The following is a 57,671-nucleotide window of genomic DNA, read 5'->3' as shown; positions in this document are numbered from 1 at the left end:
TACATACCAGGATTTTTTCAACTCTCTCCAGGTCCATTCCTAAGGTCTTTCGAACCAAATCTACAGGAATGGAAATAGCTGTAAATCAACAAGTACAAACAGTAGCCGACAACTGCACTATACAGCAGTTGCTGCAAACGCTATTGCCTCAGCACCAAAACGGATTTGCTGTTGCAGTCAATAACGCCATTGTCCCGAAGCTAAACTGGGACGACCATCTCTTACACCCCAACGATTCTGTCACCATCATCAGAGCAACGCAGGGCGGTTAAGTCCTGCATATCTTCATCTGTAATTATAGCTTTATGAAAAAAGAAAAAATACCACAGCAACAAACGATCACCCGCACACCTTTCCCGGCATCGCAAAAGGTGTATGTAAAAGGGCAGCTACACGATATTTCGGTGGCAATGCGCGAGATCAGCCTCACTGACACCAAGATATTTGGCTCTGAAGGACAGGTTGAGAAGAATGCATCCGTTACAGTTTATGATACCAGCGGTCCTTACACTGATCCGAACATCGAGATCGATTTAAAGCAAGGCCTGCCTGCCCTGCGTAAGGACTGGATTCTGAACAGAGGCGATGTAGAGGAGCTGAGTGGCGTAACGTCGCAGTATGGTAAACAACGTCTGGCCAACAGCAGCCTGAATTATCTTCGTTTCCAGCACCTGAGCAAGCCGCTCCGTGCTAAGGACGGTCAGAATGTAACGCAGCTGCATTACGCCAAAAAAGGTATCATTACGCCGGAGATGGAGTACATCGCCATCCGAGAGAACCAGCGCATTGACCTGATAAACGAGCACTTGAACGGGCCGAATCCTATACTTGCACACCAGCATGCCGGCCACAGTTTTGGTGCCAATACACCTAAAAGCCACATCACGCCTGAGTTTGTAAGACAGGAAGTAGCAGCTGGTCGTGCTGTGATACCAGCCAACATCAACCACCCGGAGAGCGAGCCGATGATCATCGGGCGCAATTTCCTGGTGAAGATCAACGCCAACATCGGTAACTCAGCTGTTACGTCGAGCATCGAGGAAGAAGTAGAGAAAGCCGTTTGGGCCTGCCGCTGGGGTGCCGATACCATCATGGACCTTTCGACGGGTAAGAACATCCACGAAACCCGCGAGTGGGTAATCCGCAACTCCCCGGTTCCGATCGGTACGGTGCCAATTTACCAGGCTTTGGAGAAAGTAGGTGGTAAAGCAGAGAACCTGACCTGGGAGATCTTCCGCGACACCCTTATTGAGCAGGCAGAGCAGGGCGTGGATTACTTTACAATACATGCCGGTGTGTTGCTGCGGTACGTACCGCTAACGGCCAAGCGTTTAACAGGCATCGTATCCAGAGGTGGTTCTATCATGGCGAAGTGGTGCCTGGCGCATCATAAAGAGAACTTTCTGTACACGCATTTCGAAGAGATCTGCCAGATCATGAAAGCCTATGACGTGTCCTTCTCATTGGGTGACGGCTTGCGCCCCGGCTGCCTGGCTGATGCCAATGATGAGGCTCAGTTTGCGGAGCTGGAGACACTGGGAGAGCTGACGAAGATCGCCTGGAAACACGATGTGCAGACGATCATTGAGGGTCCGGGCCACGTGCCGATGCACATGATCAAGGAGAACATGGACAAGCAGCTGAAGGAGTGCCACGAAGCTCCTTTCTATACCCTTGGGCCACTCACAACTGACATCGCACCGGGTTACGATCACATCACTTCTGCCATTGGTGCAGCTATGATCGGTTGGTTTGGTACGGCTATGCTTTGCTATGTAACGCCAAAAGAACACCTGGGCCTTCCGAACAAAAAAGATGTGAAAGATGGCGTGATCACGTACAAAATTGCGGCACATGCCGCCGACCTGGCCAAAGGACACCCAGGTGCGCAGTACCGCGACAACGCACTGAGTAAGGCACGCTTCGAGTTCCGCTGGGAAGATCAGTTCAACCTGTCACTGGACCCGGACACGGCACGTGAATTCCATGATGAAACACTGCCGGCTGAGGGTGCCAAAATAGCGCACTTCTGCTCTATGTGCGGACCGAACTTCTGCTCCATGAAAATTACGCAGGAAGTACGCGAGTATGCCGACCAGCAAGGTGTACAGGAAACGGAAGCCCTGAAAAAAGGCATGGAAGAGAAAGCTAAGGAGTTTGCCGAAAAAGGCAGTGAGCTATACCTGTAAATGAAACTGATAGTTATCTCCAGTCCTGCCCCGATAACCAGGGAGCCGCTGCGCATCAACGAGTTGTTTGAAGCAGGGCTGGAATACTTTCATGTACGAAAACCAGATTATCCGAAGGAACAGCTAAGGCAGCTACTACAGCAGATACACCCGGAGCATTATTCTAAAATAGCTTTACACCAGCACCACGAGCTGTCAGGTGAATTCGGGATAAACAGGCTGCACTTTACAGAGCAAAGCAGAAGTATAACACCAGCAGCGGAATTGCTGAAACTGAAGTCAGAAGGATATTACCTGAGTACATCTGTGCACTCCACAGAGGCACTGCAGCAGCTCCCCCCCTGCTTTGCCTACACTTTCTTCGGACCAGTGTTCAATAGTATCTCCAAGCCGGGTTATGCTACATCTGTACTAGCTGGCTTTTGTTTGACAGCAGCAGAGAAAGCGGTTCCGGTTATTGCACTGGGTGGAATTGATGCTGAGAAGATAGCGCAGCTGGTACAGATGAACTTTGACGGAGCAGCCATACTTGGCAGCATCTGGAAGCAACCTGAACAGGCGGTTAACAACTTCACAAGAATTAAAGAAAAATGCCAGACACTCGCCCATACGTACTAAGCATCGCCGGTTTCGACCCGAGTGGCGGCGCAGGTATACTTGCCGACATCAAGGCTTTTGAGCAGCACGGTGTCTATGGCTTTGGCGTGTGCTCAGCTTTAACTGTGCAAAGCGATACCGACTTTCTGAAGGTGCAGTGGTTAAGTGCCCAGGAGATTATGGAGCAACTGGAGCCGCTGGTAAGCAAGTTTAAAATCCGTGCCTGCAAGATCGGGATCGGGCAAAGTATGGATGTACTGCTGGAAGTGATTTTATACTTAAAGCGACGCCAGCCACACATTCAGATCGTACTTGATCCGGTTTTAAAAGCCAGCGCCGGTTTCAATTTTCATGGTGCTCTGGAAGATCAACAACTGAAAGCTGTACTGCAGGAGATAACGCTGGCTACTCCGAATTACAACGAGATACAGCAGCTAAATCCTGACCTGCCACCAACAAATGCAGCCAAGGAGATGGCAAAGCGCTGTGCCATACTTTTGAAAGGTGGGCACAACCCGGAAGCGCCGGGAACGGATTATTTATTTACTCAGAATTCCTGCACCCCATTCGAGCCAACATTATTAAGTGTTTCGCCAAAACATGGCTCCGGCTGTGTGCTGTCGGCTTCCATTGCGGCAAACCTGGCACTGGGCTATACTTTAGATGAAGCCTGCCGCCGTGGCAAACGCTACACCGAATCATTTTTAAGCAGTAACGACACCTTACTCGGGTACCATCAACATGATAGCTAAACTACAATACATATCTCAGCAAACGGAATCCTTAACGCATGTTGCGGCCATACATAAGGCCATGGATGCAGGCTGCAAATGGGTGCAGCTACGGGTAAAGCATACTTCGGAGTCTGTTGTGGCCAGCCATGCGGAAGAAGCTAAAAAGCTATGCGCAGAGTATGGCGCAAAACTGATCATCAACGATTACCCGCACATCGCCAAAGCAGTAGAAGCTGATGGTTTGCACCTGGGCCTGCAGGACATGCCACTACAGGAAGCCAGAAGTATAGTGGGGGAAAGTATGATCATAGGCGGCACGGCCAATACCCTGGAGCACATCCGGCAACGTGTGGCAGACGGTGCAGATTACGTTGGGCTGGGGCCTTTTCGCTTCACCACCACCAAAGAAAAGTTAAGTCCGGTGCTGGGCCAGGAAGGGTATACTTCCATACTTCGCCAGTTAGCTGCCGAAGGTATCACGATCCCTGTCATTGCCATTGGCGGTATCGAGGTTACGGATGTTGCGCCGCTTTTACTGGCAGGAGTACATGGCATCGCCGTATCAGGTGCGATTACGTATGCTGCTGATCCAGCAGCCTTTGTCCGTACCATTCAACAATTAACAGCAAACACTACTATAGTCGTATAATATGTTACAGATAGCAGATAAAACATTTCAGTCACGCCTGTTTACCGGCACAGGTAAATTCAGCTCATCCGGTTTAATGGAAGAAGCCTTGCTGGCATCGGGCTCCGAATTGGTAACGGTTGCTTTAAAGCGTGTAGACATACATGCCGAAGAAGATGACATCCTATTTCACCTGAAGCACCCGCACATTAACCTGCTGCCAAATACATCCGGTGTACGCAATGCAAAAGAAGCTGTGTTTGCCGCCCAGTTGGCCCGGGAAGCACTGGAAACAAACTGGGTAAAACTGGAAATCCACCCGGACCCGAAATACCTGTTACCAGACCCCATCGAAACACTGAAAGCAACCGAAGAACTGGCGAAGCTGGGCTTCGTGGTGCTACCTTATATCCATGCAGACCCTGTGCTATGCAAGCGCCTGGAAGAAGCGGGAACCGCAGCCGTTATGCCCCTGGGCTCTCCCATCGGCAGCAACAAAGGTCTGAAAACAATTGATTTCCTGGAGATCATTATCGAGCAGAGCAGGGTGCCGGTGGTGGTGGATGCCGGGATCGGCAGTCCGTCTGATGCAGCGAAGGCAATGGAGTTGGGTGCCGATGCGGTACTGGTAAACACGGCTATCGCCGTATCAGAAAACCCGGTGCAGATGGCAATAGCTTTTAAAATGGCAGTAGAAGCCGGACGGATGGCCTTCGAAGCAAAACTGGCCAAACCGGTGCAACATGCGGCAGCAAGCAGCCCTTTAACTTCCTTTTTAGATGAGTAATTTCAGAGAGATTTTTGACAGCCATAACTGGGAGCAGGTAAAGGAAAGTATCTACGCCAAAACCGCTGCCGATGTGGAGCGTGCCCTGGGTAGCCGGAAGAAAACGCTTGAAGATTTTAAGGCGCTTATCTCGCCGGCTGCTGTTCCTTACCTGGAGCAGATGGCGCAGTTGAGCCAGCAGATTACCCGCAAGCGTTTTGGTCACACCATGCAGATGTACGTGCCGCTATACCTGTCCAACGAGTGCCAGAACATCTGTACCTACTGCGGCTTCAGCTACGATAATAAAATGCGCCGCAAAACGCTGACAGATGAAGAGATTCTGCAGGAAGTAGAGGCCATAAAAAAGCTTGGCTACGACCATGTGTTGCTTGTTACCGGCGAAGCGAATAATACCGTACATGTAGAGTACTTTAAGAACGCACTGCAGCTCATCCGCCCCCACTTCTCGCACATCTCTATGGAAGTACAGCCCCTGGACCAGAACGAGTATGAAGCGCTAATACCTTATGGTGTGAACACGGTGCTGGTGTACCAGGAAACCTACCATAAAGACGACTACAAAAAGCATCACACAAAAGGTAAGAAGTCGAATTTCTACTACCGCCTGGAAACCCCTGACAGATTGGGCAAAGCAGGTATACATAAAATGGGACTGGGCGTGCTGATTGGACTGGAAGACTGGCGCACTGATTCCTTCTTCACGGCACTGCACCTGAACTACCTAGAGAAAACCTACTGGCAAACGAAGTATAGCATCTCGTTCCCGAGGCTGCGTCCGTTCTGCGGTGGCCTTGCCCCAAAAGTAGAGATGACAGACCGGGAGCTGGTACAGCTGATCTGCGCTTACCGCATCTGCAACGAAGAAGTAGAGCTATCCCTTTCTACCCGCGAATCTGAAAAGTTCCGGAATAACGTGACCAAACTTGGCGTGACATCCATGAGTGCCGGATCCAAAACCAACCCGGGTGGCTATGCCGTGGAGCCGGAATCGCTGGAGCAGTTTGAGATATCTGATGAACGCAGCCCGGAACAAATTGCCGCTATGCTGAAATCGCAAGGATATAAAGCGGTATGGAAAGATTGGGACAGGGCTTTTTAAAACATATGCTACAGCCAGAAGAAATAAAGCGTTACAGCCGGCATCTTATTCTGCCAGAGATTGGCCATGAAGGCCAGGCTAAGCTAAAGCAAGCTAAGGTTTTAATGGTCGGTGCTGGTGGCCTGGGTTGCCCTGTATTACAGTACCTGACGGCTGCTGGTGTTGGCACCATTGGTATAGTTGATGATGATGTGGTGGACGAGAGTAACCTGCAGCGACAGATACTGTACTGGGTGGAGGACATAGGCCGTAAAAAAGCCACAGTAGCAGCCGAAAAACTGGCAAAGCAGAATCCGTTCGTTAAATTTCATACGTACACGGAGCGACTTGCTGCTGCAAATGCTGACAAATTATTTGCTGACTATGATCTGATCATAGATGGCTCTGATAACTTCCCTACCCGTTACCTGGTTAACGATGTATGTCTGGCGCTGAATAAGCCGCTGGTATTCGGCTCCATCTTTAAGTTTGAAGGCCAGGTATCGGTGTTCAACTACCAGGGCGGCCCCACCTACCGCTGCATCTACCCTACGTCGACAGCACCGAAGGAAATGCCTAACTGCTCCGAGATAGGCGTACTGGGTGTGCTGCCTGGTTTGATCGGTTCGTATATGGCTAACGAAGCCATTAAAGTCATTTGCCAGATTGGAAGCGTGCTATCGGGTAAGCTACTGGTGCTGAACTCGCTGGAGAACACTACCAGCATCTTTTCATTTGAACGCACAGCTGCTGTACCGGATACAGAATGTGATACTGCTCCTGCAATTGCATGCGCTTCATCAACACCGGTTCGGGATATTTCTTACAATGAGCTAAAGCAGTGGTTAGCTACTGCTGAAAGTGTGTATCTGGTAGACGTGCGGGAACAGCACGAGTATGAAATGTTTAACTTAGGGGGAGTAAATATTCCTCTAAGTTCTTTACCAGAGAGGTTGCATACTTTAAAAGAAATTAAAAACATCGTTTTTTGCTGCCTGTCAGGGAAAAGAAGTCAGTATGCTGCTACGCTTTTGGCAAATACCCAATTTAAGGGAAGCATTTACAATCTTAAAGATGGCGTTAAACCATTTACTTGAAAGTCTGCCCCTCCTCCTGTTACTGCAAATATTCCCTCACAACCGCCATTTCACTGAGGAAAAAGTTCGATAATTCCATCCTTCGGTCTACACGAAAGGCCTTCAGTTAACACTGAAGGCCTTTTTTATTTCACCTTGGTCACTATTCGGACACCACGATATATTCTTTTTATCTCCTGGGGATTTCTTTTACACTTCTTGACGCCCCATTGATGGATTAATGAGGAGAACTGGCCAAGCGGGAACTTTGTTCAGTTCTCACTTGATGAACAATGGTTACCGCCAATCATCCACCAAATAGATGCCACCTCTGTTATATCCCGGTTCATTAGGCCGCTCCATGGCGACTCCCTGTAGTTCTGTACGAAAGCCGCTATTAAGCATATGCCGGTACGCTTCATATCTGCTGGTATTAACACCTGCAACCATTTTTTGCAGTCCCTTTTCAGCAGCCATCTTTTCACAAGCATTCAATAAGCTTTTAAAGTCTCTATCGGCGTTTGCTCCTGAATGCACCACTCCAAACTTGACGTAACAGGTATTACTTCCCGCTTCTGTTCCAGGTCCGCAATGGCACACCGCCAGTCCCAATAACTTTCCATTCTCCCACAGAAGTACAGTATCCCCAAGCCCTTGTGAAGCCACAGATTGAATTTCCCGGGTTACGTCTAGTCCCTCATATACTGCATCCGTCAGTTGCCTGCAAACCAAAAGCGTAGATTCCTTTTCGCCTTCCGGAACTTCTGAAAACCTTGACCATTGCAGTTCATCATTTACCTGTTCAACCGGTTTGGACATAATGGCTGTAAGGAACCGTGGCCAGAAGCCGTATTTCTGATAAAGACCTACATGCTTTGCACTTTGCGCAAAAGTGAAAAGACCAGCATGCTTCGTACCCCATTTTGCAAAGCATTCTATAACAGGCTCCATGAGGGACTTGGCGATACCATGATCCCAGCGTTCGGGATGAACAGTAAGAGGGCCAAAAAAACCAACGCTGCCCCAGTTGCTGGCAAAGTTGGATCCTACCAATTCACCATTAGCTTCTGCGGCAAAAGCTGAATCAGGATTGGCCTTCCAGCGGGTATATACAAAATCTGCATCCCCCATAAAAGCAGTGGGTTCTGGTAACCCTAGGAAGGTGCCGAATGCCAGACGCATAATATGATCTGCAGCAGGCAGTTCGCTTTCTTGAAGTGGGCGGACATGAATGCCCGCATCTCGTCTGGTGATGGTGGATGGTTGTGAGATCATCTGATTATCATTAAAAAGCTAGAATTATGATAGTCTATAACCAATAAATTATTGAAATAATAACATAATTTATACGTAAGTTATTTAATTAGTTTCTTTACATTGTGCTAAAGCTTTTAAATCTTTAAGAAATTCTTAGAAGATGTCTTGTCTAACTAAGTTTATTCAAAAGCCTGCAAACATTCATTTGCAGGCTTTTGAATTTAAGCGCCTAACTGTCCATTCAACTTTTCCCAAAATAAAGGAGAACGAGCCAGTAAGTTATTTTGTGTATCACATTATACTCACCGATTAATGCGTGACATTTCCTACTGCTCGAAAAGGAAAACACAGCCATTTTTTACGGGCAATCCTTCATAGATGAACTACTTCTCTCCTACCTGCAGAAAGTTGCCTAAGGAATTCAAGTCTTTGTGGAAATGGTTCGATAATTCAATCCTTTGGCCTACACGGAAGGCCTTCAGTTAACGCTGAAGGCCTTTTTTATTTCACTTCGGACACTATTCGGACACCTAAGCTAAATTTATATTGTCTATCGGCTCTGCTATAAGGCGGTGAAGCTAACTTATAGATCTTGTTGTGGGTTTTAATTCTTAGATCCCATAACTATTTCTTCACTAACTCTGCACTGGCAATTAAGCAGCTAGTTCCGAATAACTGGTAAAGCAGAAATTAAGATCTGCCAATTAGTTGATTTAATCTTTAGCTGTAAATATTCTTCTAAGGCATTCAAATCCCAGTGGGAAATGTAAGATAATTTCTCACCCTTTGATCTACACGACAACTCATCAAAACCCGCTTACTTCATCAAATAAGCGGGTTTTTGTTTCCAGAGTAACAGAAAAGTAACAAATAGTGATTTCGATGTTGTTACTTTTTACTGAGTCTTATGCTTTGCATCTAGAAAGAAAATAACAATTTTTAGTCACACCACTTTTATAATTTAGTTAACGTTACCGCATTGGGTGAGATTAGAGAAAGGCCTTTGCTGGCTTAAAGGCAAGCGGACCAGCTTTTAAAATCTAAATAGCCTCAGCTTCTTACTTTTTCACTTATCTGTTGTCTTTGGTTACCAAATGATGATAGTTGACTTACATAGTCACTAAAACGTAAAGTAAAAGCATCTTCACCCATAAGTTATTCTTACATATTCAAGGCCTATCACAAATTAAGATGGCACATATACCGCACTTAGTAACAGACTTAGGGCTGATTCTCGGAGCAGCCGGCATTACCACACTGATCTTCAAGTGGCTCAGACAACCTTTGGTCTTAGGCTACATTATTGCCGGCCTACTGGTAGGGCCACACATCTCCTTAATTCCAACAGTTATTGAAGAGGAGAGCATCAAAATCTGGGCAGAAATAGGTGTGATCTTCCTGCTCTTCAGCCTTGGGCTGGAGTTCAGCTTTAAAAAGTTGGTGAAGGTGGGCGGCCCTTCCTCTGTCATGGCTATAATTGAGGTGATCGTGATGCTGTTACTGGGTTACCTCACAGGCAAAACACTCGGTTGGTCCACGATGGATAGCGTTTTTCTGGGCGGCATACTATCTATCTCTTCCACCACGATTATTATCAGGGCCTTCGATGAGCTGGGCGTAAAGTCACAGCGCTTTGCAGGCCTGGTGTTTGGGATATTGATTGTCGAGGACCTTGTGGCAATCCTGCTGCTCGTGCTCTTGTCAACGCTGGCTGTTAGTCAGCAGTTTGCAGGGTCAGAAATGCTGATGGCAGTCCTAAGGCTTGGATTTTTCCTTGTGGTTTGGTTTCTGGCTGGTATCTTCCTCATTCCTACTTTCTTAAGAAGGGCCAGCAAGCTCATGAATGACGAAATCCTGCTGATCGTGTCCCTGGCGCTTTGCCTGCTCATGGTGATTTTGGCGGCGCAAGTTGGTTTTTCTCCCGCGTTGGGGGCTTTTATCATGGGCTCTATTCTTGCTGAGACCACTAAGGCCGAGAAGATAGAGCACTTGATCTCCTCTGTGAAGGATCTGTTTGGCGCCATCTTCTTTGTCTCAGTTGGTATGCTCATAAACCCGGCTATGATTCTTACCTATGCAGGACCAATCGCACTGATAACAGTTATGACTATCATCGGTAAGTTTGTGAGTGTTCCTGGGGGTGGTTTGATCTCAGGACAGGGTTTGAAGACTTCCATACAGTCAGGCATGAGTATGTCCCAGATCGGGGAGTTCTCCTTTATCATTGCCACTTTGGGGCTTACCCTAAACGTGACCAGCGAATTCCTGTACCCTGTGGCAGTAGCAGTTTCTGCGATCACTACTTTTACCACCCCCTATATGATCCGGCTTTCCGAACCATTGTATAGATGGGCAGACACTGTGCTTCCGCAAAGGTGGAAGATCGCATTAAATGAGTATAGCTCCGGCACGCAAACCGTCAGTACCACCAGCGACTGGCGCCTGGTTTTACAATCCTATCTAATCAGCCTGGCCGTCTATTCTACTATCATAATTGCTATTGTTATCCTGGCTGCCCAGTACCTCAACCCTTTCATAAAGGAGAGCTTGTTCAAAGGGAATATGGGGGACATCATCACTACTGCTATTACCCTTATCTTTATGTCACCCTTCCTTTGGGCATTGGCTGTACGTCTTCCAAAGCAGGAGGCAGAGGGGCGAATCTGGGCTAACAAAAATTACCGAAGTCTGATTATTGTAATGAAATTTGCGCGAATAGGTGTTGCTATTCTTTTCATAGGGATTCTTCTTAACCAGTTCTTCACTGTGCAGGTAGCAGCTTTGGTTGGTCTGGCAATTGTTGTACTACTGTTTGTCTTCTCCAGAAGAGTTCAAGAATTCTATATCAGGATTGAGAATCGCTTTATGAGTAACCTGAATGATCGCGAAATAATGGAAGCGGCCAGGATGCACCACACCCTCACCCCTTGGGATGCTCACCTGACAAACCTCGATGTTTCGCCTGATGCCGCGGTTGCCGGAAAAAGCTTGATGGAGTTACAGATCAGGGAAAAGTTTGGGGTGAATGTGGCCGTGATAGACCGGGGAGAGCGTACTATTATGCCTCCGGCTAGCAGTGAGAGAATTTTCCCCGGTGATAAGCTACATGTGTTTGGATCAGAGGAGCAGGTTCAGGCATTCAGGGAGTTTATTCAGACTAAGCTTTCTCCTGTAACAGACGGCGAGGCAGAAAAAGAGGATATCAGACTTCAGAAGCTTTTGGTAACGCCCAACTCTGTACTGCTGCACAGGACGATCCGGGATTCTGGCGTTCGCGAGAGAACGAAGGGGCTGATTGTAGGTATAGAGAAAAAGGGTGAAAGGATTCTTAACCCAGACTCCAGCTTAATGTTTGAAGAGGGAGACATCGTCTGGATTGTGGGTAGCCCCTGGCGTATCAGAGGATTAGAGTTGGCAAAACAGGAAGTTACCTAACCATTGGTTGCAAAAACCTTTTTCACTTGCCCCCATACTTGCGGAAGAACTGGTCCTCGGCATCAACTGTTCCGATCAGAATGATTTCCGATTCAGCATCCAGGACTGTTGTTGGTTCAGGGTTAATACTTAAAGCACCTTCACTTCTGATGGCAATAATTGTACAACCTGTTTCCTGCCTTACAGAAGACTGTGCAATTGTGCGCCAGGCAAGCCCCCCGGGCACCTTTACCTTGATTAGATTCAGCCCCTCGGCCACCATCAGCACATCGCTGTGCTTTAGCAGGTTAAAAATGGTGTTGGCCCCCATAGAAGCGTAGGACATCACAAAGTCAGCCCCGGCCCGATGCAAAGTGGATAAGTTACGGTCCATGGTGGAGCGGGTGATGATCTGAATATCCGGCCGAAGTCGGCGACAATAAATGGTCAGGTACACGTTTACGTCGTCATCGTGCGTGGTGATGATAACACATGGAGCCTCATCAATGCCAGCCTGCTTCAGCACTTCCAGTTCAGCCGCATCTCCCAGAATATACCTTTCATCGTCCTTTACCCGTTCCGGAAGTTTCTCCACAATACGGTAATCAAGATTGCGCGCTTGCAGTGCCCTGCCTGTGGCCCTGCCGACCCGGCCTCCGCCTATGATAACCACAGCAGCATTCATATGCCTGTTAACCTGGAAAGAAGCGTTGTAGTTGCTGATCTGTTCCTCAGAACCTGCCAGAACCAGGACAGTTGTTTGGTTGATGTACGTATCAGGCTGGGCAGCCCGAAATTTACCCCGTTCCCACACCCCCACTACGCTCACACCTATCTGCTCCCGAAGCTTTGTCTCTCTAAGTGTAAGTCCTACCAAGGGAGAGTTTGCCACAGAGGCCTCCGCAATCTGCAGTTCTCCAAACCTACCGATTATCTGAGCGCAGGCATCTCCCCCGCTCGCTCTGCGGGCCAGGAACTCGCCCATAATCTCGCCAAGCCTCAAAACATGGTTGCTGCCTGCCAGTTTTAAAATATCCACCGATGCCCCGGAACTACAGGTAGAGATAATAGGCACCTCACTGCTTAGCCCCCGCACTGTGAAAGCCACGTTGGTGTTAATGGGGTCAGTGGAGGTAACAGCAACCAGGGCAGCCTTTTCTACCTGCACTCTACTATAGGTGTTAGGGTCATCCAAATCCCCCAGCATGACGCTGACTCCCAATCCATGCAGGCGCAGCCCCTCTGCCAGATCCGGTACCAGTACCACATATGGGTACCGGTACCGCTTCAGTTTTTTGATCAGACTCGCCGTGACAGGCCCATACCGTGTCAGTACCACATGTCCCTTTGTTTCAATAGGCAGCTCACGCGGCACCTGTGACTGCTCCTGCGCCTTCATCCAGGGCGAATAAAAGAAGTTGATGAAGGTGAAAGGGAACAGAATCAACAGGAAGACCATTCCTGACAAGAGCACCACAATGGAAAAAAAACGACCGGTGTCTGTGTGAAAGGTAATATCTCCGAAGCCTAAAGTAGACATCACCGTCAGCGTCCAGTAAAAACCGGTGATCCAGGTATGCTGCTGCCCTTCCCGCAGCATGAGCAGGTGAAATATAACCGTAAAGACCAGTACCAGCACCAACAGCACTACCAAAAACTTAAACAAAAGCCTAAGGTTACGGCGGTCGGGTTCGTTCCGAAGAAAGAGGATGAGCTGTGTAGGGAGAAATTTCATATACTCTACCTTTTACGGGAGAAAGGAATTAGATTATAGGAAAATCAAGAAAACAGGCAGCCAGAAGCATCTAAGCCAGGAAAAAGAGCAGATCCTCTAAGTCATTCTATCATAGTACCAAATACCAGTAAATACGGCTACGGAAGGAACAAGCAACGAAGCTTCGTTCCAGGATCTGAACACGAAAATCATCATTGCCTGGTTAAGCAGTAACATTCCAAAATATAGGTACAGCCCCCATCTATTCATGTACCAGAAACCGATGAGGCTTGCTAAACCCATGACAGCAGAAAAGGCAAGATAAGGTCTGCTTATTCCCACATCAAGTTCCCGGAATCCAAGTACAGCAGGAAGAGTAGTCACAAACCCAATCACACCCAAAATGCACATACCAGTAATCAGTGGTGGCCTTTCCAGGTTCATGATCACTGCTCTTAATTCTTGGAGGTAAGTCAGAAGCATTTTGTCAACCAATTAACCCCTTGCTTTCAAAACTTAACGATTTATCTGTTAAGATCTACGAAGTGGGCAGCATTACTAAGTCTAAAACAAGCTATTTTAAAAATAGGCAAAGTAAATAATCTAGTTAAGGTATAGAGAATATGGCACTCTCCTTTTCTTCTAACCTTGCACGTATAAGAAGTAATGCCTGTGAAATCAACGCCAGAACAGGTAGTGCGGTCAGGAGCCCTTTAACCGGTGCCAAGGCAATGAGCGTTGTCTTTGGAAAAGCTGCAACGGCTATCGCCAGTGAAACAGGGGAAATACAACTTACTCGTGAAAGGCCGATAACATATCTTATGAAAAACTAGGATTGTTAATACCTACTGGTCCCCTGCCTTCAGAACACGGGCTAAGGCATCTAAATCCCTGTGGAAAAGGTTAGGCAATTCCATCCTTCTGTTCACTACAGCAAAAAAAGCCACTCCACGTCAAATGGAGCGGCTTTTACCTTTATACAAAGTTTTACAATGGTCCTTTCACCGTAGTTAGACTAGGTGCATTGACCAGGGGGAATGAGAGATGGAGCGGCAGGTAAGTCAGCAGTACTATACCGTAAAAAAGGAAGCTCCATTCCCCCTACCTTTTCTCTAAGAGTCTGGACAGTACTTAAGGCTATCAACGTGGATAAGCAAGTGTAAGACAAAAGGCAAGACGAAGGAGAAAGAAGGGTCGCTAACTATAACCACTCATGCTATGGAACAAGCTACAAGACAGTGCGTGGGCATCGACATCGCCAAAAAGGACTTCACCGCCTGCGTTTGCAGACTCTCCCCCCAATCCGGCCTGTGCTTCTCCAAGGTGGCAACCTTTGACAACAGCACCAGGGGTTTCAACCAGCTGCTTAAATGGGCACGCAAGCAAACCGGCGACAGCCCACCGATAACGTTTGTGATGGAGGCCACCGGCGTGTATTATGAGCCCCTGGCTTATCACCTCCACAAGCTCCGCCAGACGGTCTCTGTTCTACTGCCCAACAAAGTCAAGCACTTCGGCAAGAGCCTCAACGTCAAAAGCAAAACAGACCGTGTTGACGCCAGGGTCTTCGCCCAACTGGGGGCGGAGCGCCACCTGCCTGCCTGGCAACCGCCGGCCCCGATTTTCAAGGCGTTGCGGGAACTCACCCGCCACCGCACGGACCTCAAGCAAGAGCGCACCGTGCTCCTCAACAGGCTCAGTGCCCTGCTCTCGGCCCATGAGCCCCAAGCCTTCGTCCTCAAATCCCACAGGGAGATGATCAGAAAGTTTGACACTGAGATAGCCAAGTGCGAGGCCCGGGTAAAGGCGGTGCTCCAGGAGGAGGGATGGCTGCAGGAGAGAGTGAACAAGCTGCTCACCATCAAAGGAGTAGGGCTTATGAGCCTGGTCATTGTACTGGCCGAGACCCAGGGCTTTGCCTTGATAAGCAACGCTAAACAGCTCACCAGCTATGCCGGCTTCGATGTGGTGGAAAGAGAGTCCGGCTCCAGTGTTAGGGGCAAAACCAGGATCTCCAGGAAAGGCAACGGCAGGATCCGGGCAGCGCTTTACTTCCCGGCCCTGGCGGCCAGCCGGCACAACGCAGCCCTGCGGACTGTTTACCAGCGCGTCAACACCGGCAAGGCAAGTAAGATGGTGGGCGTGGTGAGTCTGCAGCGCAAACTGCTGCTGCTCATCTACTCCATGTGGAAAAGCGGAACGGTGTTTCAGGACAGGTCCTTGGCTTCCGGAGATCAGGAGAGAAAGTCTCTCCTTCGTCACAAAGACGAAGTCTTTGAAAACAAAGTAGGCAGACCAGCAGGCCTGCCTACACGGGATGAACTTCCGTCCGATCTCTCGAGTGAAGCCCTCCTTCGTCAATAAAATATACGAAAAAAATCTCTTAAGTTACTTGACTTTTAACACAGTACCTTTTTTTTGGTTCGATAATTCATCCCCTTCGGTCACTCAAGGCTTCTTTACACATTCCCCAGCTGGTTGTGTTAGCGCGTATCAGTTTTGCAACGGCAGCAAACAAAAAGCACCTGTTAAAAATCAACAGGTGCTTTGTACACAAGGCTATAATTCTGGACTATGATTCACGCCATTTTATCGTGCACCCAATGGCTTTGGTGTTAGCCTGGCTCACCGTTTTGTTGGCTACCAGTTCCCCCAAGGCGGTTTCGGCATATCTTTTCTGCACTTTCTCCGGTGCTCTGTAGTTATCGTCTATCGTGCCGATGTAGGCTACTTTGAACTCGCCGTCCTGCTGCTTCTGCACAATGTACAGGTGCGGTGTGCGGGTAGCACCGTAGGCTTTTGCTGTCTCCTGCGTCTCGTCGTGCAGGTAAGGGAACGGGAAGTTCTTTTCTTTGGCACGCTGCCGCATGTGCGCGTACGAATCTTTCCGCGATTCCTCTACATCGTTCGGGTTGATGGCGATAACCGGGTAGCCTTTGGGGGCATACTTGTTGTGCAGCGCAATAATGCGGTCTTCGTAGGCTACAGAGTAAGGGCAGGTGTTGCAGGTAAAGGTTACGATAAAGCCTTTGGCGTCTTTGTAGTCGGCCATGGACACCATCTTGCCATCCACGTTCTTTAGTCTAAAGTCAGTGGCGGTGTCACCCACCTGGTAGCCGGTGTCTGTAACAGCTTCAGCAGTTGTTGCAGCCCCCTGATCGCAGCCAAGCAGCAACAGGCAGCATGTGTACAGCACTAGTAAATTTATCTTTCTCATAGAAGTATGGTTTATGGTTTGAATCGCTTTATCAGGGCCTGAAGTTCGTTCTCCTTCAGCTCTTTCTCAACAAAGTGGTATTGCCTGCGCTTGTTGTTGAAGAGCATAGTGGCCGGTATGGCACCGCTCCATTTCGGCTCCAGCTTATCTATCCAGGTGTTGGCGTCTGTTTCGTTCAGCAACCATACATCAGAGGCCAGTTTACGCTTTTGCATGAACGCCTTCACCTTTCTCAGATCCTCCACAGCATCCATGCTAACCAGCACTACGCGCACCGGCTGGTCCTTGTACTGCTTGTTAATAGCCTCAAAGTAAGGCAGCTCTTTTATGCAGGGTCCGCACCAGGTGGCCCAGAAATTGACGACATAAAGCGTGTCCGTATTGGAATTACGCAGTTTCTGCAGCTTATCGAACTTAACAACTTTAACATGCTGCGCCTGTCCAGATTCGCCTGCGGTATCTCCAGCCTCATGATTGACATCAGGAGAAGAAGTACAGGCAAAAACGGTTAGCAGTGAGAAAACCGCTACAAGATTTATGTATTTCATAGTTTAAACATTTCTAGGCTCATATAGCAACCGTTACTAAAAGTTGCATAAACACATTCTATCCTACTTGTTATCATTCATGCTGCACAAGCCTCACCTCACTCGTATTATCTTTTCTTTTCAGGTCCATTAACAGATAATTCGGATCTATACCGGCATAAGCTGGCTTGCGTGGTACTTTAACCACGATAGTCTGTTTTCCAGAGTGGATGCGGTGCTTTTGTAAATAAAGCGTTTCTCGTTCACCCTCCTGCCCTTCCACTGGTTCATATATTTCTAGTTGAATCCATTCATTCATTGGAACATCTGTTTCGACACCCAATGTGTCAACGGTATATTTTCTTGCCTGCACATCCAGGCTCACCTCCCAGTTACCTCCTTTGGTCTCTCTGGCTGAAGACTGTTCTGTTTTCAGATCCCAATAAGTATTCGTGGCGAACAAATCGTGTAACAGGTACTGCATTGAATCCGGTGTAACCCTTTGTAGTTCGCTATATAGGTCTTGGGGGGTAGGCAGTGGCGGAGACCCGAATGCGTTTTTCTTAAACAAATTTTGCAGCGCCATTCTCACCTGCTCCTTGCCTATGTATTCGCGTAATGAATATAAGGCAAGAGGTCCCTTGCGGTAGATCAGGGTGTGATCGTTGGCTTTCAGCAAGGGCTGCACAGACCTGGCTTGAGGACTAAAGTATTCTTGCCGGAATTGGTGGATTAGATCGAGCAACTTTTCCTTTCCATGGGCTTCCTCTATGATCTCAAAAGCAGAATACCAGGCCAGGCTTTCGACAAGCAATATATTCCCTTCCATCACGGCGGGAGAGAGTTGGTTTCCCCACCACTGGTGAGCCACTTCATGTGCCACCGTTGCGAATGTAACATCAACGCGCTCTGAGTCCGAAGCTTGATTGAGAAGAGCGTACCCTGTCCTATACCAAACGTTGGTTGGATTAGCCTGCATCCCTTTATTATAGCCGGTGTTCTCCAGAAACCGGATCTCGCTGTGCGGATAAGGACCAAGTTGTTTGGTAAGATAATTTAAGGATGCATGTATACCATTAACCATCCGCTCAAGATTCAGGGTGTGCCTGGGATGATAGAGAATTTCAATATCAACGAGCTGACCCGTTTCTTTAAATCTCCACTGAGATTCACGGACATCATAATCGGCGGAAAAAAAAGCAATATCATTGATGATCGGGGCTTCTGTGGAATAATGAAAATACCTACGCCCATTTTCCGACCAACTCCTCTGCAGTTTTCCGGGTGCTATTGCAATTTGTCCTTTATCGGTGCCCACTACTGCTTCAAAATCAATTCGTTCCTGTCCCGGAATTCCCATTCGTGCAACATCAAGGGAGGGCAAGAACCGTCGGTTTGGGTTGAGGCCCTGCTCACTTCGTTCTTTTGGATCCTCAATTTCTCTACTTTTTTGGTAGCCCATTTTAGGCAACCATGCATCTTCAAAGGATGAACCATTCCTAACCAGGGAAGCATCAATTCCATAATTCGGGAAGCCCTGAGGGCTAAAGCTAACATGGAAATCAAGGCGTAGCGAATCACCGGGAAGAAGAGGTTTATCCAAAACATAAATATGATGACCAAGTTTTTCATTGATTAGCTTGGGTGTCGCACTGCGGTTGAAGCGTATCAAATGATTTTCAACTCCCAGGGCAGTCGCTAAATGTATAGAATCAATCCTCGAACCGGTCCTGTTCACGTAAGACTGGCTTCCCCGTATATCAACTGTCCGCATTTCAGGAAAGATCTCTACGTGAAGATTTACAGCTGTTAACCAGGGCTGTGGGCTATTTGCATATTTCCGATACAGCTTCTCATAATCGGCTTTCCACTCCTCTCCTTCGGGGGCTGCAGTAAGAGGGTGCAAAATGCTGGTGTTATAAAAAACAAACCCTCCTAAGATCATAATGAGCAAACCAGCAAACGCGGCAACAGCTTTCGTTTGGCGTGTAAGACGTCGGCTTCCTTCCTGAATCCTTTGGTTTAAATTTGTCTCTGTTCCTCGAGGCCAAAGCAGATTTGCTACTACAGCCAGCAGTAGTGCCCATGCTGCCCAGTAAAGCTTAAATACGAGCCACGGATACATGTATGGCTCCAGACCTCGAATTTCTGAATAGGTCCAGCCGGGATCTGACCCATATACAAACAGTCCGGGTTCTATTCCTATCAAATAACCATAGAAGGCGACCACGAAAAATAGTATCATGATCAGGTTACCAATATACTTCTGGTTAACCACTACATGAATAACGAAGGCGAGCAGCGCCAGTAACGTATAATCAACAAGCCGTATCCCAAAAAGAATTTTTAGGTAAAGTGGAAATTCAAAGTCATAGTACCCCTGGCGCATCTGGACCACCATCCCGCTAATCATCATTAACACCTGCATTAAAACAAGTGCAAGAAAGAGTCCGGCGAACTTACCTGTGAAAGAGACCCATACTGGCATGGGTGCAGCTCCGATAATCTCATTAAGTCTTGCTTCCCGCTCTTGCCATACAAGCTCCCCTGCGTAATAAAGGATGAGGAGTGGTATAATAAACCATATGGCGTTATAAGTATGGTTTTCCAAAAGAATTAAAAGGTGACCGGTAACAGGTAACTGAGAAGCGTAGTGAAAATCAGAGAACCAGGAGGAGCTCGTCAAGAAGACAAAAAGTGCGAGGCAGGTAAATGCTATCCATCCCCACCCCATGACTACTTTAAATGACTCTCTGGTAACCGTTATCACCTGTAGCACCCGGGTTGAAAACCCAAAAGTTTGTTGCACTTGCGGAACAACAACAGGAGTATCCTTTAAAATACGTAAACCTTCCGGAGTCGTGGAAGATTCAGATACACGTCTCCCCTTGCCCATTTTATTGCTTATGGCAATAGGTTCTTTCCTGAAACTGAAATAGGTAAGAGCAAGGAGACTAATAGCGATAAAGCACCAAATTAGCCGGTTTAAAAGTGTCCATTTTTGCGATCCCGGCATAAGGGTATTTTTCTCTAAGGGGGTCCATAAAGTTTTAAGTTCCTGAATTAAACTGATACCCAATGGATCTGTAAGCTTTGCAAGTTCCCAGTTCCCCTTGTTAACAGCTATCAACTGCCAACTGGCGAAAGCAATGAAAAAAATGAATATGGCCATAAGAAAACCCGCAACGCTCCGGCGAGTCAAAGTAGCCAAAGCAAACATGAGTGCCACTGCAACAAAGGTGTTTGGCAACACGAACAAAAAATAAGCATTTAAATAAGCAGCTGGATTAATTGGTCCTGTAAGAACCACATGTTCCCCGGGAAAAAGAGAGGCCCCAAAAATGCCAGCGGGAATGGCGGTCATAAGTATTGCTCCAAGAGCAAAGGCGGCAAGGAAACGGCCTCCAAGGTAGACAAGCTTGCTAACAGGTGCAGTGAAAAGCAGAGAAGACATTCTTGTTTCTATGTCTCTTGTCGCTGCATATCCAGGAATTGGCGCCAGGATCAGAATGCCAACTATAAATGCTAATACACTTAATTTTGCTATATAATAAGGTGCAAATAGGGAGTAGCCTCCATCAATCGGCTCGTCAATAAAGACTTCTCTGGCCAGGAGGTACGTAACGGTTAATAGGAACATGAAAAAGATCCAGGTCGAGACGTTTCTCAGCTGAGAAGCAAGCTCATATCGAAAAGTTTCCCAAAGTTTCATTTTGCGACCTCCTTAACTTCATGACCAACTTTCTTTCCGGAGTCCTGGGCGATCACAGTGAAATAGACATCTTCCAAATCAGGAGATATGGACTCGAAATCACTTCCTGGAGATGTTTCGCTAAAGATATGTACCACAGTCCGGCCACCCAGCAGTTTGGTTGAAATGATAACATGCTCTTGGTCCAGCCGCGGTAATGCTTTCTTTTCTATCACGCGCCGCCATACTTTCCCTTTTAAGTCTTCGATAGCTTTATGTGGTTCTGTTTCCAGTAATATTTTCCCTTTGTTGATCACGGCCATGCGTGTGCATAGCTCCGACACATCCTCAACAATATGCGTAGAGAGAATGACTACACTGTTCTCGCCCATTTCACTGAGCAGGTTTAGAAACCGTACTCGCTCTGCCGGGTCAAGTCCCGCTGTCGGTTCGTCTACGATGATTAACTTGGGGTTTCCCAGCATAGCTACCGCCACACCAAACCGCTGTCGCATCCCTCCTGAGAAGCCTCCAAGCTTTTGCCTGCGCACATCCCACAGGTTAGTTTGTCTCAGTAGCGCCTCTACCACTTCCTTCCTCGCTTTTTTTTCCTTTATCCCTTTGAGCACAGCAAAATAGTTTAGCAGCTCTTCTGCTTTTGCTTTAGGATGTAGTCCAAAGTCTTGTGGAAGGTATCCAAGCGTTTGTCGTACCTCTTCCTTTTGTTCAAGCACATTAATGACCCCAAAGTTAATAGTTCCTTCATCCGGCTCCTGTAAGGTTGCCAGGGTACGCATCAGTGTAGATTTTCCGGCACCATTTGGTCCCAGTAGACCATACATACCTGCCGGGATGTTAAGGCTTATATTATGGAGCGCCTTAACTCCGTTGGAATATGATTTAGAGATGTTCTGTATGCGTAAAGCTATTTGATCTTTCATAACACAAAGTGCTTTAAATACTACTGGTTGTCGGAATAGGCAGCGAAATGCGGTTTAATACCTGCACGCTACTATTTTATGATTCTGATTCAATTAGGATGAAACTGGTTTCCTAATACTTTTCATTTTTATCTTCTTTTAATTTAACTTGTTAGTGTAGCGAGAAGACTCATTACTTTTTCTGCTTGTTTTAATACAAAAGAGCAGGTACGGATGCAGAAAGTAAAAAAAGATATACTACTTCTAGAAAAAATCGACGAATAGACCTTTTGCTTCTGCCAAAGCAGTTGCAGAAGCAAATACTGATTTTGTAGATTATATTGGACGCTAGTCGATTAGACTAAAGAGGAATGACAGGATACAATATCTTTACCTTGTGAATAGAATTAAAAAAATACTAACAATTATACCCATCCTATTCTGGATCATCGCATTGATGATTGGTGCCTGGGATGTCTTCGTTGAGGGTCAGGCTTTAAGGCCTAAAGGATATTTAATAGGGCTATATGTTTTTTTTGCCCATTTATTCATTTTTAAAAAATACCTCAATAAAAGAGCATATAAAACCTATTTCTGGCACCTGCTAGGTATCTTTTTTACCGGCCCCCTCGCTTTTATGTTATTTGCCTTCTTTGTTGAGGAAAAATTTAGTACATGGTTGGGCTTTCTGGCTTACTATGGTGATTCTATTCCGACTGTTCTTATTTTTATTTTTGTCAGCACCCTGGTCGGAATTACGCAGAATCTCATCATAAATACTGTAAAAAAAGAGCAGCTGGAAAAACAGGCTATCAATACAGAACTCGTGTATTTGAAGTCACAAATCAATCCACATTTCCTGTTTAACACACTAAACAACATTCATACATTAGTATACACACAGGATCCTACAGCACCTGAGGCCATGATGCGTTTGTCTTCGTTGATGCGCTATATGATTTATGAATCCAATGCTGCAACCGTTCCTCTATCTATTGAGATCAATTATTTACAGGACTATATTAGTCTACAGCAGCTCCGATACAAATCAACAGACATTGTCGACTTTCAGGTGGATGGAAATACAGACACCTGCCATGTTGCACCCCTGTTATTTATCCATCTTCTGGAGAATACCTACAAACACAGCCCACAACGTTTGAAACCTCGTTCTATAAAGGTAAGATTGATAGTAAAAGAACATCTACTTATTGCAACTTTTGAGAATCCAATAGGGAAAAAAAGCGGTTCCTTATTGGAAGAACCAGGTGGCATAGGATTTTTGAATGTTCAAAAACGTCTGCAATTACTTTACCCGAATCAGCATAGTCTGGACATCAGCAAAACAGATGAAGTATTCACGGTGGAGTTAAAAATTATGAATCTTAAGACTCAAGCTAATGAGAAAAAAGCTCACCTGCTATATAATTGATGATGAGCACCTCGCTCAGAAAATACTGGAAAAGTATGTAGAAAAAGTTTCCTTTCTTGAATTGAAAGGCAGCTTTGAGAGTCCTCTGGAGGCTGTTGAACACATGAACGAAGACAAGCCCGACCTGCTGTTTTTAGATATAAATATGCCGGACCTGGACGGACTCAGTTTTATTCCGATGCTGAACCCAAAGCCGATGATTATCCTTACGACGGCTTACGATCAGTATGCCCTTAAAGCCTTTGATCTGGAAGTTAAAGATTACCTGTTAAAACCAATTTCTTTCGAACGCTTTTACAAAGGAGTTCTAAGAATCTACCAGGAGTTGAATCCCCAGCACCAGACGGAGCAATTAGAAGTGAACTTAATGCCAAAAAACGAACAGGAATACGTTTTTATAAAAGCAGGAACTCGTATTCAAAAGGTTGCTATTCGTGAAATATTATTCATTGAAGGGATGAAAGATTATCTCCGAATCCATACCCAAAAGGAAAAGATCATGACCTTGCTAAGTTTTGCTAAGTTAGAGGAACTGCTACCTGACAACAAGTTTGCACGGGTGCATAAGTCCTTTATGGTTGCCATCGATAAAATTGACCATATTGAAAAAAACAGGATTAGAATAGCTGATCAAACCATACCTATCAGTAATACCTATGCAGATAATTTTTATAAAGTGTTGAAAGATTTTAAAGACTAATGTTTATAGAAGGCTAAAAGAATAGCTAAATGACTGTTGACTATCTTAATAGGCTACTACTATTAATCTAACTCGATTTAGGTTCTTATTCGGCACAAACTTATGTAAAGCATTAGCATACAGTATTTTAATTGGCCATATGTAAAACTATGTTATTTTTTGTTCTGAGTTCCACTTCGCTTGATTCATATCGCCTACTCTAAATGATCAATTAAAACAGTTAAATCCCTGTGGAAATGGTTCGATAATTCCATCCTTCGGGCTACACGGTAAACAGCAAAAAGCGGCTTAAACTGAATTTTAAGCCGCTTTTTCTTTTCCAGAGTAACAGAAAAGTAACAAAAAATATTACTAGCGCTGTTACTCATGCTTTCTCACGCGCTATCCTTTTCACTCTGACTTGCATTTTTGACAGTACACATGTAGTAGTCTTTTCACTTAATATGCTAAAGATTTATACTTACTAGTCACTGTGTCCTGCCTCTAGCCAGATGCAAATAGGCTGGCACATCTGTTAAAGCCATGCTCAGACTTTCTTACATGGGAATGCCCCATGTTTATGAATCAGCTGTATAGAACGCCGCCTTATGTACTCTCCGACACGCGGGACAACAGGCACTTGATCTTGCGTCTACTTCTAATGCCCTTTTTAGTAAAATTTCACCTGTTCCCTTGGCAAAATCTTGTTATCAAATTCATTCCTTGGATTTGATAACACCGAAAGCAGGTTGATAAATCAAAGACTACTTTCAAATAACACTCAACGCTTACATAAATCCATGTAGGATACAGGGCTGCCACCGTCATTTTCAAGTTGGTAAACAACCAAGTGCTGACTCTTATAGCTTAGCCTTTATGTTACAACTCGTTAGTTTGCCATCTTTTGCTTATATTGAAGCATACACCAAAGCAATCACAAATCATGAAATGCCCTAACTGCAACGAGACACTTTTAATGAGCGAAAAAAACGGAGTTGAGATTGATTACTGCCCTTCTTGCCGCGGCATCTGGCTGGACCGCGGGGAACTCGAAAAAATCATGGAACGATCCGCTGAACATTACTCCAAAAAGGAAAGCTACGAGGCCGACCAAAAACGCTATGGCGACCATGGCCATAACTCGCAAAAAAAGCACCCGCACAAGAAAAAAGAATCGTTCCTGAGCGATTTCTTTGATTTTTAACTGCCAAAGTAAACACGCCTGTGCCTGTGCAGTCAGTTGCACAGGCACAGGCAGCCATCAAGGCTGACACTAAAAGCGCAGGAGTAGAGATGGAAAATGAATTTTGCCACCATATATAGATGTTAGCCTTTGCCCTGGCACTCCCCCCTCTTCTGTACCCCTCACACAGTTTACCCCCTAGGGTTCCCTGCTGTTTTTCCGCACTTGCCTTATGACGGGTATAAGCGCCACAGCGATGCTGATGGGCAGTATCAGACCGAGGTAGTCCTTGATGAAGGGAAACCGGCTTCCCAAGAAATACCCGGTCAGGCCAAACGCACCCATGTAAAGCACACTCGCCACCGCTGTCAACACGGCGAAGGTTGCGAAGCTAAGCCCCGTGGTCCCGGCAATAACAGGGCTGAAGGGCCTGATGATGGGCAGGAACTTTCCAAAAACAAGAGAGGCTTTCCTGTGCCTGCTGAAGTAGTCGGCCGCCATGTGCAGGTACTTCTTCCTGAAGTACCAAGTGTCCTGCTTGTCGTAGAGCCGGCTGCCGAACCGTCTTCCTATGAAGTAGCCGGAGGTGTCCCCGGCAATTCCAGCCACAACCAGAAAAGCAAGCAGCGCAGCAATAGGAACCTCCAACGCCCCTATGCTGACAAGAAGGCCAGCCGTGAAGACCAGCGTCTCCCCGCCCGGAATCACCAAACCTACGAGCAGACCTGTTTCCGCAAACACTAAGGCGATGATGAGGAAAAACCCTCCCCATTCAATCAAACTTGCTGTATCCATATGAGTATTCTCTGTGATTAATTGACCTCTTGTACTATTCCTTCTTTCTAGCCGCAGCAAAAAAGCTTGAACTAGTTTTTGCTTTTGGTTAGGGCTTCCATTTAGGAACTGACTATGCCCACAAACATTAGACATTGCTTCAGTGAGTGCTTCAGCTTGGTTGCCTTGGGGTTGAAACCTCTGCATTCCCTTACTCTTCACCCAGCAGAAGCAAAATTAAGGTCTAAGCTGCTTCTACGTTAACTAGAAAGAGGTCTCACCAGTAGCATTATTAACAACTTCTTCTAAATCTCTTACGCCAAAGAAGGTTTTTCTCTCAGAAAAATATCATTAGCTAACGCTAACCTACACGAGCAGTGCCTGCAAATACCTGTAAAGTCGGTGCGGGACCTGATGTCTTCTTCAATGTTCTATAGGGTTATCTTCAAACTGAACCAACTGGTCATACCTGTAGTTCCGGCATTCAAAGACAAGGAATTTCCTGACCGGCTTGCCTTCTTCGTCGGTGATGACTATTGGAGAAAGCTCTTTGACCTGATCGAAGTAAGGCAACAGGTCACGCTCTATCTCATTGGACTTAAGGGTGTCGGTAAAGCTGTTGTTGGAGTCTATAAAAAGCGCGTCATTGTTTTTAAGGTGCGACAGATCAGCGTGGGTAAGGGAGAACTGCAGGCCATTTTTCCCCAGTACGTTCCCGGCGTAAACGTCTTCCTTCATATAAAAATTCAGCACCGCCGCCGTCTTGTACCCATCATCAGAGACAATAAAGTGGTTGGGGTAACGCTCCCTCAGGATTTCTACCTCTGCGGCCAGTTGGTCCCACCCCCACCAGGTGTCATCAGACTTTACAGGTACAGGGTAGAAAACCACCTGAACCAGCAGTAGTACGTGCAGCACTACCGAAACTGCCAGATGGTACCTTACATGCCGCTCTGTCAGGTAAATCCCTATGAGAACCACGGCAGCTATATAGGCCGGCATCAGCCAGTTAGACTTCACCAGGTAGACAGACGACAGGGTAAAGAAGAAACCCACAATAGGCAGGAAGAAGCATAAAAGGAAGAGTACATCGCTGTCAGGCATGCTTCTCTTCACGATAGCCTTCTTGCCTACCTTCCAAAAGACGACAAACATAGCCACAAAAAGGACAGGCATTAACAGGAGCAGCTGTGCGCCGATGTTGCCGAAGAAGAACCTTGGGCTCAGGTTCAACTCGGCGATACTGCTCATCCTGTTGCTTGACTGGAATTCAAAAGAAATCCAATCATTCTGCAGGTTCCACATCACAACGGGAGATACTGTTAGCAAGAGGAAAATGAGCAGAAGTAGCATCTGCCTGGAGAAAACATACTTGCGGTGCTGACTGGAGAGCAGCAGAAACAGCACCAGCCCAAGCAGAAGAAAGACAGCCGTATACTTGCTGTTGAACGAAAGGCCCACCGTTATACCGGCCAAAGCCCAGTAGAACCCACTCCCCGTGTGAATCGCCTTATGCAGCAGCAGCAAGGAAAGCGTCCAGAAGAGCACCAGCGGGACATCTGGCAAAGATACCAGCGACAGGTTGGTGACCATGACAGTAGACCCGAGCAGAACCAAAGAGCTTCCAGCCCTGTGCCTAGGCAGGAACTGCTTTGCCAGAAAGTAAAAGGCCACCAGCGAGAAGACGGTGGTAACAGCGTTGGCGAGCTTGATAATGACTTCATCTTTGCTGAAAATCTCTGTGAACAACCTTAGCAAATAGGCTATCATCGGGGGGTGGTCATAGTATGAAAGCGCCAGGTGTTCGCTGTAGTAGTAATAGTAAGCGTCCTGCGGCATGAGGCCCATGCGCTGGACCGTCAGGAGCCTGATGATAACCACTAAAATAAAGAGACTGACAGCGAGGTACCCGCTACGGTAGTGGCTTTGGGTTAGTGCTCTGAGCATAGTTATAAAGCGTTCGCGGACGTTAGAGTCTCTCTGAGAATTTGAGGACAACTGCCTTGCCCTTTTTAGCACCTTCGCTGGCTATGTATAACTCGCCGGCATCGCCAAACGTCATACCTTCTGGCTGCCGAAGCTGTCCTTTATCAAGGGAGAGGCTTTTCTGGACCTGCCCCTGCCGGTTCAGGACCAGCAGGCGGTGGTTAGCGGCATCCAGCAGGTATAAATCTCCGGTAGCAGGGTTTATCTCCAGCGATGAGGGCTGTAGCAAACTGTACCTGTTCTTCGTTTTTTTACCGGCACGACCAAGTCGTTCCTGTGCCAAGGGGACTTTTATGACGGGCACAGGGACCATCTTTTTGTCGGACAGCCTAAAAGCATAGATTCCTTTGTTGTCGCCTAGGCTTTTGTCAAAGCCTTTGCAGGCAATCAGCAGGCGGTTTGACTCAGCGTCATAACCCAGACCCTCGGTATTCTGTGTAGCAGCCAATACAGATTCGTGTAATATGGTCTTAGGCTGTTTAGTTAGAAAGTTGGCTACCTCGTAAAGTGCGCCATCGCTGCGCAAGACATAGGCTGTGTTGTTGACGACCGAGAGCCCTTCGTAGTCACCGGGACCTGCAAAGTTGATTTTCCTAGCTATCGCCCTCTGATTTAGATCATAGAGAAAGATGGCACCCTCCTCATCCTGCACACAGGCAAGTAGGTCGCGCTGCAGGAATGCAATACCAGAAACTTCACGCAGTTCAGATGGCAGTTCCCAGCGAACCTCAGGACTGTTTAGAAGATTTTCTACCTTTTCAGGAGCGCTAAGCTTCATAAGAGAAGCTTTCTGCATGTCTGCCCGCTGAGTATCCTGCAGCTGATTTAGCAGGTTTCCGTCGCTATCGAGTATAAGTACAAATTCATGCGTCCCTTGCTCTAGCACTACTTCATAGTAAGTCTGCTGTTGCTTTACTACACGGTTTACCTCTTCGATTTCATAGGCTGCATACCGTGACCTAATTTTGTTATGTGCCTCTTCCGGCAGGTACTGTGCCTCCACTTCCTCTGAAGATGAAAGCAGCTCACCTCTGGCGTTAAACATGATGTTACGCTCACGCCTGTTCACATTGAATTCAGCCTCGAAGCCATGCGGCTCGTTTTCCCAAGTCACCTTTTTAGCTGTTGGGTAAAGCTCTGTAAAGCGGACTTTAACTGCCTCTGGTATATCGGCTCTGTTCCAGATACTGTTGCACCCATTTAAAACAGTCAAGAGTACTAGCCCCAAAAATCTCTTCATCATCTTATCAACCAGTGTATTTGCTGAATACAAGGTAGGTCAACATTCTGTAGAAAATCTGTAGAAGGCTTTAGCTGTGATTATCAGAAAGTTTAATGCAAAGGCAATGCTCCCCGTGTTCATAAAGGTAGGAGTAACTCATGTTGTAAACATCGCTGATTTTCTTTACCAGCGCCAGGCCAATGCCAAGAGAGCCACTTGTGTTGTTCCCGCTCATAAACCTTCCGAAAAGCTTATCGACAGGGGCCTGAAATGCCTCACCGGTGTTACGTACACAGAATGTTGACTTTTGTAAGGACACATTAATTCGCCCTCCCTCCTGGTTATGGCGGATAGCGTTTACCAGTAGGTTCGAAACAAGTATCTCGGCAAGGCCACGGCTCATATATAGAAAGGTTGGTTCCAGGTCAGATTGCGTTACCTCCAACCCCTGCATCGCCATCATCTCCTCTAATTGCTCTAACTGCTCCTTCACTACCTCATGAAGCGGCACCTCCTCATGTTCTTTAAATTCATGATTCTCTATGCGGGTCAGAAGTATGAGTGACTTATTCAGGCGCGAAAGTCTTGTGGTGGCGGCGTACATTTCTTCCAGCATCTTGGCCTGCTGTTGCGTCAGGCTTTTAGATTGCATAAAGAGCTCTAGCTTACTGTTTACTATTGCAAGCGGTGTTTGTATTTCGTGCGAGGCATTCTCAGTGAACTCTTTCAGGTTGACGTAGTCGTCCTGGATCTTTTTTGTCATGGCCAGCAGTACCTCATTCAGTTCCTGAAACTCCCTGGTGCTGCTCTTATTTAGTTGCAAGGGGGCATGCCGCGAAAGGCTGTAGCGCTTTACTTTTTGCAGCGTCTGGTAGAAGTGGCGCCAGATAGATTTGTTAATCAGGTAGTTTACCGCCCCAAGTCCTATCAGCAACAAAAGGAAGATCCAAGCCATCGCTAGCATCGTGCTTTCAAACAGATCCCGAAAATCTATTAGGGACTTTAGAATGGTATACTCATATGGTTTATCGTTTTGATAGGCCGTAAACCTGAGGTAACGGAAAGGAACATACTCCTCATCGTATTTGCTAAAGATGAGCGTATCCGCCAGCTCTTCCATAGAAGGCGTTACGGCCACGGCTTCACGAACTAATATAGCTTCCGAAATGCCGGAGGTAACGCTTGGCAGGCGGTCATGCTCCCGTATATAAGCCAAAATGTTCTCCTTATCCGTGAATAATTGATCATCAACCTCATCGTAGATCTCGGTTTGCATAATCTTGTAAAAACTGATGCCCCCGACCAGGAATACGATAAAGGATACAAGGAGGTAATATAAGCTGGTCTTAGTTAAGAGTCGCATCAGCAGTTAAACTTATACCCCAACCCGTAAACCGTCTGAATGTAATCTTCGCCGCAAGCAGTAAGCAGTTTTCGGCGCAGGTTCTTAATATGTGTGTAAACAAAGTCCAGCGTATCTAATGTGTCAGCATGGTCGCCCCAAAGGTGCTCTGCGATGGAATCTTTTGTTACTACACGTTTTCTGTTCGAGATAAAGTAAAGCAGCAGGTCATACTCTTTTTTAGTCAGGTTTAGCCTCTCCCCGTCTACAGAGGCCTCAGCAGCATCTGGGAGCACGGTGATGGCACCTGCCTGAACCGTTTTCTGTCCGCTGAAGCTCCGTCGCCTGATAAGAGATTTAAGTCGTGCGTTCAACTCAGATAGATGAAAGGGCTTGGTCAGGTAATCGTCCGCACCTAACTCCAGACCAGTTATTTTATCGTTCAGTGCATTTTTAGCAGATATGATGATGATACCCGTATCAGGTGCGTTTTCTTTAAGCTGGCGCACGATTTCAAGGCCGCTGCCGCCGGGTAGGGTAATGTCTACAATAACGCAGGCATACGTGTAGTCGGAGGCTTTCAGGCTTGCATCCCTAAAGTTGTCTGCATGTTCACAGGTATAGCCCTCTTGCCGTAAATAGGTAATGATTGACTCTTTAAGCACGTGCTCATCTTCTACTACTAGTACTTTCATCCTATTTGATAATATCAGCTAAAGTAAAATAATCTTTAGAGAATCTGCTACCTTAAATTCAATAACTATGTTATTCTAAAACGTTCCCTCAGCAGAACAATTGCCTGCAACCTAGGCATAAGTTGAACATCAGGCTCCCCGACCTCGTCTTTGAACTTTAGTGGATTCAAAAGATAAGTGATAAGAAGCAGGTAAGTTTACCCGTACTTTTAACAAGCACAACTGCCATGGCTAAAAAACAAGTGTGGCGCTGAAGCCAGCATTTCCCGGACCGAGATTCGGTGCCATCAAGAGTTTTTGCTTTCGGTTCATCAGCCTTTGGTTTGCCAGCTCATACAAGTAGTTCACGCCTTTCGCGCTCAGATAGCCAACCGCCGCGCCTTTCATTACATCTGTAGCCCAGTGCACGTTGTCATGTACCCTCGATAGCCCCACAAGCGTGGCCACACCATAGGCTAAGGGCGGGATAAGCTTGTGCTCCCGGTAGACAGTGGCTACAGAAGTGGCAACTGTAAAGGCTGTAGAAGTGTGTGAGGAAGGCAAAGAATTGTGCTGTGTGTTCCGGAAAGGACCATCAAACCTGTCGTTTTCAGGTGACACGTCAGGCCGGTGCCTGCCGAAAGACCTTTTAAGCGTACTAGTTGCTGCAGCGTTTACCAGAATGCTACCAACAGACACGATTCCTACCTTTTGCAGCTTCTCATCCCTTAGTAGCATTCCGGAAGCTACCACCACACCGGCCGCGGGCATAAGGTACCCTTGGCGGCCAAGTGGCTCCACCACTTTTACTATATGATCTGTAAGCGTGCTCCGGTAGTGCTGCGAGAACTTTTGTACAGGCTCATCAAACAGCAGGAAAGTAACGGTCCAGAAGCCAACTCCGGCGGCTATTAGGGCTGTATTCCTGTTTGAAGGCGATAAGTCTCCTCTCAGCCTTCCCGGCCCCGCTTCCTGTTCAGCCTGTAAGTGTATAGGCTGCCCTATACTATCTAAGGTTGCTATCAGCGACTGTGACTGCGCAAGTGTGCTTAGGGGTAAGAGTGGCGTTGCAATGAGCAAACATGCCTGAAGGAACATGCTTGTTGATAAAAAGCCTGATGCTATCATGACTTACTATAATTTAAGTGGGGGCCTATGATTGTTGTTATCCGACTGAAGAGGCCTTGTTCCTCGGCCTGACAGCCACCTTCGTTTGAGCTTCTTCTCTCCAATATTGTCATTTGATTTTGTAGTAATTCTGTAGCGCGGAAAAATAGAGGCACTTGAACGTAGGAAAAATGGAAGTGCTGCCGGTATAGATTTAATAGATACATCGCTATGTAGGTGTTAGCAAAAGGGAATACTGTTATCCTCAAGTATGAAGCTCTAATCTTACTAAAAACCTTTACTTCCTGCTTCAGAAGAAGAATAGTAGCATCTTAAATTTTCTGCTGTTAGCTCAAATTCCTGCCGCTACGAAACACCTTTTCCCCTCGTTCGTTTTACAATTCATGCAGTCATTCCTAACCTAAGCAAATTATGTTTTGAGAATTCACAAGTTACTCACCACAAACCTGGTCTGGCTAAGCATGCTGCTTGCGGCCCCGTTGCAGGCAGTGGCACAGGAGCAGGATATAACAAGCGTAAACATCACTGCTCCAGCTGATACCGTTCTATCCGGGCAGCCCCCCCCTTCTGCGGAACCACAGCGGCTGGAGGCTAACGACAGGCGATTTCTGACCAGAGCGGTCCTTCCTTCTGCTTTGCTGATAGCGGCAGGCATTTACACGTACGGGGGGCAGGGCGTGTTAAGCAGCCTTGATGTCTTTGACTACAGGAACCAGACCTTCCCTGACTTTGGGACCAAGGCAGATGACTTTGCCATGTTTGCGCCGCTGGTGGGGCTGTATGGCTTTAACCTTGTCTCGCCGCTGAATCGCCACAAACTGGGTCGACAAACTGTCCTGTTCTTCTCTGCCGTAGGGATCACGTCGGCCATAGTCGGGCCCACCAAGCTTATCACCGACATTGAAAGGCCAAACGGGGAACCCTACGCCTTTCCGTCGGGCCATACGGCCTATGCCTTTACCATTGCCACCTTTATGGACAAGGAGTTCCGTCACACGACCCCTTGGGTAAGTGTGGTGAGTTATGGTATCGCGGGCGGAACGGGTGTGCTGCGCGTACTAAACAATGAACATTGGATGTCGGATGTGTTGGCGGGCGCCGGAGTAGGCATACTTTCTGTGAATATGGTGTACTGGGTACATGCCAAGTTAACCAAAGGTGGCGGGCTGAAGACTTCTGTGGTGCCTGTGGTGCTGCCAAACGGCAGCCCGGGTATTGGCATGCATGTGCAGTTTTAAAGGCTACATGGTGTCCATGCTTTACTGACATATCCTTAGGCTTCGGCAAGAATCTCTAAGACTCATGTTGACCCTGAAAGGATATGACACATTGCCTCCTCTTAATTCTATTAGAAACTAATTTCAGAAAGAGTAGCTAAGTAAACCTGCTCTGCTGATAACAGGTCTTATCTAAAGCAAAGCGTACTTCTTGCAATTGAGAATTCCCCTACCTGTAGAAAACTTTCTAAGGCCGCCAAATCTCTGTGGAAAACGTTCGATAATTCCATCCTTAGGTCTACTACTATAAAAAAAGCCGTTCCAAATCGAATGGAGCGGCTTTTTTTGGTTCGATAATTCATCCCCTTCAGTCACTCAAGGCTTCTTTACACATTCCCCAGCTGGTTGTGTTAACGAGTATCAGTTTTGCAACGGGAGCAAACAAAAAGCACCTGTTAAAGATCAACAGGTGCTTTGTACACAAGGCTATAATTCCCGGCTATGACTCACGCCATTTTATCGTACATCCAATGGCTTTGGTGTTAGCCTGGTTCACCGTTTTGTTGGCTACCAGTTCATCCAAGGCGGTCTCAGCGTACTTCTTCTGTACTTGCTCCGGCTCCCGGTAGTTATCGTCTATCGTGCCGATGTAGCCTACCTGGAGTTTGCCGTTCTGCTGCTTCTCAACAATGTACAGGTGCGGGTAGCACCGTAGGCTTTTGCTGTCTCCTGCGTCTCGTCGTGCAGGTAAGGGAACGGGAAATTCTTCTCCTTGGCACGCTGCTGCATGTGCGCGAACGAATCTTTCCGCGATTCCTCTACATCATTCGGGTTGATGGCAATAACCGGGTAGCCTTTGGGGGCATACTTGTGGTGCAGCGCGATAAGGCGGTCTTCGTAGGCTACAGAGTAAGGGCAGATGTTGCAGGTGAAGGTAACGACAAAGCCTTGCTCTTGTTAAAGCAGACGAGAAAATGAAAGGCAATCAGTAAGCGAATAAGTAACTAAAGCTCGCAAAGTCCTTTAACAATAATTTTATAGTTTTACCCTTTTGGTCTACATGATAAACAGGGAAAAGCGCTTAGGTACACACTGAGAAGCCATTAAGTATTGAAGACTGTTACAGCCAACCTTTTCTTCTAAACCATTGGTAAATGGAAAAGGTAACGACTACCATCACTCCAACCACTGCAGGATAGCCATACTTCTCCTCAAGTTCGGGCATAAATTCAAAGTTCATCCCATAAACCCCAACAATAAAAGTCAGGGGCAAAAAGAATGCGGAGAAAATGGTGAGTACACGCATCACCTCATTGGTTCTTTGAGAGGAAAGCGAAATATAGGTATTGATCAGGTTGTTAGTACCATCGTTCACCTCCTCATACTGTGTTACCAGATGCACATATAAGTCTTTCAGGTCCTGTATATCCGTTGGCTGAAAACCTTTTAAATTTAAGTTGCTTAAAATAACTTCAGATAAACGAAGTACCCGCCTGCAGACCGTGGCCTTTCGCTTTAAATGGTAGAGCCCTTTGGTGAGCGGAGGCATTCTTTGATTAAGAAATGTTTTGGTTTCATAGTAGTCCAACTCATCAGCCAGCTTTTGCGCTGGCTCCTCATATGACTTGAGCACGTTTTTTATCAGCCTGATGAGCAGGTCCTGAGGCATCTTGATTAAGTCTGTGCCTAAATACTTCTCTTTGACCTGTTCGATGAGATCAGAAGGATTACGGTGGATAGTAATGACGTATTTTTCAGAAAAGAATATGGCAATTTTGTTTGTAAGTTCCTGAATTGTGTCAGCCTCCCGGTGCGCCCGGTTATCAAACACCCTAGCAATCATAAAATCAATATCTCCAATTGCTTCGTACTTTGGAAGATGCTCCGGCTGAAGAGAGTCAATCACAGAAGAGCGGTGAAGACCATGCTCCTGTGCCAGGTCCTGGAGCTCCTCTTTGGTAGGGCTCTCCAGATCAATCCATTGCCAATCAGATTCATCAAGAGGCAATAATGTTCTTATCATAGAATATTTTCATTTGCACAATTAGCGACTTATACCTTTTAACTACTAAGAGAAAACCATCCGGCTTTAAAGGCAATGTAAACATTCACTAATCCTGTCCTAATGATATCCACTATGAATCGAGCCGTGCCTCTACGGCTCGATTCATAGTGGTGAAAGTGAACTAGTCGAACAGCTCGCTTAAAAAAGACTTTTTCTTTTTGTGAGGATGTTTCGTGTTATAATCTTTGCCGTACTCACCATAGCCATAGCGTTTATAATCCGACTCATAATTTTCCTTCTTAGCGTAATGATCAGCTGAACGCTCAATGATCTTTTCAAGTTCTCCACGGTCAAGCCAAATTCCGCGGCAACTTGGGCAGTAGTCAATTTCAATTCCTTTCTTATCGCTCATCAAGAGCGTTTCATTGCATGACGGACATTTCATAATTTATGTATTTATGGTTTGTTTATTTCTTGCCTGATTTTGTCTGCCAGACATTATAAATATTGATACCACTTAAGTTATGGTTAATTGACAACAACACAATTAAGAAGTTTAGATTTTTCTTCCTCCTCTACCCGCCTTCATCATATTATCAGGATTCAATGTTGTGTAAAGAAATGGCCTTGAGCCATACCTGATGTTGCTGCGCACCTCAGCAGTTTCATTCCTACGAATGCGGTTGATGATGTTTACCTTATAGCGCTCCCTCCCGTGTGTGATCACCCTTCGCTTTATTTACATAAAGAGGTGGCCAGTGCAAAACTTTCCCCTAGAATGGTATACGCACAAATACAGCAAAACTCTCCCTACGGGAGCGGCCCGTACTCCTCCTTGATTTTAGGAACATAGGTAGAAAGGCTAACAGTTATCTGTTTTCAGGCTAACCATACCGCTGACAGATAAGCAGCGGTGGAGCTACTGCTAAAGTCTAGAAGTAATAATCTGATTTTTGAAGTCTTCTAAAAACAAGGGCTCAGAAGTTCTCACCCCGAACCCTCGTTTTAGACATACAAATTTTCTACAGAAAACTTAAGACTAAGGCTAATATATATGACAGATTACCTAGTCTCCAAAGCCATTGCCCGTGAGGGTACCGCCAGAAAGGAGCCAATAATGGCTTCCCATTTCTTTGCAAGCAAAAGCTCTTCATTAAGATTCAATGTCTCCTCCTTGTTGTAGAATTCTAAATAAGTTGGTGAAAGTTTCAGACCCAACCGATAGGTGAGCAACAGCCCTACATTATCTATTACCTTGTCTCCCTTCACCTCTCTGCTTATGTTTGATACCGTACACTTTTCTACTTGCGAGAGATCTATTAGTACCTGATCATATCCTTCTTCATGCTTTTTTGTATAAAACAGCATTTTCTTATCAGGGTCAACGCCAAGTGCATAGCAGGGATCCCAAAACTCATTTTTTAAGATCGACAGACCTTGCTTTGCTGCCATGTCTGAATAATCCTGAAGGCTTTTCCCATTTTGCCTTTTTTGAAGTAAAAAGATAGGCACAATAAAAACAGCCAGGCACAGAACTCCTATAATTATTGATTGTAATTCCATATTAATTCTTTATAAATAAATACTTAATATGCCTGCCAATACAGTAGCTTAGCACTGTTGATGGCGGGCAAAAAGGACGTGGCCGAGTGTACTCAACCGCGTAAAGCAAAGAAACAGGGAATTACCAGAAATAATGAAAAGGAAAGACTATATCAGGTGGTGAAAGGCTTCGGCAAATTCCGTTCGAGCGAAGGAGATCCTGCAAAACCAGGCTTTGTATCCTTTGCTCAATTGATTGGTATATGCCTAAAGCACCAGGGCGGTAGTCTTTAGAACTTGAACCAGCCACAGTTCTAACTGAGCTAACTACAGTCTCGTCAGACTTGTTCAGGAAGTGAAACTTGATCTGCAAGCTTTGGGAAAAGCTTGACTGGGCATTTTCTACTCCTGCTTCAGTAACATAAACTTGTTGGGGCACCCTCTCCGAAGTGCTCACTCCCATGCTCGCATAAGCAAGCATAAAAGAGAGAAGCAGAAGCAAAGCTGATTCAGTGAATTTACCCATCGCCAAATCTACATGGTTTTAAATAATGTATCTCTATGCATTTATAAATTTTTTATTTCGAGCGAGACTATAAATGAATTAGTTATGCAACAACGCCACTTTAGCTAAAGCAGACTTCTTTTTAACTGTTCCGCTAAATTATACTGACCAAAAGATTTGTTTATCTGACATTCACTCAGCTAACTTTACGCCCCATGAACGGAAGCGAGCGTTTGCACAAACACCTGAAGGTTGCCATTCTAATGGTAGTCACCTTACTGCTTTTGTCTGTGCAGCAACGCCTCATACCTGGCTCCCATTCTAAGTTTGAAAAGCCAGCGACAGAGGCTGACGATCACCTTTCTTTTAACATTAGCCCAGATATTGCCAGTAGTTATGGAATTCTGCACGACAGCACTCCTTTCTTGCGTACTGCGCTGTTGTTCTTTTCATTGCTCCTGTTTCTATTTCCTTTTGCCAAAGCACTTAAGGTTGTATCGTTTACTCCCCCAATCCTATCCCGTAATTTCTGCTGTATAGTCCCTAAAGGACCATAGTTGATTCTTTTCATTTATTCTTTCCTACAGGCTTCTGCCTGAGAGCTTTTCTGCTTTGGTGCAAATAAAGCTGCTGCGGTTTTGCCCGTACCTGGAGAGAAATATGGCCTTTTAGTGAAGCTAACCTCCACACAAAGAAAGAAAAGTATTCACATCTGAGGCAATCTGTGGCAGTCGCTGCGGAAAAAAGTAGTCATACAACAGAGTAGAACATCTTTATACATGTTACAGCGTTTTACAGGCCTGATAGGCATTGTACTCATTCTCGCAATTGCTTTTTTAATCTCCAACAACCGTAAGGCTATCAACTACAGGCTTGTTGCTTCTGGGCTTGGGCTACAGCTTTTGTTGGCCATTTTCATACTAAAAGTTCCTATCGGGCAGGCCCTCTTTGCAAAGATAGGGAGCGCCATAACAAAGCTCTTAGCCTTTTCAGACAAAGGAGCAGAGTTTGTTTTTGGGGCAATCGTAAGGAAAGACCTCATGGACCAGGCCTTTGGTATCGGCAATGACTTTATCTTCTTCTTTAAAATTATACCTACTATCATCTTTGTGTCCATTCTGGTGAGCATTGCCTACCACATCGGCCTTATGCAGCGAATCGTCTCCCTCGTGGCAAGGGGCGTGTACAAGCTTATGGGCGTTAGCGGCAGCGAAGCCTTATCTAATGTTGCCAGCGTGTTTGTAGGACAGGTGGAAGCTCAGATTATGATCAAGCCCTACCTGAACAGTATGACAAAGTCTGAGTTGCTGGCCTCCATGGCGGGCAGCATGGCTTGCATTGCCGGCGGGGTGATGGCTGTATACATTGCCTTGGGCGTACCTGCTGAGTATCTGATCGCGGCAAGTTTAATGGCGGCCCCTGGCGCACTGGCTATTGCCAAAATCATATACCCTGAAACACAACCCTCTGAAACCCGGGGTGAGGTACGGCTTTCAGTAGAGAAGCAACACACGAACCTGGTAGACTCTATTTCACACGGCGCATCGGATGGGTTAAAAGTAGGTTTAAATGTGATTGCTATGCTAATAGGTTTTATAGCCTTAATAGCTCTTGCTGATTACATGCTAGGCTTTTTGGGCAGAGGCCTTTCCTATTTAGGAAACCCTTTGTTAGCAGACTATGACTTAAGTAGCCTTAGCCTGAAAAGCATGTTGGGCAGCATATTTTCCATTTTTGCATGGGCAATGGGTGTTCCTTTCAAGGATATACATGTTGCTGGTGCGCTTATGGGAGAGAAAATGGTAATAAATGAATTCGTGGCCTACTTAGATTTAGTGAAGGTAAAAGGGCAGTTAGACCCTAAGACACTTGTGATTGTAAGTTTTGCACTTTGCGGGTTTGCTAACTTTAGTTCTATTGCCATACAAGTGGGCGGCATTGGCCAATTAGCACCCGAACGCCGTCAGGATTTAGCCTCGCTTGGCTTCAAGGCCCTGATCTGCGGAACACTGGCGTCTTACTTGTCTGCAACACTGGCCGGTATAATTTTATAGTTCACGCCATCCCAATTTTCCTTTTAGTATGGAATTCATTCATAGTATAATCGACTTCGCCCTGCATATTGATCAACACCTGGTAGGGTTGGTAAAGGGGTATGAGGGTTGGATTTACCTTATCCTGTTCCTGATTATCTTTTGTGAGACAGGACTGGTGATAACACCTTTTCTGCCCGGTGATTCGCTCCTGTTCACCTTAGGTGCGATGGCAGCTGTCCCTGCCTATGGGTTGGACTTAATTCTACTCATGGGCCTTCTCTGTGCTGCAGCGATTCTTGGAGACTCTTTTAACTACTACACAGGCACCAAAATAGGCGACAGGGTTTACCTTAGGGACTTTTGGTTCCTGAGGCGGAAGCACATAGACCAAACGCAAGTCTTCTATGAGAAGTATGGCGGCCGCACGATCATCTACGCCCGCTTCATACCGATTATCCGCACGTTTGCTCCCTTTGTTGCCGGAATCGGTAAAATGAACTACTCCCGTTTTCTTACTTACAACATTACAGGAGCTATTGTATGGATTGCCTTTTTCATGGTTGTAGGATACATGTTCGGAAACATTCCTGCTGTTAAGAATAACTTCACACTGATCATACTTGGTATCACTGCTCTTTCCGTTAGCCCGCCGATTATAGCGGTTATCAAAAACAAAGTCGGCCAGAAGAAGGGAAGCCACTGAAGTGCCTAATCCATTGGCTCACGGCTGTACTCTCAGCCTATAGGTATTTTCCCTTTTGACCGCCAATTACAGCAATCACCAAAATTAACCCATTTAAAGATCAACCTTCATGGTGCTAAATTACCTTTGGGCAGGTTTCTTCCTGATAGCTTTCGGCATAGCTTTGTTTCAACTTATCCTATTCCAGGACTACGACATCTTTCAGAAGCTTGTGGCCAGTACTTTCGACAACGCAAAGTTAGGTTTCGAAATATCCCTTGGTCTTACCGGGGTAATGACGCTTTGGCTAGGGCTCATGAAGGTCGGTGAACGAGGGGGGATCATCGCTATTTTTGCAAAATTGGTCGGACCATTCTTTAACCGATTGTTCCCCAACATACCAAAAAACCACCCGGTCTTTGGTTCGATTCTGATGAACTTTTCTGCCAACATGCTGGGGTTGGATAACGCAGCCACGCCTTTAGGACTAAAAGCCATGAGGGAGATGCAGGAATTAAACCCGAGCCAGGACACAGCTTCCAACCCCCAGATAATGTTCCTAGTTCTTAATACCTCGGGGCTGACCATTATACCAATCAGTATCATGGTATTCCGGGCACAGCTTGGGGCCGCCGATCCCTCTGATGTTTTCATCCCGATTCTACTGGCAACCTTCTTCTCCACCTTGTCGGGATTAATAGCTGTTGCCATATACCAGCGCATTAATTTGCTTGATCCGGTTATACTTGCCTATTTAGGCACTTTAATTTTGTTGATTACAGGCCTGATCTATTACTTCAGCACTATAACCCAAGAGCAGATAAGTATTATTTCTACTGTCGCCAGCAATGTTATCCTCTTCTCCATAATAATCTCTTTCATCACACTAGCCTTGATTAGGAAAGTGAATGTGTACGAAGCTTTCATTGAGGGCGCAAAAGAGGGATTTTCAGTTGCCATCTCCATCATCCCTTACCTGGTGGCTATTCTGGTTGCGATCGGAGTGTTCAGAGTCTCAGGAGCACTGGACATGCTGGTGAATGGTTTAGGGTACCTTATTGCTGCTGCAGGCTTGAACACGGATTTCGTGCCGGCTCTACCAGTGGCTTTTATGAAGCCGCTAAGCGGTAGCGGCGCGCGTGGACTGATGGTGGAAGCGATGACCACCTACGGGGCCGACTCTTTTGTAGGACGACTTGCATCGGTCATACAAGGCTCAACGGAGACTACCTTCTATGTTTTGGCTGTCTACTTTGGTTCTGTTGGCGTTCGGAGAACCAGGTATGCTCTGACCTGTGGTTTATTGGCAGACCTTGCAGGTATTGTGGCCGCTATCTTCATCGCGTATCTTTTCTTCCATTAACTGTGGGCAGAAAATGTTGCAGGTTAGTCATCAATAGGAGCTGATTCTTCTATCATATAATATTCTATTGCCCGTGTCATAAATAGGCTTTACAAAAAAACTCCTTGAATGCCAACACGGAAAATTGTGAATCAGCTTTGGCGATTGTAAAAAATATTTAACCCTTAAGTGTTGTTTAAGACTCTATCACATTATTCCTTTGCTAAATGTTAACAACAGGTATATCTTTTTTTATAAAGAAGCTGACTGTACTGATCGCGGTTTTACTGTGTAGTGTACTGATGATTTCCATACCTGTTCTTTTGAATGCAGCCCCTGCTAAAGACACACCGACCATCAGTGCCGAAGTTGAGCTAAATGACTCCTCCCTTGGTTTCACAGCTGGCAAGATAACTTCAGGAAATCCTGAAGCAGTCTTACAACTGGATAAGACAGTGGTTCGTCTACTGTCTCATAGCCTTTTAAAGCAGATTCACCCAGAGCACTTCAGCACTTCAGCTGTGCCCGTTTCTTATCGTATCTTCATAAAGGTTTGTAGCCTTAACTCCATCCTCACCAAAGGTCCCTAGCATCCTATCTGTTTTTAAAGCAGTTCTTATTTAAAAAAGGAATTTAGGACCTGCTCTATTTCTAATTCTCACTTCTTAGGGATAAAGATGTAGAGCTTTCTATTCTCCATGTTTATTTAACACCTCCCATTGCAGCTTTAGTAAAGGAGCGTAATGGTTAGGCTTTATAAAAGGGATATTCTTACCGCTGGATTATAAAATTGTGAAACGGATAAAAAACATAGTTGTAATTACTCTCCTACTAATTGGTGGGCTATGGCTGTGCGTTTCTGTTTCATTTGAAAAAAAGCTCAACCAGTATCACACTTTAGCGAAGACTTCTGAAGGATCAAAAGAACACTTAAGCCAGGAAAAGCATAGCAAATCGACTGCTTGGTTTGAGCAGATTGCACCATGCGGAGCCTCTGTTAATTTGGCAGAAAAGCTGCCGGCTTTTTTGATGTTGCCGTTTCACTTCCTGCCAGTGCACAATTGGCAGCACATTTCGCTAAAAGCCTCTAAAGTAACCCTTTACTTTACTTCATTGTCGGAACAGTTCCGGATATTGCCAAACGCCCCTTAGCCTTTCTGAATCCCCTGAATCACCTTTTGAAGGTGACCTCCTATTGTTGGAAGAATCAGGTAAAGAGTTTAATGCCTTGCCAGCGCACAGTTGGCCAATGAAAATATTTAATCTTTTATCTCAAAAAAGATGGCTAAGAACATATTCGCGACAAAATCTGTCGAAAAATTAATAAAAGAATCAGAGGGCGGGGAACACGGTTTAAAAAGAACCCTCACAGCCTCTAACCTCACCATGTTAGGTGTCGGCGCTATAATAGGCGCAGGTATATTTGTTTTAACAGGAACAGCCGCTGCCAATGCTGCCGGACCTGCCATTGTTATCTCCTTTTTGATTGCAGGTTTGGGCTGCTTATTTGCGGGTCTGTGCTATGCAGAATTTGCATCCATGATTCCTGTTGCCGGCAGCGCTTACACTTACGGTTACGCCACGCTAGGTGAATTTATTGCCTGGATCATTGGTTGGGACCTGGTGTTGGAATACTTGTTTGGGGCAGCCACTGTGGCTGTAGGGTGGAGCGGAAACTTCGTAAGCTTGCTCAAATCTCTGGGTATAACAATACCTGCTGCCATAGCCTCCGCACCGCTTGCTTACAATGGGGCCTCTTTTGAGGCAACAGGTACAATCATTAACCTGCCAGCCATAATTCTCATATTGGTGATGACAGCTTTACTGGTAGTGGGAATACAAGAATCTGCCAAGTTCAATAACATCATTGTTGTGGTTAAAGTGGTCATTGTTCTTTTGGTGATCGGGTTTGGCTTTCAGTATGTAGACTCTGCCAACTGGGAACCATTTATTCCAGGCAAAGAGATTCTGACGGATGGAAGTTCCCGCTACGGATGGCAAGGTGTTGTTGCCGGCGCCGCCATTGTGTTCTTTTCCTACATCGGATTTGATGCAGTGAGCACAGCGGCCCAGGAAGCCAAAAACCCGCAGCGTGACATGCCAATCGGTATGCTTGCATCTTTAGGAGTTTGCACGATACTGTACGTGCTGATGTCGCTGGTGCTGACCGGTATTGTTCCTTATGAATCCCTGAATGTACCTGACCCAGTGTTGCTGGCCTTACAGGCAGCCGGACCTGGTTTAAAGTGGCTTTATTTTCTGACTGGAGTGGGTGCAGTGGCTGGTCTGGCCTCGGTAGTGCTTGTAATGCTGATGGCTCAGCCACGTATTTTTTACTCTATGAGCCGAGATGGTCTGCTTCCGGCATTCTTCGGAAAGGTACATCCCAAATATAACACACCCTATGTACCCACCATTATTACAGGTGTGGTAGCTGCTATCATAGCCGGTATTTTCCCTATAGGCTTACTTGGTGAACTGGTTAGCATTGGTACCCTGCTGGCTTTTGTTATTGTGTGTGCCGGTATCATAGTTCTGCGCCGCACCAGCCCTGATTTGAAGCGTCCCTTCAAAACGCCATTTGTGCCGCTTATACCTATTCTTGGGATTTTAATTTGTGGCTATATGATGGTTAATCTTGGTGGAGACACTTGGCTACGGCTCATAGTGTGGATGGCGATTGGAGTTGCCATTTATTTCCTCTATGGGCGTCGGCATAGTAAATTAGGGAAAGCATCTGAGACACCTTTACCTGTAAAAGAACTGGTAAGTTAACCCGATTTGTAATGAAATATAAAATCCGTCGTTTATGGCGGCGGATTTTATATTTTATGTATTAATTCTCATAAATGCCCATGAATACATTGCACCTCCTCATATTCCTAACTTTCCTTACCCTGCTTACTTTCTACTACAGGTATGCAGACAAGAAAAAGAAGCAATAACACCCAGACTAACTTTATACATCGCTTTGTTTTAATCTTTTAAACTCAAGGAGTATAAGATGCTAACTGCCATTAAGCAGCCCTAACTTGAGAAATACCTACACCTCTCCTACCGCTAGATGATCTTTCAAAACCATTGAATCCCTGTGGAAATGGTTCGATAATTCCATCCTCGGTCTACCTCAGCAAAAAGCCGCTTCACCTCAAATGGGGCGGCTTTTTTGGTTCGATAAGTTCCACCTTGGATTCTCTTTTAGTAGTTATACAGTATACCGAAGTCGAGGCATCTGGATCAAAGCAGAAGAAAGCACGATTCCAGCCTAGTTGTTGTATAAGATGCAAAATTACTAGTCTTGATTTTTATGGGGACCACTACACTATATTAAAGCAAGGAACCAGGTAATACTCTGAAAGAGAAAGAGACAGCATTAGTCTTCGGTTTTGGGAATCCTCCCAGTTTCATCATTTCCTGCTGAATCGCGTTTACCTTTTTTTGCCGCTTCTTTAAGGGACTTCTGATGTTCTTTCCTTTCCTTAAATTCTTTTTGGCGCTGCTTCTTTTGTTGGTCTCCTGATCTGGTACTCATTGTCTAATCTTGTTTCTTGTAACTAACCTTTGAACTTTGTTAAACCCTTTCTTCCACAAATATCCTATTTATACCCTTAAACGAGATTAAAGTACTTTCTGCGTTAGGGGTAACAGGATGAATGGCATTTTCTGGATCAGAATGGGTTTACCAACGGCTTTTGTTAGGTAAGAAACACATTACTTAGTAAAATATCAAAAGCATTGCCTGTATAGAGCAGTACTTTCAACTGGATTTTAGTTGTCTTTGCCATTGTTTCTATATCTCCTCTTCCACGTACAGCAGAGGCTGTATTTGTGTGCTTTGGAATAAATGCCGTATAGCTTATCTGTAATACCCTTCAACAGTTCGCGTGGCCCTCTTGCTGTGCTTATCAACGCCACAGTAAGAAAAGCATGTAAGGGGTGAATCACAACAGACTTAAGCAGAAATCAAATAGTTCAATTTTAAAACATCGGTATGGAAGGCAGAAGAGACAGAACCAAAGATATAGAAAGAGGAATGAAGATTATCGCAAACTTACCTGACATCATGCCCGACCAGGCCGATGAGCGGATAAAGCCTGTTTATGAATCTATTCAGCAGACGTTGCGTGTTCCGATTGTTAACCTGATCTTCCGGACACTGGCCAATTATCCAGACTACTTTCTGCACCTTTGGGAGCAACTAAGCCTTAAGCTGCGTACCAAAGCTTTTGAGCAGGCTGCAGATAACCTACGTAACGAGGCTTTATTAAAACCTGTGCCTGATGTGTCGGAAGTGGATTGGGAAAACATCCATGATATAAACAAGCTGCGGTCCTTCAACGATACAATTCACTATGTTCTTCCCAAGCTACTCATCCTTACTACTGCCTTCGAAGAATCTACTTTTGGTTTAGATGCAGAGAATGGCAGCAGCAACCAAATAAAAAATGCCTCTGAAGAAATTCCTTTGGGTGCGGCAAAAGGTACCACTAAGGTAAAGATGATAGATCCCGACAAAGCGTCTGACCGGGTGCAGGATCTTTTCGAATCAATTAAGGAATCACATGGTCATCCGCTTGTATCTTCTTACTTCCGTGGCCTCGGAAACTGGCCGGATTTTCTGGAAGAAACCTGGAATCGCCTCCAGCCAATTGTTGGCACCTCTGTTTATGAAGAGCGGAAACATAAGCTTATTGCGCGAGCAGAGCTAGCCTCACAGCAATTGAGTTTTCCCAAACTAAAAACAACTATGCTCAATGAGGAACAATCTTCAGAGGTGCATGCCATAATTGCAGCATTCCGCCTCAAGTTCATACCCGAAATGCTGCTCGATGTGGCACTGATCAAAGCAATGCTGGATGGCTCTGAAGCAGCTTCCTCCTCACCTTTCAGCGCAACCGGTGCCGTAAGCGAACAGTAGTTACATTCCACTGGACTTACATCAAATACCCAATACTTTCAAACATGATTGAATGAGCGGAACCGTTGCTACTTTCCCATTTTTCTAAGTGAGGTATAAAGTGAAGTATTTTAAAGGAAAATAATCTACAAGCTTTTATAAACACTTTTAACAAGCCGCTGTTCCTATTATCCTGATTCACTGAAATAATTGCAAATAAATAATTTAGCACATTCGGCAACTATCCGGAATAATTTCATAGCTTGTATAGCTATTGGAAACCAACTTGAATCCCCGTTATGGAAAAGATAGGTCGCATTTTAATTGTGGACGACGACGAGACTAGTATTTTTCTGACAAGGCGCTTACTCAATACCCTGGGTATCGGCTCAAATGTTCGTACTGCACATGATGGCGTGGGAGGATTGGCTATTCTTAAGGATGCTCTAGAAAAGGGAGAACTGCCTCAACTCATCCTGGTTGATATTAACATGCATGGTATGGGTGGGTTTGCTTTCCTGGAAGAACTAGGAAAACTCAGGTACGTGAACCTCATCGATACAAAGATCGTCCTGCTCAGTGGTTCTCAGAGTCCGCTGGACATTGAGTTGGCTGAAAGGCATCTGTCTGCAACTTTAGTTCAAAAGCCACTCACAAGAGACAAGTTGCTTTCTGTGCTTGATTAATCAATTCGTAGGCACCTTGTACTGTCCTATCCGATAACAGCATTATTTCTGTGTGATTGCTAAAGTAATATGAAAGGCATTGGTCAGGTATATTTTTTCATTGTTATTCCCTCACTTTTTAAATCATAGGTTCTTACCTGTGCCTGTAGTATCTGTAGCTACTGCATATGATGAACTGTTACAAATGATCTAAAAATTTAATTAAAAAAAAGAACCTGATAAATGAGAATAAGATGGTTTTGTAAAATATTTACAGTATATTGTAGAAAATAATGAACAAATATACCGCTGCGAATGTAGTAGGTGTATAATAACAAAAAACAATATGAATAGAGGAACAGTAAAATTCTTTAATGACGAAAAAGGATTCGGTTTTATTAAAGATGAAAATTCAAACCAGGAATACTTCGTACACGCTTCTGGCCTTATAGATGAGATCAGGGAAAACGACGAAGTTAGCTTTGAACTGCAGGAAGGAAAAAAAGGACTGAACGCGGTTAACGTAAAGCGCGCTTAGTTTTAAGTATAAACCCATAGAAGAAGCCTTACCCTCCGGTAAGGCTTTTTTTTTACCCATATACCTCCTGGTAACCAGAAGGCTGGGAGCTGCCTGGTCGGCTACCTAAGCAATATCATCAGCATGTTTAAATTAGCTTCTAAAGAATTCATTAGTTATAGTTTCGTATTTAAAAAAGTCTTACCCCTGTACCTTAGGCAGGACAACAGGAAAGAGTAAAAGAGGCGAAGTTAATAGACAAAGAATCCACAGATAAAGCCAATAGGGAAGCATTGACTACCTTTGAGGAGCAAGTAAAGCCAAGAGAAATCAACTTTTGGTGCCGTTAAGTACTTGCACAATATTTTATGAAGTTAGACCTATATCAAATTGACGCTTTTACGGATCACATCTTTGGTGGTAATCCTGCCTGCGTTGTTCCGCTCAGTTCCTGGCCTGCTGATGACCTGCTCATGAAAATTGCCAGGGAGAATGCCGTCGCAGAGACTGCTTTCTTTATAGACAACGGAGAAAGAATTCATCTACGCTGGTTTACGCCTGAAATTGAAATGGATTTGTGCGGACATGCTACCCTGGCAACTGCACATGTGCTAAAGGCAATCCTACGCTACCCAAAAGACAGCCTTGTATTTGACACCTTAAGTGGAGAGTTAACTGTCTTTGCAAACAAGGACACATACACCCTGGACCTTCCCTCCAGAAACCCTACACCTTCAGAACTGCCGGTAATCATAAGAGAATCCCTCAACATACAGCCTAAGCAAGTCTTAAAATCAAGGGACTATGTATTGGTTTATGAGACGGAACAGGAGATTAGGAACATTACTATCGACCGCCAATCCTTTGATAAAATAAATCTTGACCCGGGCGGTGTGGTAGTTACTGCACCTGGTCTTGATTGCGACTTTGTTTCCAGGTATTTTACTCCACAGTCTTCCATTCTGGAAGATCCTGTTACGGGATCAGCCCATTGTTCTCTGGTACCTTACTGGAGCGGGCGGCTAAATAAAAAAGAGTTGAAGGCAAGGCAGCTTTCCGCAAGGCAGGGCTCCTTATATTGCCTCGACATGGGAGGCAGGATACACCTAAGCGGAAAAGCGAAAACTTACTCTGTCGGCACCCTATGGACCGAATAAAACGGAAGTATTTTCACGAGTGAAGCGCCATCTCAGAACAGCTTGACAAGAGCTATACCGATGAAGGTGGCAAGGAGCCCCACTACTATGCTAGCAAAAATGTATGCTGCTGCAGGAAAGTGCTGCCCATCACGAAGCAAAATAACTGTTTCGTATGAAAAGGAAGAAAACGTGGTGAATCCGCCAAGTACCCCGGTTGCAAGAAATAACCGCCACTCCTGTGGCAGGTTATTCCGTTCTGCCACTGCAAAGACAACACCAATAAGAAGGCAACCGATTATATTGACGCTAAAGGTGCCGTAAGGAAAAGCGGCAGGGTACCTTGCCTGAACAAACTGGGAAAGCAGGTAGCGCAGCGCACCGCCGATAAAGCTACCTGACCCAATTGCTAATATTATTTTCACTCTCGATTTTTCTCGTTTTTGGTTTTGAAATTACCCTTTCTGCATAAATATGCTACTTTGTTATAGGGCAGATAAGCTTGAAAGCTCAAAACTCAAAGCTTCTACTTAGACTACTGCAGAAACTTTGGAGCTTTGCGGTGTTTGGTCCCCGTTTCATAGCCATAGGCTATTTCCAGTAAAACTGGTTCGCTCCAAGCTCTTCCGAAGAAAGAGATACCAACCGGAAGTTCTCCCACAAAACCCATGGGTACGGTAATGGCCGGATACCCCGCCTGCGCTGCTGGGGAAGAGCTGCCCAACTGAAAGCTATCCCCATTAACCAGGTCTGTTTTCCAGGCAGGACCTCCTGTAGGGGCCACGATGGCATCCAGTTTATGTTTGTCCATTACTTTGTCTAAACCTTCTTCCCGAGTGCCTTTCATCAGCTTAGCCAATGCCTCTTTATATTCTTTCGAGTTGAGGTCTCCTTTCTTCTGAGCCATCTCCAGGTAGCGCTGGTTGAAGTGCTGCAACTCTAATGTGTCAGCCTTATTAAATGCTATCAAGTCTTCGATGCTCTTAATGCGCGCATCAGGCCCGAGAGATTTAAAATATTCATTTAAGCCATGTTTATATTCATACAACATGATCTCAAATGATTGGTTACCTACTCCAGGACTGGATATCTCATTTATCTCCACGATTTCGGCTCCCTGGCTCTTAAGAAAATCAACTGCCTTGTACATCAGTGAATCCACTTTGTAGTTTACACCAAGCGGTGCCTTATAAAAACCAATTCGCTTTCCCTTCAAGCCATCTGCCTTCAAGAACTGGGTGTAATCTTTATAAAATTTCCCCTGGCTATCCAGTGTTTTCTCATCTGCAGGATCTACCCCCACCATGGCGCCCAAGCCGATGGCAGCATCGCGTACCGTCCGGGCCATTGGCCCAGGCGTATCCTGTGTAGAAGAGATGGGAATCACTCCGGACCGGCTTATCAGGCCTACCGTTGGTTTGATGCCTACAATACCGCTGGCATGCGATGGGCAGACAATGGACCCGTTTGTTTCCGTGCCGATAGCGAGCACTGTAAGGTTAGCAGCCACAGCTACAGCTGATCCTGAGCTGGATCCGCAGGGGTTCCTGCTCAGTACATATGGGTTCTTTGTTTGCCCGCCCAGGCCGCTCCAGCCACTGGTGGATAGCTCTCCCCGGAAGTTTGCCCACTCACTCAGGTTGGCCTTTCCGATGATCACTGCTCCGGCTTCTCTTAACTGCTTTGCAAGATAGCTGTCCTGCAAGGGGTATGAATCCGCTAAAGCCCTGGACCCGGCAGTAGTTGGCATCTTATCATGTGTGTCAATATTATCTTTTAATACAACGGGTATGCCATGCAGGGGGCCTCTTACTTTTCCTTCCTTCCTCTCCTTATCCAGCTCTTCGGCAATTTGTACAGCATCCGGGTTCACTGCAATAATTGAACTCAGCGCCGGACCATTTTTATCTATCTGCTCTATCCTATTCAGGTAAGCCTGAACCACCTCCTTTGAGGTTAGGGTGCCGTCCTTATACTTCTGCTGGAGCTGTGTTATTTCCAACTCCACAATTCTGGAATTGTCAGTGCTTACAACCTTATTTTCGCTTGGACGGGTCTGGCAAGAAGTTTGAACAAATAAAAGGGAACTAGCTGTCATAAGACACACAACACCTCTTGAAAGGTTCTTCCAGTTTGAAGAATTCATAGGACGATTTATGTTTGAGAATGTGAATTGCTAAATTACGTAGACTCTGTTAACAGAAAGAACTTCCCTCCCTTCAAAGCCACTTTATACATTAACCTAGCAGTAATTTAGGTAATTTATTCTACAGATAAAATTAGAGGGTTTTTCTCCGCTTATTAATTGGCTGCCACTACGCCCACGCAAGCCACTTGAAACTCATTCTGTCCTTACTAAGTGCCTTTGTTAATTTCCTTACGTGTACGGAGAAAAGATCCTGAGCGACAACTTGATCTTACCAGGCGCATACCATGGAGATGATACCTCTTAGTTATGGATGAAAGGAAATTTGAACTGTTGCCTAACTTTAAGTACCTGTTACAAAGAAACTGAATTTCTCCGTGGATTACATCCTGGGAAACACCGCGCGAAGCTATAGCAACACCGGATTCGGACGTAAGCTCAGCTACCGCTGGATCACTGCTTTTGGCGCGGCCATACCGGGACCCGAAAGCGGGAACAAGTATGCCGGATTTCTACAGATCAGGTATTTAGGCAAATAAACACCACACCTCGCCAACAGCAGTTTAGCACCATGAAGCAATAGCAGTAGCCTCACCGCTTCACAGTATACGCATACACTCCATTCTCTCCCTTGTCTGCCCATTTGAACATACCGGGAACGCCTCCCCCGAAATACAGGTTATTACCATCTACCCAAAGCCATGAAATGATCGGAGCAGGGACTTTTGTGGTCATCAGTTGCTTTCCGTCTTTTGCATTATAGGCCTGGAGCGTGCCGTCCAGTGACCCGAGGAAATAAACATCATTTGCCAGGTAGCCCGGCACGATGGCGGCTGGCTGCGCATGGTTCACCACCCACTGATGCTCCCCTGTGGCTGCATTAAGTTTCTTGACTGAAATCTTTACTTTATCGGGAGGCATGGTGTGTACATAGCTGTTGTTGCTCCAGGTAAGAACGGAGCCATCTCCAATAGAGGCTTCCCCGTGCATACCCCCATCAATTCCACCGTACCCGATGTTGGTGCTCCAGATTTTCTCTCCTGTTTGGGCATCAAAGGAATAGAAGATACCGCTCTTCTGACCTGCTCCTACCAGTTTGCGGGGCTGCCCGTTCACATCGGCAACGAAAAGCTGTGGACCTCCGGCAAAGTCATAGTCAGGGCCTTTCTGGTCTGCCTTTGTCCACACATCGTGCTGGGTTACCTGGTTATGCCACTTCACCTGCCCAGTTTTGGCATCCACGGCTATGATCGCATCTGACATATTGGTTGCCTCCCCTGTGTAGTTATTGCCGGTCGTGAAATAGAGCATGTTTAGGTCCGGGTCCAGTGCAAAAGAGCTCCATACAGCACAGCCGTTGTGCGGCGGCTCCACTAACACCCGCTCCCATGCAAGCGTTCCGTCACTGGCTCTTAATGCTACAACTTTACCCTGAAAGTCTGGCTTAAAGTCCTTCTTCATACCTGTCATAGGCTCCTCCACTGATGACACGCCAATGTATACAAGCCCATCATGATACAGGAGCGTGCTTAAATTACCTGCTTCCGTATCATCTGTAAACCTTGTCTTCCAGAGCACATCCCCTGTAGCCGGATTCAACGCAAACGCAGTTCCCTCCACACTCGCCTCAAAAAGCTTACCTTCACCCAGAGTTCCTGTGCCAGCGAAGCCATGCCATGGCCACATGGTCTGTGGCTTTTCAATTTCTTTTTTCCAAATGAGCTTGCCTGTACTCGCATCCACTTTATAAACGGTGCCCCCCCAATCTCCGAAATAGATACCAGTTTCATCAACAAGCGGTGTGTGGCTGACAGGTGTGGGCGTAGCGTACTTCCAGTTAAGCGCCATGCTGCCTACGTTGCTGCTGTTGATGGTTGTTTTCATACTGGCGTGCTGGTTCCAGAGCGTTTCCTCAACTTCGGGATTCCTGTTGATCGCAGTTGCAGCAGGAGCCGCTGCCACAGTCACTGCTTCCACTGCCACAGCTTCAACGTCAGCTGCTGCATCAGTGGCTGTTTGTGTGGTGGAGGCTGTATTGCAGGAAGAAAGAAGACTTGCCGTGAATAACGCTGGAAGAGTAAAACTTTTGATGAGGACTCTAAAAGTAAAAATTTTCATAGCTTATAGAAAAAGTTGGTAAAATAGTAAGCTATACAGTGCCGCCGGAACCTGAGTTCATGACTTGCCTGCATATACCTCTTATAATACCTCATTGAACAGCTCATGGTTACAAGTAACTGAATTTCAACATTTAAAATTAGACACTAATGTAATTTACTCCTTTCCCTCCTTCTACTTTTTTCCTTTTTTCTCATCAAGACACAGGGGTTGTTAAGTAAAACAGAGCTGGTGGGAACGACAGCTTTACTGTAGTTATACAATTTCTTATGTACAAAACCCATTCTTTGCCTTTTCTGTTGATTACATATTTACACAGCACCAACTGCCCCTAAAAAAAGCGGCTAAAAATCAGAATTAAGTTTTCTATATAAGGCTGATGTGTCACCTTCCCTGTAACTGCTGCACAATTCTTGTTGCGTTCCGAACACAGGATCTTTGGGCATTTTACTGCTGCCCCGAACATCTCACCCGGACCAACACAACCGTTTATAAGCCTGGACTAAAACAATTGGTATAACAAGCTATTTGGAATGCAGCCTCGCTCTTAACCTTTAAAAGGTTAAACCTGGAAGGGTACCTAATTTACTACTATAAGACAGGGCGGCTCTGAGTTATAGTAGCACCTTAGATCAGCCCTCTCTTGTGTGCTTCATTAACCAGGCTGGCGGTATTTTTAGCACCTAACTTTTGAGTAATGTTCAGGCGGTGGGTCTGTACGGTACGCAAGCTGATGAAGAGAGCGTCGGCAATTTCCTGATTGGTATGCTCTTTGGCAACCATGGCCAGAATTTCTTCTTCACGCTTAGTGAGCAACACCTGTTGCAGGTTGCGCTTTTTCCCCGTTAGCATCTCCTCCATCATATTTTTCTGGATCTGGGGGTCAATGAACTGCTGCCCACTCAAAACGGTGTCTATGGCTTTAAAAAGGGTTGGTTGATCGGTGTTTTTAAGTAAATAGCCTTGTGCACCATTACGCATCATCTGTTTAACATAATGCGACTCTTCGAAATTAGTGAGTGCTATAACTTTAGTACCGGAATACTGCCGTGTAACAGTTTTGCATAACTCAATTCCACTCTGATCAGGCATCTGTATATCAAGTAAAAGTACATCAGGAGTTTGTACCTGCAGGGCAGCTAAAAGTTGTTCCCCATTAGTTGCCGCAAAGAGCAAATTAAACTGCTCTTTGCTTTCCAGCATGGCTTTGAGGCCTCCGATGACTAAGAGGTGATCGTCGGCGATGGCTACTTGTATCATGACTATATCTTAAACAGCTATGGTTTCAGCAGTGTCCTTTTCAAGAAAAGGAGTAATGTCAAATTCGGCATATACTGTGGTACCGTTACCAGGCGATGTTTCAACGGTTAACTCGCCGTGCATTTCTTTTGCACGTGCCTGCAGATTAGCAAGACCGATGCCTTTACCTTCAGCCATTTCAAAGCCTTTACCATTATCTTCCACCGTCAGCTGTAGTACATTATCATGAAGACTGAGTTGTACCAGCGCCTGTGTAGCATCTGCATGCTTGATGATGTTATTAATTAACTCCTGCACCATGCGGTAGAGCACCAGCTTGAAACTGTTTTTAAGTCTGATGCTTTCACCCAGGTAGTAAAAGTCTACCTGAAGGTAGGCATTGCTAACGCTTCTGCAGAAATTTGACAGTGCCTCATCCAGTTCATAAAGCAGGAACATCTCCGGAGAGAGGTTATGTGCAATACTTCTTACTTCCCGGGCAGCAGCATCTAGCATAGACGATGTGTGCTGGAACTTATCTGTCTGCCCTGCCCAATCAACCTCACTTTGAAGCACGCTCAAATGCATTTTGGCAGCTGATAAAATACCTCCTACCCCATCGTGCAACTCCCTGGCCAGTCGGCTTCTTTCTTTTTCTTCTCCCTCTATCATAGCCATAAGCGCCTTTAGCTCACTTTCCTGCTTCAGAACCTGAAGTATTTGTGCATTCGTTTTTTGCTTCTCGCGGTAGCGCATATAAAAAGCTATAACGACGGAGAGAAGTATTAAAACCACAGCCAGAGACAAGTATATTAACCTGTTCCTCTTCTCAATCTCCAGATTATTTTGAGCCAGCACCAGCTTTTGCTGCGCGATTTCCATTTCCTTTTGCGCCGTCTGATACTCGATCTCCATACGCTGTATACTTTGTTGGGTCTCAGCACTTACCAGCGAATCATTTAAGGCCCCGTATTTCTTATGATAGTCAAGTGCCAGTTGAGGATTATTCTTCTTTTCATAAAGTTCATACCCCAACTGATACACAGGCTTTAGAAACAGAGGTGCGTTAACCTGCTGAGCAAGGGCTATGCTTCTTTTGAAATAATTTTCTGCCTGACTCAGCTTTCCTAGTTTCAGGCAGGCAGTAGAGATACCCATAGAGATAGCAAACTCATGCCCTGGGGAGGGGTAGTTTTCCAATACCTGCAGGCCCTGATGGTAATAGGTGAGCGCGTCGCTATATCTTTTCCTTTCTATTTCCAGGTCGCCCAAATTAAAGTAGGCAAGAATTTGCAAGGCGGGATCTGCCAATTTTTTAGCCAGCTGTAGCTGCTCCAACGAATACTTTGATGCCGCATCGTAGTTGCTGAGCCCTAGTTGGCTTTGAACCATTGTTGTAAGGCATTTAGCCATACCAAGGCTATCTTGTGTTTGCCTTGCCAGTTGATAGGCTTCATGAGCGTAGCTGAAAGATTTCTCATAGTCACCGATTTCCCCTATTACAGTAGCAAGATTTGTCCCGTACATTCTTTGGTTAGGTACATCTCCAATTCGCTGTGCAATCTTAAGGGCAGACAAATAGGCTGTAGATGCTGCAGTTACATCTCCCTGGCTGTGGTACATATTTCCAAGGAAGTTGTAGGACCTGGCCAGATCTTTCTGATCTACTTTTTTACTAACCTCAACAGCCTGTAGGGCCAGTGCAACACCTTCTGCATAACGCCCTTGCCTGTCAAGTACCTGTATCCTGGACCTTAAGCAAGTAGCTACTCCCCTCTTGTAACCTATCCTTTTTGAATGTTTGCCGGCTTCTAAAAAATAAGTTTCCGCAGCTTCAAGGCTGTCCTTATAAAGCTCATCCTGCCCAAGTTGCAAAAGCTTTTGCACGCGCAGGGTATCATTTGCAGACATTTGAGCAAAGCTGATCCTGCATGCCATCAGCAGAAAAAGCAGCAGCATAATGCTTCTGGAATTACTTAGGAGCACCTGAAGAAATAGTGAAGACAGAGCGCGCATAGGCTGTTAAATAAATAGGTAATAAACTCTACTAAATGTATACAAAAAACAGGATTTTACATCCTGAAAGAGACGACTTTATCTCTATGTTAAGCACTAACCGTCAACTCTGTTCCCTATACCCTTTAATCATTCAGTTCTGTCTGAAGTAAGATGGCCTAAGTACTACTACGTATTTCTCAAGATCATCTTTTCTGCGCACAATCCGGAGGATGCCCCAGCTTAACTTTGTATCAGTTAGTTAAGCAAAATAATCAACAACAAATCATTATAATCACATACCATTATGAAAAAATTCTTTTTACTCCAATTAGTAATAATTGCTATCTCAGCAGGAACTACTCAGGCTCAGAGCAGCCTGATCAAGGTCAACGTTCTTAGCCCTGTCGTTAGAACGGGCTCTGTGTTCTATGAACATGCAATCGCTGATGACAAGAGTCTGCAGTTGGGTGTTTTCTATACAAACTTCAAAGCAGATGACACTAGGTTCAGTGGCTATGGCATAACACCGGAATTTCGCAAGTACCTAAGTAAGTCTAAACAAGCACCAGCAGGATTCTACTTAGCACCATTTCTTCGCTATCAGTCTTTTAAGATAAAAGCAGATATGTCTGAAGGTGGAACAAGTATGGAGGCAAAGGGCTCATTGAACACTTTTGGTGGCGGTTTAACCATAGGAAACCAATGGATATTCGGGGAGCACTTTGTTGTAGATGCTTTTTTTGGCCCCAGCTACAATGCCGGAAAGGTGAAGGTAGAGAGCGGAGACGAGGACAGCATTGATGCAGGTTCTTTTAGTGGCTTTGGGATCCGTACGGGACTAGCGTTTGGTCTAAAGTTTTAATTCTTTAACCTTAAAAAATAAAACTATGAAAAAGTTATTATATCCATTTTTCGCTCTAGGCCTGTTGGCAATGGTTTCCTGCCAAAAAGAAGAAATCGAGCCGTTGCCACAGCCTGAACGTACAGCCACTATAGATGGTGCAAGCTATACGCTCAACAAAGGAGCAATCATAGATAACGGTGTCTACGGTGGAAGGTATGAGAAAACCTTCATCCTCTCTGATGCAGAAATAGATATTAAAAACCCTACGAAAGGCTCCTCCATCTACATCTTTGCCAGCCTAACCGCTCCAGGTACAGTGTTTTCTACCGGAACATTTATTCCTACTATCTTACGTATAGATGGTAAATACGAGGATGTAACCGGCAAGCATCTTGCTAATCAGTTATATGTTAAAGTTGATTCTAACGGAGATTCAAAAATTGATGAAAATGACATCTTATTACCTGCAAAAACGGGTACGATGAAAGTCTCGGGTACCTCTCCGAACTATACAGTTGATATAGATGTGA

Annotated in this window: 54 protein-coding genes and 1 riboswitch (1 of these 55 only partly in view); of the genes, 29 read left to right on the top strand and 25 right to left on the bottom strand. The window is 45.7% G+C overall.

The window, feature by feature from the left end; translation table 11 throughout:
* A riboswitch (TPP riboswitch) is annotated at window positions 1–9 on the top strand (it extends 92 nt beyond the left edge of the window).
* A 59-nt stretch (window positions 10–68) separates the two neighbouring features.
* From thiS to moeB, 8 genes are read left to right on the top strand one after another with little or no spacing between them, the layout of a single operon-like run.
* Window positions 69–272 carry a sulfur carrier protein ThiS gene (gene thiS, locus ACFSRY_RS13175; RefSeq protein ID WP_377508249.1) on the top strand — a complete coding sequence of 68 codons (204 nt, stop codon included), beginning with the start codon at window positions 69–71 and terminating at the stop codon, window positions 270–272.
* A gap of 33 nt (window positions 273–305) precedes the next feature.
* Window positions 306–2,189 (top strand): phosphomethylpyrimidine synthase ThiC, encoded by a 1,884-nt coding sequence (gene thiC / locus ACFSRY_RS13170; protein WP_377508246.1) that lies wholly within the window; start codon window positions 306–308, stop codon window positions 2,187–2,189.
* A complete protein-coding gene (locus ACFSRY_RS13165) occupies window positions 2,190–2,807 on the top strand; it encodes a thiamine phosphate synthase (RefSeq protein ID WP_377508243.1) in 618 nt (205 codons plus the stop codon).
* The gene (locus tag ACFSRY_RS13160; protein ID WP_377508239.1) at window positions 2,780–3,538 is read left to right on the top strand and encodes a hydroxymethylpyrimidine/phosphomethylpyrimidine kinase; all 759 of its coding nucleotides are present in this window, start codon (window positions 2,780–2,782) and stop codon (window positions 3,536–3,538) included. The genes ACFSRY_RS13165 and ACFSRY_RS13160 overlap by 28 nt, the downstream gene beginning before the upstream one ends.
* Window positions 3,528–4,169 (top strand): thiamine phosphate synthase, encoded by a 642-nt coding sequence (locus ACFSRY_RS13155; RefSeq protein WP_377508236.1) that lies wholly within the window; start codon window positions 3,528–3,530, stop codon window positions 4,167–4,169. Before ACFSRY_RS13160 ends, ACFSRY_RS13155 begins: the two co-directional genes overlap by 11 nt.
* Before the next feature lies 1 nt (window position 4,170).
* The gene (locus ACFSRY_RS13150; RefSeq protein ID WP_377508233.1) at window positions 4,171–4,935 is read left to right on the top strand and encodes a thiazole synthase; all 765 of its coding nucleotides are present in this window, start codon (window positions 4,171–4,173) and stop codon (window positions 4,933–4,935) included.
* Entirely contained in the window at window positions 4,928–6,037 is a 1,110-nt protein-coding gene (thiH, locus tag ACFSRY_RS13145; RefSeq protein ID WP_377508230.1) for a 2-iminoacetate synthase ThiH, read from the top strand. The genes ACFSRY_RS13150 and thiH overlap by 8 nt, the downstream gene beginning before the upstream one ends.
* Window positions 6,010–7,113 carry a molybdopterin-synthase adenylyltransferase MoeB gene (moeB, locus tag ACFSRY_RS13140; RefSeq protein WP_377508227.1) on the top strand — a complete coding sequence of 368 codons (1,104 nt, stop codon included), beginning with the start codon at window positions 6,010–6,012 and terminating at the stop codon, window positions 7,111–7,113. Before thiH ends, moeB begins: the two co-directional genes overlap by 28 nt.
* A gap of 276 nt (window positions 7,114–7,389) precedes the next feature.
* On the opposite strand, the gene ACFSRY_RS13135 is transcribed toward moeB, so the two are convergent.
* Window positions 7,390–8,367, bottom strand: coding sequence for a GNAT family N-acetyltransferase (locus tag ACFSRY_RS13135; protein ID WP_377508223.1), 978 nt, complete (start codon window positions 8,365–8,367; stop codon window positions 7,390–7,392).
* Between the two features lie 1,173 nt (window positions 8,368–9,540).
* Between ACFSRY_RS13135 and ACFSRY_RS13130 the strand changes: the two genes are divergently transcribed.
* Window positions 9,541–11,784 carry a cation:proton antiporter domain-containing protein gene (locus ACFSRY_RS13130; protein ID WP_377508219.1) on the top strand — a complete coding sequence of 748 codons (2,244 nt, stop codon included), beginning with the start codon at window positions 9,541–9,543 and terminating at the stop codon, window positions 11,782–11,784.
* A 22-nt stretch (window positions 11,785–11,806) separates the two neighbouring features.
* On the opposite strand, the gene ACFSRY_RS13125 is transcribed toward ACFSRY_RS13130, so the two are convergent.
* A complete protein-coding gene (locus tag ACFSRY_RS13125; RefSeq protein WP_377508215.1) occupies window positions 11,807–13,498 on the bottom strand; it encodes a potassium channel family protein in 1,692 nt (563 codons plus the stop codon).
* A gap of 96 nt (window positions 13,499–13,594) precedes the next feature.
* The gene (locus tag ACFSRY_RS13120) at window positions 13,595–13,960 is read right to left on the bottom strand and encodes a hypothetical protein (protein WP_377508212.1); all 366 of its coding nucleotides are present in this window, start codon (window positions 13,958–13,960) and stop codon (window positions 13,595–13,597) included.
* 140 nt (window positions 13,961–14,100) lie between these two features.
* On the opposite strand from ACFSRY_RS13120, the gene ACFSRY_RS13115 reads away from it, so the two are divergent.
* Together ACFSRY_RS13115 and ACFSRY_RS13110 are read left to right on the top strand one after the other, a co-directional pair.
* Window positions 14,101–14,310 (top strand): hypothetical protein, encoded by a 210-nt coding sequence (locus tag ACFSRY_RS13115; protein ID WP_377508209.1) that lies wholly within the window; start codon window positions 14,101–14,103, stop codon window positions 14,308–14,310.
* A 385-nt stretch (window positions 14,311–14,695) separates the two neighbouring features.
* A complete protein-coding gene (locus ACFSRY_RS13110) occupies window positions 14,696–15,841 on the top strand; it encodes an IS110 family transposase (protein ID WP_377508206.1) in 1,146 nt (381 codons plus the stop codon).
* Between the two features lie 208 nt (window positions 15,842–16,049).
* Here the strand turns inward: ACFSRY_RS13110 and ACFSRY_RS13105 are convergent, their stop codons facing one another.
* The 4 genes from ACFSRY_RS13105 to ACFSRY_RS13090 form a co-directional block, all read right to left on the bottom strand.
* Window positions 16,050–16,694, bottom strand: coding sequence for a thioredoxin family protein (locus ACFSRY_RS13105; RefSeq protein ID WP_377508203.1), 645 nt, complete (start codon window positions 16,692–16,694; stop codon window positions 16,050–16,052).
* 11 nt (window positions 16,695–16,705) lie between these two features.
* The gene (locus tag ACFSRY_RS13100) at window positions 16,706–17,242 is read right to left on the bottom strand and encodes a TlpA family protein disulfide reductase (protein ID WP_377508199.1); all 537 of its coding nucleotides are present in this window, start codon (window positions 17,240–17,242) and stop codon (window positions 16,706–16,708) included.
* A 73-nt stretch (window positions 17,243–17,315) separates the two neighbouring features.
* Window positions 17,316–20,933 carry an ABC transporter permease/M1 family aminopeptidase gene (locus tag ACFSRY_RS13095; RefSeq protein WP_377508196.1) on the bottom strand — a complete coding sequence of 1,206 codons (3,618 nt, stop codon included), beginning with the start codon at window positions 20,931–20,933 and terminating at the stop codon, window positions 17,316–17,318.
* A complete protein-coding gene (locus tag ACFSRY_RS13090; protein WP_377508328.1) occupies window positions 20,930–21,841 on the bottom strand; it encodes an ABC transporter ATP-binding protein in 912 nt (303 codons plus the stop codon). Before ACFSRY_RS13090 ends, ACFSRY_RS13095 begins: the two co-directional genes overlap by 4 nt.
* 388 nt (window positions 21,842–22,229) lie before the next feature.
* On the opposite strand from ACFSRY_RS13090, the gene ACFSRY_RS13085 reads away from it, so the two are divergent.
* The 3 genes from ACFSRY_RS13085 to ACFSRY_RS13075 all read left to right on the top strand — a co-directional run bounded on the left by ACFSRY_RS13085 (window position 22,230) and on the right by ACFSRY_RS13075 (window position 25,147).
* Window positions 22,230–23,264, top strand: coding sequence for a sensor histidine kinase (locus tag ACFSRY_RS13085; RefSeq protein WP_377508193.1), 1,035 nt, complete (start codon window positions 22,230–22,232; stop codon window positions 23,262–23,264).
* Window positions 23,233–23,964 carry a LytR/AlgR family response regulator transcription factor gene (locus ACFSRY_RS13080; RefSeq protein ID WP_377508189.1) on the top strand — a complete coding sequence of 244 codons (732 nt, stop codon included), beginning with the start codon at window positions 23,233–23,235 and terminating at the stop codon, window positions 23,962–23,964. Before ACFSRY_RS13085 ends, ACFSRY_RS13080 begins: the two co-directional genes overlap by 32 nt.
* 922 nt (window positions 23,965–24,886) lie before the next feature.
* The gene (locus tag ACFSRY_RS13075) at window positions 24,887–25,147 is read left to right on the top strand and encodes a TFIIB-type zinc ribbon-containing protein (protein WP_377508186.1); all 261 of its coding nucleotides are present in this window, start codon (window positions 24,887–24,889) and stop codon (window positions 25,145–25,147) included.
* Between the two features lie 177 nt (window positions 25,148–25,324).
* Here the strand turns inward: ACFSRY_RS13075 and ACFSRY_RS13070 are convergent, their stop codons facing one another.
* The 6 genes from ACFSRY_RS13070 to ACFSRY_RS13045 all read right to left on the bottom strand — a co-directional run bounded on the left by ACFSRY_RS13070 (window position 25,325) and on the right by ACFSRY_RS13045 (window position 32,252).
* Complete coding sequence (locus tag ACFSRY_RS13070; protein WP_377508183.1) at window positions 25,325–25,921, bottom strand: DedA family protein; 597 nt, start codon at window positions 25,919–25,921, stop codon at window positions 25,325–25,327.
* Between the two features lie 402 nt (window positions 25,922–26,323).
* Complete coding sequence (locus ACFSRY_RS13065) at window positions 26,324–27,847, bottom strand: ArnT family glycosyltransferase (RefSeq protein ID WP_377508180.1); 1,524 nt, start codon at window positions 27,845–27,847, stop codon at window positions 26,324–26,326.
* Between the two features lie 22 nt (window positions 27,848–27,869).
* Window positions 27,870–29,129 (bottom strand): SdiA-regulated domain-containing protein, encoded by a 1,260-nt coding sequence (locus ACFSRY_RS13060; protein ID WP_377508177.1) that lies wholly within the window; start codon window positions 29,127–29,129, stop codon window positions 27,870–27,872.
* Window positions 29,130–29,196: 67 nt separating this feature from the next.
* Complete coding sequence (locus ACFSRY_RS13055) at window positions 29,197–30,471, bottom strand: sensor histidine kinase (RefSeq protein ID WP_377508174.1); 1,275 nt, start codon at window positions 30,469–30,471, stop codon at window positions 29,197–29,199.
* The gene (locus ACFSRY_RS13050; protein ID WP_377508170.1) at window positions 30,471–31,145 is read right to left on the bottom strand and encodes a response regulator transcription factor; all 675 of its coding nucleotides are present in this window, start codon (window positions 31,143–31,145) and stop codon (window positions 30,471–30,473) included. Before ACFSRY_RS13050 ends, ACFSRY_RS13055 begins: the two co-directional genes overlap by 1 nt.
* A gap of 231 nt (window positions 31,146–31,376) precedes the next feature.
* On the bottom strand, window positions 31,377–32,252 hold the full coding sequence (locus ACFSRY_RS13045; RefSeq protein ID WP_377508166.1) for a phosphatase PAP2 family protein: 876 nt from the start codon (window positions 32,250–32,252) through the stop codon (window positions 31,377–31,379).
* Window positions 32,253–32,668: 416 nt separating this feature from the next.
* On the opposite strand from ACFSRY_RS13045, the gene ACFSRY_RS13040 reads away from it, so the two are divergent.
* On the top strand, window positions 32,669–33,490 hold the full coding sequence (locus tag ACFSRY_RS13040) for a phosphatase PAP2 family protein (protein ID WP_377508163.1): 822 nt from the start codon (window positions 32,669–32,671) through the stop codon (window positions 33,488–33,490).
* Between the two features lie 633 nt (window positions 33,491–34,123).
* Here the strand turns inward: ACFSRY_RS13040 and ACFSRY_RS13035 are convergent.
* From ACFSRY_RS13035 to ACFSRY_RS13010, 6 genes are all read right to left on the bottom strand, one after another.
* Window positions 34,124–34,390, bottom strand: coding sequence for a redoxin domain-containing protein (locus ACFSRY_RS13035; RefSeq protein ID WP_377508323.1), 267 nt, complete (start codon window positions 34,388–34,390; stop codon window positions 34,124–34,126).
* A 199-nt stretch (window positions 34,391–34,589) separates the two neighbouring features.
* Window positions 34,590–35,492, bottom strand: coding sequence for a magnesium transporter CorA family protein (locus tag ACFSRY_RS13030; RefSeq protein WP_377508160.1), 903 nt, complete (start codon window positions 35,490–35,492; stop codon window positions 34,590–34,592).
* Between the two features lie 163 nt (window positions 35,493–35,655).
* Window positions 35,656–35,919 (bottom strand): TFIIB-type zinc ribbon-containing protein, encoded by a 264-nt coding sequence (locus tag ACFSRY_RS13025; protein WP_377508157.1) that lies wholly within the window; start codon window positions 35,917–35,919, stop codon window positions 35,656–35,658.
* 111 nt (window positions 35,920–36,030) lie between these two features.
* Complete coding sequence (locus ACFSRY_RS13020) at window positions 36,031–36,201, bottom strand: hypothetical protein (RefSeq protein ID WP_377508154.1); 171 nt, start codon at window positions 36,199–36,201, stop codon at window positions 36,031–36,033.
* 335 nt (window positions 36,202–36,536) lie between these two features.
* Window positions 36,537–37,037 carry a hypothetical protein gene (locus ACFSRY_RS13015; protein ID WP_377508151.1) on the bottom strand — a complete coding sequence of 167 codons (501 nt, stop codon included), beginning with the start codon at window positions 37,035–37,037 and terminating at the stop codon, window positions 36,537–36,539.
* A 121-nt stretch (window positions 37,038–37,158) separates the two neighbouring features.
* Entirely contained in the window at window positions 37,159–37,542 is a 384-nt protein-coding gene (locus tag ACFSRY_RS13010) for a hypothetical protein (protein ID WP_377508148.1), read from the bottom strand.
* A 194-nt stretch (window positions 37,543–37,736) separates the two neighbouring features.
* Here ACFSRY_RS13010 and ACFSRY_RS13005 point away from each other — a divergent pair, with 194 nt between their 5' ends.
* From ACFSRY_RS13005 to ACFSRY_RS12975, 7 genes are all read left to right on the top strand, one after another.
* The gene (locus tag ACFSRY_RS13005; protein WP_377508145.1) at window positions 37,737–38,078 is read left to right on the top strand and encodes a hypothetical protein; all 342 of its coding nucleotides are present in this window, start codon (window positions 37,737–37,739) and stop codon (window positions 38,076–38,078) included.
* Between the two features lie 222 nt (window positions 38,079–38,300).
* Window positions 38,301–39,575, top strand: a complete 1,275-nt coding sequence (locus ACFSRY_RS13000; RefSeq protein WP_377508142.1) for a NupC/NupG family nucleoside CNT transporter — start codon at window positions 38,301–38,303, stop codon at window positions 39,573–39,575.
* A 28-nt stretch (window positions 39,576–39,603) separates the two neighbouring features.
* The gene (locus ACFSRY_RS12995) at window positions 39,604–40,260 is read left to right on the top strand and encodes a DedA family protein (RefSeq protein ID WP_377508139.1); all 657 of its coding nucleotides are present in this window, start codon (window positions 39,604–39,606) and stop codon (window positions 40,258–40,260) included.
* A gap of 109 nt (window positions 40,261–40,369) precedes the next feature.
* Window positions 40,370–41,602, top strand: a complete 1,233-nt coding sequence (locus ACFSRY_RS12990; protein ID WP_377508136.1) for a nucleoside recognition domain-containing protein — start codon at window positions 40,370–40,372, stop codon at window positions 41,600–41,602.
* A gap of 281 nt (window positions 41,603–41,883) precedes the next feature.
* Window positions 41,884–42,171 (top strand): hypothetical protein, encoded by a 288-nt coding sequence (locus ACFSRY_RS12985; protein WP_377508133.1) that lies wholly within the window; start codon window positions 41,884–41,886, stop codon window positions 42,169–42,171.
* 202 nt (window positions 42,172–42,373) lie between these two features.
* A complete protein-coding gene (locus ACFSRY_RS12980) occupies window positions 42,374–42,733 on the top strand; it encodes a hypothetical protein (RefSeq protein ID WP_377508130.1) in 360 nt (119 codons plus the stop codon).
* Between the two features lie 129 nt (window positions 42,734–42,862).
* Window positions 42,863–44,356, top strand: a complete 1,494-nt coding sequence (locus ACFSRY_RS12975; protein WP_377508126.1) for an amino acid permease — start codon at window positions 42,863–42,865, stop codon at window positions 44,354–44,356.
* Between the two features lie 598 nt (window positions 44,357–44,954).
* Here ACFSRY_RS12975 and ACFSRY_RS12970 read toward each other — a convergent pair.
* Window positions 44,955–45,113 carry a hypothetical protein gene (locus tag ACFSRY_RS12970; protein ID WP_377508123.1) on the bottom strand — a complete coding sequence of 53 codons (159 nt, stop codon included), beginning with the start codon at window positions 45,111–45,113 and terminating at the stop codon, window positions 44,955–44,957.
* Between the two features lie 459 nt (window positions 45,114–45,572).
* Between ACFSRY_RS12970 and ACFSRY_RS12965 the strand changes: the two genes are divergently transcribed.
* The 4 genes from ACFSRY_RS12965 to ACFSRY_RS12950 all read left to right on the top strand — a co-directional run bounded on the left by ACFSRY_RS12965 (window position 45,573) and on the right by ACFSRY_RS12950 (window position 48,817).
* Entirely contained in the window at window positions 45,573–46,499 is a 927-nt protein-coding gene (locus ACFSRY_RS12965; protein ID WP_377508120.1) for a halocarboxylic acid dehydrogenase DehI family protein, read from the top strand.
* Window positions 46,500–46,777: 278 nt separating this feature from the next.
* A complete protein-coding gene (locus ACFSRY_RS12960; RefSeq protein ID WP_377508117.1) occupies window positions 46,778–47,164 on the top strand; it encodes a response regulator in 387 nt (128 codons plus the stop codon).
* Between the two features lie 325 nt (window positions 47,165–47,489).
* A complete protein-coding gene (locus ACFSRY_RS12955; RefSeq protein ID WP_377508114.1) occupies window positions 47,490–47,681 on the top strand; it encodes a cold-shock protein in 192 nt (63 codons plus the stop codon).
* A 347-nt stretch (window positions 47,682–48,028) separates the two neighbouring features.
* Entirely contained in the window at window positions 48,029–48,817 is a 789-nt protein-coding gene (locus tag ACFSRY_RS12950; protein ID WP_377508111.1) for a PhzF family phenazine biosynthesis protein, read from the top strand.
* A gap of 32 nt (window positions 48,818–48,849) precedes the next feature.
* Here ACFSRY_RS12950 and crcB read toward each other — a convergent pair whose 3' ends face one another.
* Window positions 48,850–49,221, bottom strand: coding sequence for a fluoride efflux transporter CrcB (gene crcB / locus ACFSRY_RS12945; RefSeq protein ID WP_377508107.1), 372 nt, complete (start codon window positions 49,219–49,221; stop codon window positions 48,850–48,852).
* Window positions 49,222–49,331: 110 nt separating this feature from the next.
* Entirely contained in the window at window positions 49,332–50,942 is a 1,611-nt protein-coding gene (locus ACFSRY_RS12940; protein ID WP_377508104.1) for an amidase, read from the bottom strand.
* A 377-nt stretch (window positions 50,943–51,319) separates the two neighbouring features.
* Between ACFSRY_RS12940 and ACFSRY_RS12935 the strand changes: the two genes are divergently transcribed.
* A complete protein-coding gene (locus tag ACFSRY_RS12935; RefSeq protein WP_377508101.1) occupies window positions 51,320–51,481 on the top strand; it encodes a hypothetical protein in 162 nt (53 codons plus the stop codon).
* A gap of 52 nt (window positions 51,482–51,533) precedes the next feature.
* Here the strand turns inward: ACFSRY_RS12935 and ACFSRY_RS12930 are convergent, their stop codons facing one another.
* The 3 genes from ACFSRY_RS12930 to ACFSRY_RS12920 form a co-directional block, all read right to left on the bottom strand.
* Complete coding sequence (locus tag ACFSRY_RS12930; RefSeq protein WP_377508098.1) at window positions 51,534–53,060, bottom strand: outer membrane protein assembly factor BamB family protein; 1,527 nt, start codon at window positions 53,058–53,060, stop codon at window positions 51,534–51,536.
* A 627-nt stretch (window positions 53,061–53,687) separates the two neighbouring features.
* Entirely contained in the window at window positions 53,688–54,320 is a 633-nt protein-coding gene (locus tag ACFSRY_RS12925; protein ID WP_377508095.1) for a response regulator, read from the bottom strand.
* A gap of 9 nt (window positions 54,321–54,329) precedes the next feature.
* Window positions 54,330–56,315, bottom strand: coding sequence for a tetratricopeptide repeat-containing sensor histidine kinase (locus ACFSRY_RS12920; RefSeq protein WP_377508092.1), 1,986 nt, complete (start codon window positions 56,313–56,315; stop codon window positions 54,330–54,332).
* Window positions 56,316–56,601: 286 nt separating this feature from the next.
* On the opposite strand from ACFSRY_RS12920, the gene ACFSRY_RS12915 reads away from it, so the two are divergent.
* Together ACFSRY_RS12915 and ACFSRY_RS12910 are read left to right on the top strand one after the other, a co-directional pair.
* Complete coding sequence (locus ACFSRY_RS12915; RefSeq protein WP_377508089.1) at window positions 56,602–57,159, top strand: DUF3575 domain-containing protein; 558 nt, start codon at window positions 56,602–56,604, stop codon at window positions 57,157–57,159.
* A gap of 25 nt (window positions 57,160–57,184) precedes the next feature.
* Window positions 57,185–57,671 (top strand): hypothetical protein (locus tag ACFSRY_RS12910; protein WP_377508086.1); only part of this gene is annotated, 487 nt, incomplete at its 3' end.

Origin of the sequence: Pontibacter locisalis, from assembly GCF_042684605.1 — a bacterium.
Taxonomy (GTDB): Bacteria; Bacteroidota; Bacteroidia; order Cytophagales; family Hymenobacteraceae; genus Pontibacter; species Pontibacter locisalis.
Note: the sequence above shows the minus strand (reverse complement) of the source record. Positions and strands in the feature narration are given on the sequence as shown.

Bases quoted from the DNA above. Each gene is read 5' to 3' on its own strand.
- thiS (WP_377508249.1), top strand. From the start codon at position 69: ATGGAAATAGCTGTAAATCAACAAGTACAAACAGTAGCCGACAACTGC.
- thiC (WP_377508246.1), top strand. From the start codon at position 306: ATGAAAAAAGAAAAAATACCACAGCAACAAACGATCACCCGCACACCT.
- ACFSRY_RS13165 (WP_377508243.1), top strand. From the start codon at position 2,190: ATGAAACTGATAGTTATCTCCAGTCCTGCCCCGATAACCAGGGAGCCG.
- ACFSRY_RS13160 (WP_377508239.1), top strand. From the start codon at position 2,780: ATGCCAGACACTCGCCCATACGTACTAAGCATCGCCGGTTTCGACCCG.
- ACFSRY_RS13155 (WP_377508236.1), top strand. From the start codon at position 3,528: ATGATAGCTAAACTACAATACATATCTCAGCAAACGGAATCCTTAACG.
- ACFSRY_RS13150 (WP_377508233.1), top strand. From the start codon at position 4,171: ATGTTACAGATAGCAGATAAAACATTTCAGTCACGCCTGTTTACCGGC.
- thiH (WP_377508230.1), top strand. From the start codon at position 4,928: ATGAGTAATTTCAGAGAGATTTTTGACAGCCATAACTGGGAGCAGGTA.
- moeB (WP_377508227.1), top strand. From the start codon at position 6,010: ATGGAAAGATTGGGACAGGGCTTTTTAAAACATATGCTACAGCCAGAA.
- ACFSRY_RS13135 (WP_377508223.1), bottom strand. From the start codon at position 8,367: ATGATCTCACAACCATCCACCATCACCAGACGAGATGCGGGCATTCAT.
- ACFSRY_RS13130 (WP_377508219.1), top strand. From the start codon at position 9,541: ATGGCACATATACCGCACTTAGTAACAGACTTAGGGCTGATTCTCGGA.
- ACFSRY_RS13125 (WP_377508215.1), bottom strand. From the start codon at position 13,498: ATGAAATTTCTCCCTACACAGCTCATCCTCTTTCTTCGGAACGAACCC.
- ACFSRY_RS13120 (WP_377508212.1), bottom strand. From the start codon at position 13,960: ATGCTTCTGACTTACCTCCAAGAATTAAGAGCAGTGATCATGAACCTG.
- ACFSRY_RS13115 (WP_377508209.1), top strand. From the start codon at position 14,101: ATGGCACTCTCCTTTTCTTCTAACCTTGCACGTATAAGAAGTAATGCC.
- ACFSRY_RS13110 (WP_377508206.1), top strand. From the start codon at position 14,696: ATGGAACAAGCTACAAGACAGTGCGTGGGCATCGACATCGCCAAAAAG.
- ACFSRY_RS13105 (WP_377508203.1), bottom strand. From the start codon at position 16,694: ATGAGAAAGATAAATTTACTAGTGCTGTACACATGCTGCCTGTTGCTG.
- ACFSRY_RS13100 (WP_377508199.1), bottom strand. From the start codon at position 17,242: ATGAAATACATAAATCTTGTAGCGGTTTTCTCACTGCTAACCGTTTTT.
- ACFSRY_RS13095 (WP_377508196.1), bottom strand. From the start codon at position 20,933: ATGAAACTTTGGGAAACTTTTCGATATGAGCTTGCTTCTCAGCTGAGA.
- ACFSRY_RS13080 (WP_377508189.1), top strand. From the start codon at position 23,233: ATGAGAAAAAAGCTCACCTGCTATATAATTGATGATGAGCACCTCGCT.
- ACFSRY_RS13075 (WP_377508186.1), top strand. From the start codon at position 24,887: ATGAAATGCCCTAACTGCAACGAGACACTTTTAATGAGCGAAAAAAAC.
- ACFSRY_RS13070 (WP_377508183.1), bottom strand. From the start codon at position 25,921: ATGGATACAGCAAGTTTGATTGAATGGGGAGGGTTTTTCCTCATCATC.
- ACFSRY_RS13065 (WP_377508180.1), bottom strand. From the start codon at position 27,847: ATGCTCAGAGCACTAACCCAAAGCCACTACCGTAGCGGGTACCTCGCT.
- ACFSRY_RS13060 (WP_377508177.1), bottom strand. From the start codon at position 29,129: ATGATGAAGAGATTTTTGGGGCTAGTACTCTTGACTGTTTTAAATGGG.
- ACFSRY_RS13055 (WP_377508174.1), bottom strand. From the start codon at position 30,471: ATGCGACTCTTAACTAAGACCAGCTTATATTACCTCCTTGTATCCTTT.
- ACFSRY_RS13050 (WP_377508170.1), bottom strand. From the start codon at position 31,145: ATGAAAGTACTAGTAGTAGAAGATGAGCACGTGCTTAAAGAGTCAATC.
- ACFSRY_RS13045 (WP_377508166.1), bottom strand. From the start codon at position 32,252: ATGATAGCATCAGGCTTTTTATCAACAAGCATGTTCCTTCAGGCATGT.
- ACFSRY_RS13030 (WP_377508160.1), bottom strand. From the start codon at position 35,492: ATGATAAGAACATTATTGCCTCTTGATGAATCTGATTGGCAATGGATT.
- ACFSRY_RS13025 (WP_377508157.1), bottom strand. From the start codon at position 35,919: ATGAAATGTCCGTCATGCAATGAAACGCTCTTGATGAGCGATAAGAAA.
- ACFSRY_RS13015 (WP_377508151.1), bottom strand. From the start codon at position 37,037: ATGGAATTACAATCAATAATTATAGGAGTTCTGTGCCTGGCTGTTTTT.
- ACFSRY_RS13010 (WP_377508148.1), bottom strand. From the start codon at position 37,542: ATGGGTAAATTCACTGAATCAGCTTTGCTTCTGCTTCTCTCTTTTATG.
- ACFSRY_RS13005 (WP_377508145.1), top strand. From the start codon at position 37,737: ATGAACGGAAGCGAGCGTTTGCACAAACACCTGAAGGTTGCCATTCTA.
- ACFSRY_RS13000 (WP_377508142.1), top strand. From the start codon at position 38,301: ATGTTACAGCGTTTTACAGGCCTGATAGGCATTGTACTCATTCTCGCA.
- ACFSRY_RS12995 (WP_377508139.1), top strand. From the start codon at position 39,604: ATGGAATTCATTCATAGTATAATCGACTTCGCCCTGCATATTGATCAA.
- ACFSRY_RS12990 (WP_377508136.1), top strand. From the start codon at position 40,370: ATGGTGCTAAATTACCTTTGGGCAGGTTTCTTCCTGATAGCTTTCGGC.
- ACFSRY_RS12985 (WP_377508133.1), top strand. From the start codon at position 41,884: ATGATTTCCATACCTGTTCTTTTGAATGCAGCCCCTGCTAAAGACACA.
- ACFSRY_RS12975 (WP_377508126.1), top strand. From the start codon at position 42,863: ATGGCTAAGAACATATTCGCGACAAAATCTGTCGAAAAATTAATAAAA.
- ACFSRY_RS12970 (WP_377508123.1), bottom strand. From the start codon at position 45,113: ATGAGTACCAGATCAGGAGACCAACAAAAGAAGCAGCGCCAAAAAGAA.
- ACFSRY_RS12965 (WP_377508120.1), top strand. From the start codon at position 45,573: ATGGAAGGCAGAAGAGACAGAACCAAAGATATAGAAAGAGGAATGAAG.
- ACFSRY_RS12960 (WP_377508117.1), top strand. From the start codon at position 46,778: ATGGAAAAGATAGGTCGCATTTTAATTGTGGACGACGACGAGACTAGT.
- ACFSRY_RS12955 (WP_377508114.1), top strand. From the start codon at position 47,490: ATGAATAGAGGAACAGTAAAATTCTTTAATGACGAAAAAGGATTCGGT.
- ACFSRY_RS12950 (WP_377508111.1), top strand. From the start codon at position 48,029: ATGAAGTTAGACCTATATCAAATTGACGCTTTTACGGATCACATCTTT.
- ACFSRY_RS12940 (WP_377508104.1), bottom strand. From the start codon at position 50,942: ATGAATTCTTCAAACTGGAAGAACCTTTCAAGAGGTGTTGTGTGTCTT.
- ACFSRY_RS12930 (WP_377508098.1), bottom strand. From the start codon at position 53,060: ATGAAAATTTTTACTTTTAGAGTCCTCATCAAAAGTTTTACTCTTCCA.
- ACFSRY_RS12925 (WP_377508095.1), bottom strand. From the start codon at position 54,320: ATGATACAAGTAGCCATCGCCGACGATCACCTCTTAGTCATCGGAGGC.
- ACFSRY_RS12920 (WP_377508092.1), bottom strand. From the start codon at position 56,315: ATGCGCGCTCTGTCTTCACTATTTCTTCAGGTGCTCCTAAGTAATTCC.
- ACFSRY_RS12915 (WP_377508089.1), top strand. From the start codon at position 56,602: ATGAAAAAATTCTTTTTACTCCAATTAGTAATAATTGCTATCTCAGCA.